This window comes from Plesiomonas sp. (genome assembly GCF_051652165.1).
Lineage (GTDB): Bacteria > Pseudomonadota > Gammaproteobacteria > Enterobacterales > CAMTGL01 > Plesiomonas.
This window is the reverse complement of sequence record NZ_JBOFTR010000003.1, coordinates 230,687-275,460: the sequence shown is the minus strand read 5'-3', so window position 1 is coordinate 275,460 and position 44,774 is coordinate 230,687. Positions and strand designations below refer to the sequence as shown.

General features: G+C 44.2%; 45 protein-coding genes and 1 rRNA gene (1 of these 46 cut by a window edge). 25 read left to right on the top strand and 21 right to left on the bottom strand.

Annotation, left to right across the window (positions count from 1 at the left end; genetic code table 11):
• Together rrf and fdhD are read left to right on the top strand one after the other, a co-directional pair.
• Positions 1-90 (top strand): 5S ribosomal RNA (rrf, locus tag ACRC53_RS02570); the annotation flags it as partial.
• A gap of 214 nt (positions 91-304) precedes the next feature.
• Complete coding sequence (gene fdhD, locus ACRC53_RS02565; RefSeq protein WP_438642001.1) at positions 305-1,132, top strand: formate dehydrogenase accessory sulfurtransferase FdhD; 828 nt, start codon at positions 305-307, stop codon at positions 1,130-1,132.
• Positions 1,133-1,229: 97 nt separating this feature from the next.
• Here the strand turns inward: fdhD and fis are convergent, their stop codons facing one another.
• A complete protein-coding gene (gene fis / locus ACRC53_RS02560) occupies positions 1,230-1,526 on the bottom strand; it encodes a DNA-binding transcriptional regulator Fis (protein ID WP_010862690.1) in 297 nt (98 codons plus the stop codon).
• Positions 1,527-1,550: 24 nt separating this feature from the next.
• Positions 1,551-2,516 (bottom strand): tRNA dihydrouridine synthase DusB, encoded by a 966-nt coding sequence (dusB, locus tag ACRC53_RS02555; RefSeq protein WP_438642014.1) that lies wholly within the window; start codon positions 2,514-2,516, stop codon positions 1,551-1,553.
• Positions 2,517-2,762: 246 nt separating this feature from the next.
• Between dusB and ACRC53_RS02550 the strand changes: the two genes are divergently transcribed.
• From ACRC53_RS02550 to ACRC53_RS02535, 4 genes are read left to right on the top strand one after another with little or no spacing between them, the layout of a single operon-like run.
• Complete coding sequence (locus ACRC53_RS02550; RefSeq protein ID WP_438642000.1) at positions 2,763-4,193, top strand: TolC family protein; 1,431 nt, start codon at positions 2,763-2,765, stop codon at positions 4,191-4,193.
• A 35-nt stretch (positions 4,194-4,228) separates the two neighbouring features.
• The gene (locus ACRC53_RS02545) at positions 4,229-5,212 is read left to right on the top strand and encodes an HlyD family secretion protein (RefSeq protein WP_438641999.1); all 984 of its coding nucleotides are present in this window, start codon (positions 4,229-4,231) and stop codon (positions 5,210-5,212) included.
• Positions 5,209-6,372: an ABC transporter permease gene (locus tag ACRC53_RS02540; RefSeq protein WP_438641998.1), complete on the top strand. Its 1,164-nt coding sequence runs from the start codon at positions 5,209-5,211 to the stop codon at positions 6,370-6,372. The genes ACRC53_RS02545 and ACRC53_RS02540 overlap by 4 nt, the downstream gene beginning before the upstream one ends.
• Entirely contained in the window at positions 6,369-7,556 is a 1,188-nt protein-coding gene (locus ACRC53_RS02535) for an ABC transporter permease (RefSeq protein ID WP_438641997.1), read from the top strand. Before ACRC53_RS02540 ends, ACRC53_RS02535 begins: the two co-directional genes overlap by 4 nt.
• Before the next feature lie 124 nt (positions 7,557-7,680).
• Here ACRC53_RS02535 and prmA read toward each other — a convergent pair whose 3' ends face one another.
• The 7 genes from prmA to acuI all read right to left on the bottom strand — a co-directional run bounded on the left by prmA (position 7,681) and on the right by acuI (position 14,644).
• Entirely contained in the window at positions 7,681-8,568 is an 888-nt protein-coding gene (gene prmA / locus ACRC53_RS02530; protein WP_438641996.1) for a 50S ribosomal protein L11 methyltransferase, read from the bottom strand.
• Between the two features lie 200 nt (positions 8,569-8,768).
• Positions 8,769-10,223 carry a sodium/pantothenate symporter gene (gene panF, locus ACRC53_RS02525; RefSeq protein ID WP_438641995.1) on the bottom strand — a complete coding sequence of 485 codons (1,455 nt, stop codon included), beginning with the start codon at positions 10,221-10,223 and terminating at the stop codon, positions 8,769-8,771.
• A complete protein-coding gene (locus tag ACRC53_RS02520; protein WP_438641994.1) occupies positions 10,213-10,458 on the bottom strand; it encodes a YhdT family protein in 246 nt (81 codons plus the stop codon). The genes panF and ACRC53_RS02520 overlap by 11 nt, the downstream gene beginning before the upstream one ends.
• Before the next feature lie 119 nt (positions 10,459-10,577).
• A complete protein-coding gene (gene accC, locus ACRC53_RS02515; RefSeq protein ID WP_438641993.1) occupies positions 10,578-11,921 on the bottom strand; it encodes an acetyl-CoA carboxylase biotin carboxylase subunit in 1,344 nt (447 codons plus the stop codon).
• A 12-nt stretch (positions 11,922-11,933) separates the two neighbouring features.
• On the bottom strand, positions 11,934-12,383 hold the full coding sequence (gene accB, locus ACRC53_RS02510) for an acetyl-CoA carboxylase biotin carboxyl carrier protein (protein ID WP_438641992.1): 450 nt from the start codon (positions 12,381-12,383) through the stop codon (positions 11,934-11,936).
• Positions 12,384-12,410: 27 nt separating this feature from the next.
• Positions 12,411-12,854, bottom strand: coding sequence for a type II 3-dehydroquinate dehydratase (gene aroQ / locus ACRC53_RS02505; protein WP_438641991.1), 444 nt, complete (start codon positions 12,852-12,854; stop codon positions 12,411-12,413).
• 809 nt (positions 12,855-13,663) lie between these two features.
• Positions 13,664-14,644, bottom strand: coding sequence for an acrylyl-CoA reductase (NADPH) (acuI, locus tag ACRC53_RS02500; protein ID WP_438641990.1), 981 nt, complete (start codon positions 14,642-14,644; stop codon positions 13,664-13,666).
• Between the two features lie 300 nt (positions 14,645-14,944).
• Between acuI and csrD the strand changes: the two genes are divergently transcribed.
• The 9 genes from csrD to tldD all read left to right on the top strand — a co-directional run bounded on the left by csrD (position 14,945) and on the right by tldD (position 28,274).
• Positions 14,945-16,882 (top strand): RNase E specificity factor CsrD, encoded by a 1,938-nt coding sequence (csrD, locus tag ACRC53_RS02495; RefSeq protein ID WP_438641989.1) that lies wholly within the window; start codon positions 14,945-14,947, stop codon positions 16,880-16,882.
• A 234-nt stretch (positions 16,883-17,116) separates the two neighbouring features.
• Positions 17,117-18,160 carry a rod shape-determining protein MreB gene (gene mreB, locus ACRC53_RS02490; protein ID WP_438622246.1) on the top strand — a complete coding sequence of 348 codons (1,044 nt, stop codon included), beginning with the start codon at positions 17,117-17,119 and terminating at the stop codon, positions 18,158-18,160.
• Between the two features lie 62 nt (positions 18,161-18,222).
• The gene (mreC, locus tag ACRC53_RS02485) at positions 18,223-19,356 is read left to right on the top strand and encodes a rod shape-determining protein MreC (RefSeq protein WP_438641988.1); all 1,134 of its coding nucleotides are present in this window, start codon (positions 18,223-18,225) and stop codon (positions 19,354-19,356) included.
• Positions 19,353-19,841, top strand: a complete 489-nt coding sequence (gene mreD / locus ACRC53_RS02480) for a rod shape-determining protein MreD (RefSeq protein ID WP_438641987.1) — start codon at positions 19,353-19,355, stop codon at positions 19,839-19,841. The genes mreC and mreD overlap by 4 nt, the downstream gene beginning before the upstream one ends.
• 8 nt (positions 19,842-19,849) lie before the next feature.
• Positions 19,850-20,413: a Maf family protein gene (locus tag ACRC53_RS02475; protein ID WP_438641986.1), complete on the top strand. Its 564-nt coding sequence runs from the start codon at positions 19,850-19,852 to the stop codon at positions 20,411-20,413.
• A gap of 59 nt (positions 20,414-20,472) precedes the next feature.
• Positions 20,473-21,942: a ribonuclease G gene (rng, locus tag ACRC53_RS02470; RefSeq protein ID WP_438641985.1), complete on the top strand. Its 1,470-nt coding sequence runs from the start codon at positions 20,473-20,475 to the stop codon at positions 21,940-21,942.
• Positions 21,943-21,953: 11 nt separating this feature from the next.
• The gene (locus ACRC53_RS02465) at positions 21,954-25,814 is read left to right on the top strand and encodes a YhdP family protein (RefSeq protein WP_438641984.1); all 3,861 of its coding nucleotides are present in this window, start codon (positions 21,954-21,956) and stop codon (positions 25,812-25,814) included.
• Positions 25,814-26,668, top strand: a complete 855-nt coding sequence (locus tag ACRC53_RS02460; protein WP_438641983.1) for a carbon-nitrogen hydrolase family protein — start codon at positions 25,814-25,816, stop codon at positions 26,666-26,668. The genes ACRC53_RS02465 and ACRC53_RS02460 overlap by 1 nt, the downstream gene beginning before the upstream one ends.
• A gap of 160 nt (positions 26,669-26,828) precedes the next feature.
• Positions 26,829-28,274 (top strand): metalloprotease TldD, encoded by a 1,446-nt coding sequence (tldD, locus tag ACRC53_RS02455; RefSeq protein ID WP_438641982.1) that lies wholly within the window; start codon positions 26,829-26,831, stop codon positions 28,272-28,274.
• 142 nt (positions 28,275-28,416) lie between these two features.
• On the opposite strand, the gene yjgA is transcribed toward tldD, so the two are convergent.
• Complete coding sequence (gene yjgA, locus ACRC53_RS02450) at positions 28,417-29,001, bottom strand: ribosome biogenesis factor YjgA (RefSeq protein WP_438641981.1); 585 nt, start codon at positions 28,999-29,001, stop codon at positions 28,417-28,419.
• Positions 29,002-29,119: 118 nt separating this feature from the next.
• Here yjgA and pmbA point away from each other — a divergent pair, with 118 nt between their 5' ends.
• The 3 genes from pmbA (at position 29,120) to ACRC53_RS02435 (ending at position 31,743) form a co-directional block, all read left to right on the top strand.
• A complete protein-coding gene (gene pmbA / locus ACRC53_RS02445) occupies positions 29,120-30,460 on the top strand; it encodes a metalloprotease PmbA (RefSeq protein WP_438641980.1) in 1,341 nt (446 codons plus the stop codon).
• A 326-nt stretch (positions 30,461-30,786) separates the two neighbouring features.
• Positions 30,787-31,209 (top strand): cytochrome b562, encoded by a 423-nt coding sequence (locus ACRC53_RS02440; RefSeq protein WP_438641979.1) that lies wholly within the window; start codon positions 30,787-30,789, stop codon positions 31,207-31,209.
• A gap of 3 nt (positions 31,210-31,212) precedes the next feature.
• Positions 31,213-31,743, top strand: a complete 531-nt coding sequence (locus ACRC53_RS02435; RefSeq protein WP_438641978.1) for a cytochrome b/b6 domain-containing protein — start codon at positions 31,213-31,215, stop codon at positions 31,741-31,743.
• Between the two features lie 200 nt (positions 31,744-31,943).
• On the opposite strand, the gene npr is transcribed toward ACRC53_RS02435, so the two are convergent.
• From npr to ACRC53_RS02380, 11 genes are all read right to left on the bottom strand, one after another.
• The gene (npr, locus tag ACRC53_RS02430) at positions 31,944-32,213 is read right to left on the bottom strand and encodes a PTS phosphocarrier protein NPr (protein ID WP_438641977.1); all 270 of its coding nucleotides are present in this window, start codon (positions 32,211-32,213) and stop codon (positions 31,944-31,946) included.
• On the bottom strand, positions 32,194-33,066 hold the full coding sequence (gene rapZ / locus ACRC53_RS02425; protein ID WP_438641976.1) for an RNase adapter RapZ: 873 nt from the start codon (positions 33,064-33,066) through the stop codon (positions 32,194-32,196). Before rapZ ends, npr begins: the two co-directional genes overlap by 20 nt.
• Before the next feature lie 13 nt (positions 33,067-33,079).
• The gene (gene ptsN, locus ACRC53_RS02420; RefSeq protein ID WP_438641975.1) at positions 33,080-33,532 is read right to left on the bottom strand and encodes a PTS IIA-like nitrogen regulatory protein PtsN; all 453 of its coding nucleotides are present in this window, start codon (positions 33,530-33,532) and stop codon (positions 33,080-33,082) included.
• A 2-nt stretch (positions 33,533-33,534) separates the two neighbouring features.
• The gene (hpf, locus tag ACRC53_RS02415; RefSeq protein WP_438641974.1) at positions 33,535-33,822 is read right to left on the bottom strand and encodes a ribosome hibernation promoting factor; all 288 of its coding nucleotides are present in this window, start codon (positions 33,820-33,822) and stop codon (positions 33,535-33,537) included.
• 25 nt (positions 33,823-33,847) lie between these two features.
• The gene (locus ACRC53_RS02410) at positions 33,848-35,374 is read right to left on the bottom strand and encodes an RNA polymerase factor sigma-54 (protein WP_438641973.1); all 1,527 of its coding nucleotides are present in this window, start codon (positions 35,372-35,374) and stop codon (positions 33,848-33,850) included.
• A 131-nt stretch (positions 35,375-35,505) separates the two neighbouring features.
• Positions 35,506-36,231 carry an LPS export ABC transporter ATP-binding protein gene (lptB, locus tag ACRC53_RS02405; RefSeq protein WP_438641972.1) on the bottom strand — a complete coding sequence of 242 codons (726 nt, stop codon included), beginning with the start codon at positions 36,229-36,231 and terminating at the stop codon, positions 35,506-35,508.
• Entirely contained in the window at positions 36,232-36,756 is a 525-nt protein-coding gene (lptA, locus tag ACRC53_RS02400; protein ID WP_438641971.1) for a lipopolysaccharide ABC transporter substrate-binding protein LptA, read from the bottom strand.
• Positions 36,737-37,297: an LPS export ABC transporter periplasmic protein LptC gene (gene lptC, locus ACRC53_RS02395; RefSeq protein WP_438641970.1), complete on the bottom strand. Its 561-nt coding sequence runs from the start codon at positions 37,295-37,297 to the stop codon at positions 36,737-36,739. Before lptC ends, lptA begins: the two co-directional genes overlap by 20 nt.
• Positions 37,294-37,845, bottom strand: coding sequence for a 3-deoxy-manno-octulosonate-8-phosphatase KdsC (kdsC, locus tag ACRC53_RS02390; RefSeq protein ID WP_438641969.1), 552 nt, complete (start codon positions 37,843-37,845; stop codon positions 37,294-37,296). The genes lptC and kdsC overlap by 4 nt, the downstream gene beginning before the upstream one ends.
• A complete protein-coding gene (gene kdsD / locus ACRC53_RS02385; protein WP_438641968.1) occupies positions 37,845-38,819 on the bottom strand; it encodes an arabinose-5-phosphate isomerase KdsD in 975 nt (324 codons plus the stop codon). Before kdsD ends, kdsC begins: the two co-directional genes overlap by 1 nt.
• Positions 38,820-38,890: 71 nt before the next feature.
• Positions 38,891-39,847: a calcium/sodium antiporter gene (locus ACRC53_RS02380; RefSeq protein ID WP_438641967.1), complete on the bottom strand. Its 957-nt coding sequence runs from the start codon at positions 39,845-39,847 to the stop codon at positions 38,891-38,893.
• Between the two features lie 302 nt (positions 39,848-40,149).
• Here ACRC53_RS02380 and mlaF point away from each other — a divergent pair, with 302 nt between their 5' ends.
• The 7 genes in view from mlaF to murA are tightly spaced (at most 30 nt apart) and all read left to right on the top strand, a layout consistent with a single transcriptional unit that may run on beyond the window.
• Complete coding sequence (mlaF, locus tag ACRC53_RS02375; protein WP_438641966.1) at positions 40,150-40,947, top strand: phospholipid ABC transporter ATP-binding protein MlaF; 798 nt, start codon at positions 40,150-40,152, stop codon at positions 40,945-40,947.
• Positions 40,947-41,729: a lipid asymmetry maintenance ABC transporter permease subunit MlaE gene (mlaE, locus tag ACRC53_RS02370; RefSeq protein WP_438641965.1), complete on the top strand. Its 783-nt coding sequence runs from the start codon at positions 40,947-40,949 to the stop codon at positions 41,727-41,729. The genes mlaF and mlaE overlap by 1 nt, the downstream gene beginning before the upstream one ends.
• Before the next feature lie 5 nt (positions 41,730-41,734).
• Positions 41,735-42,247: an outer membrane lipid asymmetry maintenance protein MlaD gene (gene mlaD, locus ACRC53_RS02365; RefSeq protein WP_438641964.1), complete on the top strand. Its 513-nt coding sequence runs from the start codon at positions 41,735-41,737 to the stop codon at positions 42,245-42,247.
• Between the two features lie 26 nt (positions 42,248-42,273).
• Entirely contained in the window at positions 42,274-42,900 is a 627-nt protein-coding gene (mlaC, locus tag ACRC53_RS02360; protein WP_438641963.1) for a phospholipid-binding protein MlaC, read from the top strand.
• Positions 42,900-43,241, top strand: a complete 342-nt coding sequence (locus ACRC53_RS02355) for an STAS domain-containing protein (protein WP_438641962.1) — start codon at positions 42,900-42,902, stop codon at positions 43,239-43,241. The genes mlaC and ACRC53_RS02355 overlap by 1 nt, the downstream gene beginning before the upstream one ends.
• Positions 43,242-43,271: 30 nt before the next feature.
• Positions 43,272-43,529, top strand: coding sequence for a BolA family iron metabolism protein IbaG (ibaG, locus tag ACRC53_RS02350; protein ID WP_438641961.1), 258 nt, complete (start codon positions 43,272-43,274; stop codon positions 43,527-43,529).
• Between the two features lie 19 nt (positions 43,530-43,548).
• Positions 43,549-44,774 carry the 5' portion of a UDP-N-acetylglucosamine 1-carboxyvinyltransferase gene (gene murA / locus ACRC53_RS02345; protein WP_438641960.1) on the top strand. The gene runs 37 nt beyond the window's last position, so the window shows 1,226 of its 1,263 coding nt (coding positions 1-1,226); the start codon lies at positions 43,549-43,551; its stop codon lies beyond the right edge, outside the window.

Below are 44,774 nucleotides of genomic sequence, written 5' to 3'. Positions count from 1 at the left end.
ACCTGACCCCATGCCGAACTCAGCAGTGAAACGCCGTAGCGCCGATGGTAGTGTGGGGTCTCCCCATGCGAGAGTAGGGAACTGCCAGGCATCAAATAAGTAGAAAGCCCATCCGAAAGGATGGGCTTTTTGCGTTTGGAGTTTTGGCAATATTGAGCTGAGTTTGATAGGGAACATGAGTTTGGCTGGGTTTTTTGTCTATCCCTAAAAATAACGTTCTTAAATATTCTGTTTTTTGATAAAAATATTGGCTGCTTGGCGTTACTGTAATGACAACTGCTGATGCATTAATGAGAAGGATTTTATGATACCTGAATTGGTTTCAGAGGCTCTTTGCCGTACGTATGATATTTCCCGTTTTACATTAAAAACCGGTTCTGATGAGCGTATAGCGAGCCATGAAACAGGGGTGATATTACCAACAGAAAAGCCAGTTGCCTTGGTTTATAACGGTATTTCACATACCGTAATGATGTGTTCGCCGAGCAATCTTGAAGATTTTGCGTTAGGTTTTTCACTCACTGAAGGCATTATTGAGCATGCTTATGATGTGCATGACTATCGGCAGGAAGAGACGAGTAAAGGTATTGAGCTGCATATTGAGCTTGCTAACCGTTGTTTGAGCCGGCTTAAGACAACAAGACGTATGTTGGCAGGAAGAACCGGTTGTGGTGTATGTGGGGCTGAGCAGCTGGATCATGTGGTACGTTCAGTAAAACCACTCTCTTTTTCACAATATTTTAGTTTAGGAGCATTAGATCGTGTGTTGGATCAATTGAGTGATCGCCAGGTTTTAGGGGCTCTGACGGGGGCAACACATGCCGCAATCCATTTGTCGTGTGAGGGTGAAATTTTGGCTATCCGTGAGGATGTTGGTCGGCATATTGCGTTAGATAAGTTGATTGGTCATTTGTGTCGGGATAACTGTACTGAAGGTGCTATTTTAGTGACGAGCCGAGCCAGTTACGAGATGGTGCAAAAAACGGTTTCAGCAGGTATAGAGACTCTACTGGCGATGTCTGCAGTGACTGAGATGGCCGTTGAACAGGCACAAAAAGGGAATTTAACGTTATTAGGGTTTTGTCGGCGTGGACGCGCGGAGTGCTATACGTATAAGGAACGAATCAGATAATGCTGGTGCGAGTATTTTGTCATACATATAAATAAACCCACAAAGCAGGCTTTGTGGGTTTATGCTGTTATTGCATGTAAAGGTTAGAGGAAACCTCTTAGTTCATGCCGTATTTTTTCAATTTCTTGCGCAGAGTACCACGGTTGATACCCATCATCAGTGCGGCACGAGTTTGATTACCACGTGTGTACTGCATGACCATGTCGAGCAGAGGTTGCTCAACCTCAGCCAGAACTAACTCATACAGCTCATTGACGTCTTGGCCGTTTAACTGAGCGAAGTAGTTCTTCAGGGACTGTTTAACGGAGTCACGCAGTGGCTTATGGGTGACCTGATCCTGAGCATTAATAGTAGCAACAGTCAGTACGTCAGAATTAACGCGTTGTTCGAACATGGTTCTTTCAGCTCTTTTTTATTTTTACGCAAGATTCTCAAAATACACATTTAACGCTTCCAGCTGTTCGCTAGCATCCTCTATCACGTTAAATGCACGCCGAAACTGGTCGTCAGGAGCATGTTCTTGTAGATACCAAGAAACATGTTTTCGAGCAATTCGATATCCTTTGCTGTGACCGTAAAAGTCATGCAGTGCACGAATATGCCCAAGTAGTAACTGCTTTACCTCAACAAGTGAGGGAGAGGGCAGTACTTCTCCTGTCTCCAGATAATGCTGGATTTCCCGAAAGATCCAGGGTCTTCCCTGAGCGGCACGCCCTATCATCAGCGCGTCTGCGCCGGTATAGTCTAGTACCTCTCTGGCTTTATGCGGGGTAGTGATATCGCCATTGGCAATCACTGGTATGGAAACCGCGCGTTTAACAGCCCGAATGCTGTCGTATTCAGCATGACCTGTAAAAAGGCATGCGCGAGTACGACCATGAATAGCCAGTGCTTGAATACCACAGCGTTCTGCAATTTGGGCTATTTCGACACAGTTGCGATTATCCTGATCCCATCCAGTCCGAATTTTTAGGGTTACTGGAACATCAACGGCAGTAACAACGGCCGTTAAAATTTGTTCAACCAACTTAGGATATTGTAAGAGAGCAGAGCCTGCTAACTTACGATTAATCTTTTTAGCTGGGCAACCCATATTAATATCAATGATCTGAGCACCGTATTGTACGTTTACACGTGCTGCTCCTGCCATATCGTCAGGATCAGCGCCGGCAATTTGTACACTGCGAATACCCGGTTCATCGGTATGTACCATACGCAAGCGGGATTTATCAGTATGCCAGACCTCAGGGTTTGAGGACATCATCTCTGATACCGCCATGCCAGCCCCCATCTCGTGACAGAGCTGCCGAAATGGTCGGTCAGTGATACCGGCCATAGGCGCTACGATCAATTGATTGTTAAGTTTATAAGGGCCGATACGCATTGACTGAAAGGTAATCACTTTGTGCCTATAAGGGCGCGTATATTACGCACTTTTTCAGTCGGAGGAAAGGCCAAACTTTGAACACTGGTAGTAACTTTTATAGTCAAGCGATTTTTTCAATTATCAGGGCTATGCATTGTATAAAAAACAGGCATACTTTAAAAAAGTGTTTCATTTACGTATTTGCTCTATTCCCTGTTAACTTATTACAATAGCAGACATTACACGATAAGGATCACAATTAGCATGCGGTTAATGCATTGGAAATTAATGTTGCCAGCTTTCTCACTGGCTTTTTTTTTACTGCCTACTTCTCAATTAGCGTGGGCTGAACCGGTTAAATTTGATCAGGCTTGGCAGACTCTTCAACAGGTTAATGATGGGTTAAAAGCAGAAATGTCAGCCGCTGATCGCTCACAAAAAATGGCTGAGGCAACAGATGGGCTTAATTTGCCGAAGATTGACATTGTGGGGGGGGTTACACGATTAAGTTCCCCTTTATCGCTTGATTTAAAAGAGATGCAACCTTTCCCGACGTTAGCTTCAAATCCACAAATTCAGACAATGTTAGCAGGATTAGTAGGAAAACACCCTGAATTAGGCTCTTTACTGCAAAGGTTAAAAAACCTGCCAACAGAGACTAATCTTTCTAACCAAACCATTAAAATGGCAGGGGTGAATGCGTTATGGGTTATCTATTCAGGTGGCCGCATTAGTGCAGCACAAACGGCTGCATATGCGCAAGCTGATGAGGCACGACAACAGTTTGCATTAAAGCGTTTACAAGCTTTTTCTGATTTAACGCGTTTTTATTATGGTGTAACACTGGCTAAAAATGTGTATCAGACACGTCAACAAGTTGCTGTTGCGTTAAATGAGCATTTACAGCATGCGATTAAATTTGAACAACAAGGGCAAATTGCCAAAGTTGAACGTACATCTGCGCAAGTTGCTTATGATCGTGCGCGGGTAGATGCAGAAAATGCACGACGTGAGCTAGAGATTGCACAATTAGTGCTAGATGAGCTATTGCACAAAAATGATGTGCAACCAACATCGCCATTAGTGACGCGATTAAATTTACCAAGTGTGCAATCTTTAGTGAAAACAGCGTTGAAAGCGAACCCAGCAATGTCGCTATTAGATGCAAAAGATAAGCAAGCGGAAAGTTTAGAGAAAGCAGAGCGTGGTCGTTATTTGCCTAATGTAGCGGCAATTGGTAACTATAACATGTATCACGATGACAGTATTTTAGGTCAACGTACACCTGATTGGATGGTTGGGTTAGGAGTGAGTATTCCATTAGTAGATAACAGTGGACGAAATGACCGTTTGGCTGCAGCACATATTACACGTAAAGAGGTTGGATACCGTCGTGCAGAGCTAGAACGCCAATTAAAAGTGGGTATTGAACAGGCTTATCGGGAACTAGAGCAAGCAAAAACAGAGTATGACTCTTTAAAATCAAGTCAGGTATTGGCACAAGAAAATTTTCAATTGCGTAACAAAGCGTTTGAACAAGGGTTAGCTACATCGCTTGATGTTGTAGATGCCAGAATGACTGAGTCTGCGATTGATACACAACGATTGGCAGCCAGTTACCGAATGACGACGGCATTGTCGAAATTATTGGCTCTATCAGGACAACCTGAAGCATTTAATCGCTATCAGCAATAACCACGTGCTAGACAAATAGTTAGGTGAAAAAAGAGATGAATAATAAGCGTAAATCCATTGCGGCCGTGGTCGTTGCAGGTGTTGTAGTCGCATTAGTTGTTAGCTATTTTTCGGCATATGATAATCAAGATGCGCTGATGCAAGGGCAAATTGAAGCACAGCAATATTTTGTGTCAGCGAAAGTACCGGGTCGTATTGAGACGGTATTGGTTAAAAAAGGGCAGCAAGTCAAACAAGGTGATCCAATGTTTGTGCTTTCTACCCCTGAGCTTGATGCGAAATTGAATCAAGCACAAGCTGGCGAAGCTGCGGCAGGAGCGATGCGTCAAGAGGTTGATAATGGCGCGCGCAGCCAACAGATTGCGGCGGCAAAAGATCAGTGGTTAAAAGCGAAAGCAGCTGCAATTTTGTCAGAAAAAACCTATCAGCGAATTAATGCACTGTTTCGTGATGGTGTGATGGCAGAGCAAAAACGTGATGAAGCAAAAACCGCATGGCAAGCTGCAAAATACACTGAACAAGCTGCGTTTCAGCAGTATCAACTGGCTGTAGAGGGATCACGCAAAGGCGAGAAGTTGGCTGCAGCAGAAAAAGAGAAAATGGCTGCTGCCGCGGTTGCCGAAGTGCAAGCTTATCTAAAAGATGCCGAGTTAATGGCGTATCATGATGGTATGGTTGATCAAGTTTTACTGCACCCAGGCGAGCTTGCACCAGCCGGTTTTCCAGTTGTGACATTAGTTGATCTGAATAATGCATGGGCTTTGTTTCAAGTTAGAGAGGATAACTTATCTCAATTCAAGCAAGGGGATGTATTTAATGTCCGTATTCCTGCGTTGAGTAAAGAGAAGACCTATGCGTTTAAAGTTAGCTATATCAGTGTGATGGGTGATTATGCAACGTGGCGTACCACACAGCCAGGTCGTGGCTATGATATGCGTACATTCCAAGTTGAGCTACGTCCAGTTGAGCCTATTGAGGGGCTGCGTGTCGGTATGACAGTGCTGCTGGAGGCAAAGTGAAACCAGGACTACGTGCTACCGCATGGCGTGAGTGGCAGCGAATTTTGCGTGATCGCTGGATCTTTGCGTTAACGATCTGGTTGCCACCGCTGTTTTTTGTCTTAATCTGGGCCATTTTTCATTCGGGTATTCCAAAAGATCTGCCTGTGGCTATTCTCGATCATGATCATAGTCAGTTATCACGTGAGCTCACTCGACGTTTTGAGGCATCACCAGCACTCCATGTTGCGTACGATGTGAACAGCCTCAGCGAAGGTATGTCATTGGTGCGCAGTGGTAAAGCGTATGCATTGATTATGCTGCCTTATCGGTTAGATACCGATGTTAAATTGCACCTTAGCCCTGCGGTCACTGCTTATTATAACAGCCAGTATGTATTGATAGGGAAAGCGGTTAATACTGCGTTGCAGAGCACGTTGTTGACAATGGCTGCCCAACAAGGAGTACAAGTACATTTAGCCACTGGCGAAAATGTGTATCAAGCATTAGGACAGGCTGTACCAACACAAAGCCAATATACGCCGCTATATAATATTGGCATGAATTATGTTCCGTTTTTGGTCACAGCGGTTATTCCTGGAATCTGGCAAATATTTCTTATCAGTGTTGTGATCGCGGCATGGGGTTTAGAGTTTCGCAATAGCAATGGTTCAACATGGTTACAATCAGCAGATGGGCGTTTAGGGAAAGCGTTTGCCGGAAAAATGTTGCCGTATGCATTAATAAGTATGGTGCAAGGGGCGCTGTTTTTATGGGGAGTTTTTGGTTGGTTACGCTGGCCAATTGAAGGCAGTGTTTGGGTTATTTTGTTAGCGCAGTGGTTAATGATTGGGGCTTATATTGCCATGGGAACGCTGTTGTATTGCACCAGTTTTCATTATGGCCGCGCCGCCAGTACTGCTGCAGCTTATTCTGCACCTGCGTTTGCTTTTATGGGAGTGACCTTTCCTGCCGCAAATATGCCTAGTTTTGCCAAGTTTTGGTCAGATCTGTTGCCAGTCTCGCACTATATTCAAGTGCAAATTCAGCAGGTGAATTATGCCGCATCGTGGGCGGTATCATGGCATAGCATGTCAGATTTACTGTGGTTTTGGTTGGTTATCCCACTGGCATTGTTATTGTTGCGAACTCGCTTACGTAAATTGGGGAGCTTGTCATGACATTGGGCCAAATTTGGCGGGAAGAAATACGCGCATTGAGCAAAAATGCCGCTATTTTAATGACGGTGTTTGTCGGGCTGATTTTTTATTCGGTACTCTATCCACAACCCTATTCACATCAAGTTGTAACCAGTATGCCAGTTGCCGTGTGGGATAATGATCACTCTGCGTTGAGCCGGCAGTTTATTCGTATGGTTGAGGCAACCCCACAAGTTGAGATTACCCATAATGCTACCTCGCAGCAAGAGGCTGATCAATGGCTGCAACGGGGGGAGGTGTATGGTTTATTGGTGATCCCACAGCACTTTTCTCGTGATATATTGATGGGAAAAAGCCCCGTGATTGCTGCTGCGGGTGATGCAAGCTACTTTCTGGTTTACTCATCCATTATTGAGGGTATTGCACGTGCAGCGGGGACGTTAGGGGCTCAGGTCAAAGTTGCCAAAGAGTTAATGCAGGGCACGCCTTATTTAGGGGCATTAGGAACAGCATTGCCATTACGGGCACAAACTGAAGCACTATTTAACCCTTCAATCGGTTATATTGCTTACATAGTGCCTGCTGTATTTGTATTGATTTTACATCAGACGTTACTGATTGCAGCGGGTATTCAAACGGCTGAATACAAAGAGCGTACACTTGGTGGCGAACGTGGTTATTGGCAAACTGTATCGCCATGGAAATTGCTGTTGGCACGCGGTCTGGTTTTTGTTCCCTTATATTTGATTGCTGCTATGTACTATTTGGGAACATGCTTTGATTACTACAATGTAGTTCGCCAAGCCAATCCGTGGGTATTACTACTCCTTTGTAGCTTGCTGTTTTGGACAACCTATTGCTTTGCAGTGATGATTACTTTTTTCATGACTCGGCGAGAAACACCAACTCAAGCCGTGTTGATCTCCTCACTGCCGATAGTGTTTACAGCAGGGTTTGTTTGGCCGATTATTGCTATTCCAGAACCCATTATTTGGCTGGCCCGTTTGATCCCTGGTGTGAATGGTATTGAGCTTATGGTGCAATATAATCAGATGGGAGCATCATTGAGTGAAGCAGCAGACCCATTATTGCGTTTAGGCATACAAGCTGTGGTGTATACCGTTTTGGCAGGTTGGGTGTTGTTGCATAGCCAGCGTTTAGCGGTGAATAAGGTTGTTAGCGTGTCAGCTGAAAAAGCGGTTTAACACTCAAATCGTAAGTGATCATCAAAATAAAACCCCACAGTAGAGTCATTATGCTGTGGGGTTTTTTATGTTTAATCGCGTGTTATCGGTGCGGCGTGGTGTATTTTACTGCTATTTCGTACCGTTATTTTGTACGGGCAACCCCTGTAATACGACACCACTCTTCACGCTCGGCAATCGGATCGAGTGTAAATTGGGTGCGGTAAGCGTCGGCAACTGATTCAGCTTGTGACTCTAAAATACCTGATAGACCCAAATGGCCACTGGCTTTTGGTAGCACACTGATCAGCGGAGCCAGCTCACGTAGCGGGCCTGCCAGAATATTGGCAACCACAACATCTCCTTGTAGATCGGCAGGCTGTTCGTGTGGCAAATACAATTCAAGGCGTTCAGAAACCCCGTTACGCTGTGCGTTATCACGGCTGGCAGTGATAGCTTGTGGATCAATATCAATACCAATGGCACGGGCTGCACCGAGTTTCAGTGCGGCAATGGCCAAAATGCCCGAACCACAACCGAAATCAATAATCGTTTTTCCTTCCAGATCTAACCCATCAAGCCACTCAAGGCACAGTGCGGTGGTTGGGTGTGTGCCAGTACCAAATGCTAAACCTGGATCGAGCATCACGTTGACGGCATCAGGCTCTGGGATTTCGCGCCAGCTTGGGCAGATCCATAAACGGCGGCCAAACTGCATAGGGTGAAAATTATCCATCCATTCACGTTCCCAATCTTTATCTTCAAGCTGCTCGATTTTATGGACAAAATCAGCAGAAAGTAGGGGGCTGGTGGTGAGCTGTTGCATAACTTCAGCCATGTTCATTTCAGCATCGAATAGCCCCATGACATCAGTATCGCCCCACAGACGGGTTTCACCGGGTAGCGGTTCAAACACCGGCGTATCGTGGGAATCCATGAAGGTGACGGAGACAGAGCCGCAATCCATCAGCAGATCGCCAATGGCTTCGGCTTGTGCGCCGGTAGTGTTCAGTTTCAGTTGAATCCAAGGCATGGTGAGTACTCTCGGTTGATCCACAGCGTGATAGTGTGGATGAAAATGGTGTGAATAAAAAAGAGTTCTGTGGAGAAAAAACCGTTTGGATAGCCAGTACAAAAACTGGCTGGTATATCCCTAAGAATAACATGGCTGAGGTATGACACTCATCTTATCGCCAGTCCGTCAGCCATGTTATTCGGTTTAACGCTTTAACTCTAACTCTCAGCCTGTATGCGCATCTGTTTACGCTGGTGGCATTCGGTCAACATATTTCCGACTAAAAAGGCCAACAGACCGAAAATCAAGGTTGGTACAATCGCGTGCAGACCCAAAGGTTTTGCCCCGATCAGATTCATGACTACATAGCAGCTACCGCCAGCGATCATCGAGGTTAGTGCACCACCGGCGTTTGCGCGATCCCAATACAACCCCAAAACCAGTGGCCATAAGAACACGGCTTGTAAGCCACCAAAAGCAAGTAAGTTTAGCCAGATGATCATTTCTGGTGGCTGCCATGCGGCCAGAATCAGTAGAACGCCTAAAATCAGGGTGCTTAGGCTGGAAAGACGCGAGATTTTTCGTTCGTTGTGTTCATCTTGTGGGCGTAAACGCAGGTAGAGATCTTTGATCAATGTGGCAGAGGATTGGATCAATTGCGCATCAATGGTCGACATAATCGCTGCCATTGGTGCAGCTAAAAAGATCCCCGCTGCAACCGGAGGTAACACTTGAATCATCAGGGTTGGAATGACTTGATCTGGAATCGCCAAATTGGGTAACACGGCTCGTCCAAGTGCACCGGTCAAGTGCATACCGAGCATCAAGATACCAACAATAATGGTGCTGACAATCATGCCAAAATGCAGAGCTTTGCTGTCTTTGTAAGCCATACAGCGCACAGCTGTGTGTGGCAGGCCGATAACACCAAAGCAGACTAATACCCAAAATGAGGCCATAAAGGGCAGATCAAGCATTCCGTTAGGACCGTGTGCACTGATTAAATCAGGATCAATTGCGCGTAGCGTCGTGACAGCATGGCTTATTCCGCCGGCCGCATGGATCACCGCAAACAACAAAATAACGGTGCCAATCATCATCACAATGCCTTGCAGGGCATCTGTCATTGCGACAGCGCGAAATCCACCAAACATGGTATACAATCCAACGGTGACACCAAAAATCAGTAAGCCATCGAGGTAAGGTATGCCTACTGCGGTTTGGAGCAAGCGAGCACCACCAATAAATTGTACGGTCATTGCGGCAAAAAAAGCGATCAGCATGCTGGCACAAGAGACCCAGACAATGGTTTTATTTTTGTAGCGTGCGTACAGTAAATCATTAAGTGTCAATGCGTTATATTTACGCGATAAAATAGCAAATTTCTTTCCTAGTACACCTAGCGATAACCATGCAGCAGGCAGTTGGATCATCGCCAATAATACCCAACCTAACCCGTATTTATAGGCTGCCCCAGGGCCACCGATAAAAGAGCTGGCACTGGTGTAAGTCGCTGTGAGGGTCATGGCAAGTAAAAAGCCCCCCATAGAGCGATTCCCGACATAATATTCGGTGAGGAAGTGGCCTTTACTGCGTTGAAAATAAGCATAAATGGCAACGGCAAAGACTAAAACAAGATAACCGACGAGAGGCAGAATAATTTCACTCTTCATCTGTACTCTCCAGTGAAATATCACGATAAATATGCTTTACCATTAATCCGCACAATAGAATAAAAACCAGCGGCAGTAGCAAACAAGCCATTTCAAACCAGTGCGGTAAGCCAGTAATGCCAAGTTGATTGTTGGGTAAATAGGCCAACAGTGACCAGCAAACAAGGTAGGCTATTGTGAGCCATAATGCCCAGCGCGCTTCACGGTGAGCTTGCTTGAAGCGATGATCATGCATGATCCGCAATGCCTCCATCACAGCTAACATTAAAAAAAGGCGGCAATTGTAGCGCAGATTATGAAAGGGATAAAAAAAAAGCCGGAATAATCTCCGGCTTTGATAGCGATAAAGGCGTTTTATTGTAAACCGAGTTTCTTTTCCAAGTAGTGGATGTTCGTTCCACCTTGCTGAAAATGCTCATCGGCCATAATACGCTCTTGCAAGCTAATATTGGTTTTGATCCCATCAATAATGGTTTCAGACAGTGCGTTACGCATACGTGCAATAGCGATTTCACGCGTTTCGCCGTAGGTAATCAGTTTGCCAATCATGGAATCATAATATGGAGGTACAGTATAACCGGTGTAGATATGAGACTCCCAACGTACACCAAAACCGCCCGGAGAGTGGAAGTGGGTAATTTTACCGGGGGACGGTAAAAAGGTCTCTGGATCTTCGGCGTTAATACGGCACTCCATCGCGTGGCCATGTACATGCACATCAGATTGTTGAATAGAGAGTGGCATACCTGCAGCAATACGTAATTGCTCTTTAATCAGATCAACACCAGTAATCATCTCTGTGATGGTATGTTCAACCTGAATACGGGTATTCATTTCGATGAAATAAAACTCGCCGTTTTCATACAAAAACTCAAATGTGCCTGCCCCACGATACCCAATTTCGATACACGCTTTCGTGCAGCGTTCACCGATATTGCGGCGAACCTCAGGGGTGATACCGGGTGCTGGTGCTTCTTCAACCACTTTTTGATGGCGGCGTTGCATAGAACAGTCGCGCTCTGCCATATAAACGGCATGCCCTTGACCATCAGCAAGAATTTGGATTTCGATATGGCGTGGATTTTCTAAATATTTTTCCATGTAAACCATGTCGTTATTGAAGGCCGCTTTGGCTTCTAAACGGGTCATGGTAATTGATTGTGCCAACTCTTTTTCACTGCGTACAACGCGCATGCCACGACCACCGCCACCGCCAGAAGCTTTGACAATGATAGGATAACCAATGCGCTTGGCAATGGTTTTGTTTTTATCCATATCATCACCAAGTGGCCCATCAGAGCCCGGAACACAAGGTACACCGGCAGATTTCATGGCATTGATAGCAGAGACTTTATCCCCCATTAAGCGAATAGTTTCTGCGCGTGGCCCGATGAAGATAAAGCCAGAGTTTTCTACTTGTTCAGCAAAATCAGCATTTTCTGCTAAAAAGCCGTAACCAGGATGAATGGCTACTGCACCTGTAATTTCAGCGGCAGCAATAATAGCAGGTGCATTCAAGTAGCTTTTTGTTGAGGGGGGGGGGCCGATACAAACTGTTTCATCAGCCAACAAGACATGTTTTAGCTCGCGATCTGCCGTTGAGTGTACGGCTACGGTTTTAATACCAAGCTCTTTACATGCACGCAAAATCCGCAGCGCAATTTCGCCACGGTTTGCAATAACAATTTTATCTAACATGGCCACTCCTCGTTATTCGATGATAACCAGAGGTGCATCAAATTCCACTGGTTGACCGCTTTCGACCAGAATTGCTTTTACTACACCCGCTTTGTCAGATTCAATTTGGTTCATCATTTTCATCGCTTCAACGATGCACAGAGGATCGCCAACCGCGACGGTTTGACCCACTTCGATGAAGGCTTTTGCATCAGGGCTTGGTGTGCGATAGAACGTTCCTACCATCGGTGAACGTACTGTATGGCCAGAGACCGCAGTAACAACAGGAGCAATCGGCTCGATAGACGGAGTGACAGGTGCAACCGGTGCTTGAAAGGTTGGTGCAGGTGCGTAATGTGTCATTGGCACTGTCGTGATATTACGGCTAATGCGAACAGACTCTTCACCTTCTGAAATTTCCAGCTCAGAAATACCTGACTCTTCAACCAATTCAATCAATTTTTTAATTTTACGAATATCCATTAGCGTGGTTCCGTAGTGTTGTTAATTTTATGACAGACGGCGGATAGCCGCATGTAGCGCAAACTCGTACCCATCAGCCCCTAAACCGCAAATCACACCGACGGCGATATCAGACAAATAAGAGTGATGTCGGAACGGTTCACGAGCATGTACGTTGGACAAGTGGATCTCAATAAAGGGAATTGCAACGCCAAGCAGAGCATCACGTAGAGCTACGCTCGTATGCGTGAATGCTGCTGGATTAATCAGGATAAAGTCTTGTTCACCGTGCGCTTGGTGGATCTGCTCTATCAGTGCCACTTCAGAATTTGATTGGAAGTGAGTGAGCTGAACATCAGCTTGGGCTGCTATTACACTGATATGCGTAACAATTTGCGCAAGCGTGCGCGAACCATAGTGTGTCGGCTCCCGTAATCCAAGTAAATTAAGGTTTGGGCCATTTAAGAGCAATATACGACGATGTTGCGCCATTATGCTGACTTCTCCAGCAAACATGCAGTGATAGAACAAAATACGCTGATTTACGTGGATATACCAGATTAGACGTGTAAGTACACGTTTAAGTCGTGAGTAATGTGAACATTATAATGATATCGGCTCAATTGGCAGCAAAATACTGGTCTTATCAGCGAAGATGCTCCGATAATGATTAGAGTTAAAACTCTAATTCGCAGTTTTACGCTGACATGCTCTTCGTGTCTGTTAGCCACGTTGATCACAAAATAACAACAAGGAGTAAAGGACGTGTCATTCCAAAATAGAGAGCAATAGCGGATCGTAGGTCGGGTAATACTGCTGAAAAATACGCATAAAAATGTATTATCGTGCAGATTGGCATGCATTGGTGTTTTTGTATTTAAAATACATACAGTACGTTGGGTAATAAGTATTATCCTATTGAAAGTGCACTGTTTATTTTTATTGTGCAAATAAACTCAACCCAACAATTTTGTTAAATTGTATTGGCTATCTATATTTATCCACTGTTTATATTGGTCAATGGCATTGAGCAATACGTAGTTTATATGCTGTGTAGATAACGTTTATCAGAGGGTATTGAAAACAACCGCTTGGTCATGTGAGAAGAGAGTAATCAGAGTTACGCAGGGAAAAAAACGGAGGCAAATAACCTCCGATAAAATCAAACTGACTTAATGGTGACAATTGTAAATGATTGCACAGCATATTCGTTGATATAGCGCAATATATGTTGATTATATTACACTGATGTTGAGCTTATATAAAACACAGTGTTTTTTGTTACGTGTATCATTTACCCACTATTTAAGAATATTCACTAATACCCGACCAGTAATTTGGTTTGCTAAGAGCAACGCGGCATATTCAGGCACTTGTTCTAGCGTAATTTCATGCGCCACTTTTGCGTAAAAAGCAGGGGGGAGCAGTTGAGCTAAACGATTCCAAGCCTCTGTGCGCAAGGTGTAAGGCGCATTGACAGAATCAACACCTTGTAAGCGGACATTACGTAAAATAAAAGGCATCACCGAGGTAGATAAATCAGCACCACCTGCGAGCCCACAGGCGGCAACTGTTGCGCCATATTGCATTTGTGCCAGTACGCTAGCTAATGTAGATGAACCAACGGTATCAATTGCACCTGCCCAGCACTGTTTCTCTAATGGACGAGAAGCCATAGTGAGTGTTTCACGTGTGATTATTCGGTGTGCACCAAGGGCATGTAAATAGGCATAATTATCTAAGCGCCCCGTAGCGGCTACAACGCGATAGCCAAGTAAACTGAGCAGTTGCACAGCAACACTGCCGACTCCACCACTCGATCCTGTGACCAGAATTTCACCGTGTTCAGGGGTTACCCCCCCTTGCTCAAGTGCCATAACCGATAACATCGCAGTGAGCCCTGCGGTACCAATAATCATGGCATTTCGTTCACTGAGGTTTGTGTGTAACGGTACGAGCCAGTGAGCATCGACAGATGCTTGTTCGGCCAATCCACCACAGTGCTGCTCACCAACACCCCATCCTGTTAGCACAACGTTATCGCCAATTTGATAACGAGTATCGGCTGATTTGACGACTGTGCCTGCAAAATCAATCCCTGGGATCATTGGAAATTGACGAATAATTTTTCCTTTGCCAGTGATGGCGAGAGCATCTTTATAGTTTAAAGAAGACCAGTGAATGTGCACTGTGACACTTTGCTCAGGTAAAAAAGCACTATCAACATGGGTAACCGTTGCGTATGTGCTCTGTTGGCTTTGCTCAAGGATAAGGGCTTTCATACAAGAAACTCTCTGGATAAAGGAAAAGGTCATTACTGTATAATTCAATACCAGCAACCGGCAATTTTATGCATAAAAATCCAAATTTCATAACATAAGAAGAATATCTACTCTCTATTGTGAGTAATCCTAGAGAAAGGCGCGTGTTTGCTGCACAATAATGACAGTACAGATCGTGCTATCGTGGGAATAGACTCTTGCAGTTATTTGCTCTCTGATGCAGTGTTGCCTATGGTTTGCTAAATATTGTTTATTTTAGCAATAACACACGCCTATACACCCAGATAGGGAAGAACAAGGATGCGTTTTACCACTCGGTTTGTGGCATTTGTAACCTCATTTGTCGGTTTAGCCGTCGTTGTGATGCTAATTGGCGGTACAATTGGTTTTCAGCGGCTTGCTGAAGATCAGATCAGCCATCGTTGGCAAACAGTCGTGACGGTAGTTGATCAAAAAATCCACGAGCAAGGTGCTGAGGATCTTAAAAATTGGTTGCCTCCGATATTGTTGGCCGCACAAGTTCACTCCTTAATTATTGCAAATGGCGATCATGTTGTTTATCAATATCAGGGTGAGAGTCAACCCCACCTCCCTGATGATCTATTAGTACACTATCGTTATCCACTGCTACTTGAACCAGGTTTTATCGTGAATATTACGGCAGCCGATCCGCTGGTGGATTACACTTACTCTATTGTCTCAATGTCCTCAATTTCACTGGCAATAGGTTTGGTACTTATCGGGCTGATTGTGGGTTTACATTGGCTGCGTGAACAACTTATTGGTGCAGAGATCCTTGAAGATAGGGCAAGATTAATTTTAAGCAAAGGGATTGAAGATATACCCCAACGGGATCTCCGTGAATGGCCACAGTCGGCCAGTATAGTGCTCGACAGATTAATCGCAGAACTACAAGATGCACGTCAAGAGCGTAGCCGTTTCGATACCTTTATTCGTTCGCATACGTTTTTAGATCAACTGACCGGTGTCTCTAATCGCATGTTTTTTGATAATCAGCTCTCTGCCTTATTGGATGAGCCTGACAGTCAAGGCAGTGTGATGGTCGTGCGTTTGGCCGATATTGATGTATTACGCCATGATTTGAGTGATAAAGTCGCCGATACATTGATTCAAGACTTGGTTGCTCAACTCTCAACGTTTGTACTGCGTATTCCAAATGGTTTATTAGCCCGTTATTTTGATGGTGATTTTGCTGCTATTTTACCGCAGCAAAATATCAAAGAGGCAGGACAGTTAGCCGAGCAGATATTAAAAATGGTACAACAACTGCCTTTGCCGCAAGGGGTCTATGCTGAGGCGTTTTTATTTATTGGTATTGTCGGTTTTCATCAGGGTGACATTTTAGAAAATGTGATGGATGAGGCTGAGATGGCTGTACGATCAGCCTCTTTACAGGGTACCAATAGTTGGTTTGCGAGCAGTAAATCTGCGCAAGACGATCAACCGAGCCGTGGTTCTGTTCGCTGGCGAACATTATTAGAGAATGTATTAGCACAACGAGCACTACACCCATTTACGCAGACTGTTTTTACACGTGATGGAACATCAGAGCAAGTTGAGTTATTCGTACGGATCCACGATGAACAAGGCAATTGGCTACGTTTAGTTGAATTTATGCCGATGGTCAAACAGTTAGGGTTAGCCGAGCGGTTTGATCGTGAAATTATGTTGATGGCAATTCAATTGCTCGCCAAAATGCCAGTGCACGAAGGCATTGCCATTAGCCTTACTGTTGATGCACTTTTGCGCAAATCGTTCCAATATTGGCTGCGTGATTTGCTAATGCAGCAACCTAGAGAGATCAGGCAGCGATTATTTTTGGAACTTGCAGAGGCTGATCTGTGTCAACATATCGATAGATTACGTACTCCAGCACGTTTTCTAAAAGGCATGGACTGTAAACTGGTGATTAATCAGGCCGGTTTAACGGTGGTCAATACGTTCTATATTAAGCTGTTGCAGATAGATATTATTAAATTACATCCAAGTCTTGTGCATAATATTCACCAAAGACCTGAAAATCAGTTATTTGTTCGTAGCTTAATTGGTGCATGTGCAGGAACATCGGCACGATTATACGCTGTAGGTGTACAATCTACGCAAGAGTGGGCAAACTTACGTAAATTAGGTGTTTATGCAGGGCAAGGGCTGTTATTCTCACCGGTAAAACCGGTAGTAGAGCGCAGTTTGCTGCCGTTTCGACGACATCAATCCTGACCGTGTTTTGTTGCTTTATTGTTATTAAATGGTGTTGGTGATGATGCGTATAAATAGTCAGACAGCATTGCTGCATCAGTCTGTTGTCTGTGAAATAAATATGATTGGTGAGGATGACCGCATTATTCTCATCGGAATTGCGTGATCAGCCCCCTGTAGTCTTGAGCAGCTCAGTGGTGGTTGGTAGAGTAGCCCGAATTTTCCGGGTAGAGTTTTCAGGATTGGCCGTTAGTTATGTTTAAAAAGTTTCGTGGCATGTTTTCCAATGACTTGTCCATTGATTTGGGAACCGCAAACACCCTGATCTATGTAAAAGGGCAAGGCATTGTATTGAATGAACCATCGGTGGTTGCGATCCGCCAAGATCGTTCAGGTTCAGCTAAAAGCGTAGCAGCGGTCGGGCATGAGGCCAAACAAATGCTAGGCCGTACGCCTGGCAATATTGCGGCTATTCGTCCGATGAAAGATGGGGTAATTGCAGATTTCTTTGTTACAGAGAAAATGCTGCAACACTTCATTAAACAAGTACACAGTAATAGCATGATGCGTCCTAGCCCACGCGTACTAGTCTGTGTGCCGGTTGGTGCAACACAAGTTGAACGTCGTGCGATACGTGAATCGGCATTAGGTGCAGGTGCTCGCGAAGTCTTTCTTATCGAAGAGCCGATGGCTGCTGCAATTGGTGCCGGTTTACCAGTATCAGAAGCAACAGGATCTATGGTCATTGATATCGGTGGTGGTACTACTGAAGTTGCCGTGATTTCGCTCAATGGTGTGGTGTACTCCTCTTCTGTGCGTATTGGTGGTGATCGTTTTGATGAAGCGATTATTAATTACGTGCGTCGTAACTATGGCTCTTTGATCGGTGAAGCAACGGCAGAGCGCATTAAGCATGAGATTGGCTCGGCTTATCCGGGTGATGAAGTGCTAGAAATTGAAGTACGTGGTCGTAATCTGGCAGAAGGTGTACCTCGCAGTTTTACACTGAACTCCAATGAGATCCTCGAAGCATTGCAAGAACCACTAAGTGGCATTGTTTCTGCAGTGATGGTTGCTTTAGAGCAGTGTCCACCGGAGCTTGCCTCTGATATTTCAGAGCGTGGCATGGTGTTGACCGGTGGCGGTGCGTTATTGCGTAATTTAGAGCGTTTGCTGACTGAAGAAACTGGTATTCCGGTTGTAGTAGCAGAAGATCCGCTCACGTGTGTTGCACGTGGTGGTGGTAAAGCGTTAGAAATGATCGATATGCATGGCGGCGATCTGTTTAGCGAAGACTAAGCCGAGTTATCGGGTGGCAAGTGCGTTGCCACCCTCTGCATACCGAGGGTTAATACAACATCATGAAACCGATTTTTGGTCGGGGCTCATCCCTACAACTTCGTCTTTTCCTTGCTATTCTCGCCTCAATCAGTTTATTGATTATGGATAGCCGAGTGATCACCTTTAGCAGTGTTCGCTCCTCATTAGACACGTTAGTCAGCCCATTACACTATCTTGCTAACTCCCCACGTCAACTGCTTGATACCTTATCTGCACGTTTAGAAACCAAAGATCGTTTGATCCTTGAAAATCGTGCATTGCACCAAGAATTGTTGCGTAAAAACAGCGATTTGCTCATGCTCAGTCAATTTAAACACGAAAATAAACGGCTGCGTGAGCTACTTGGATCACCATTACGCAGTGATGAGCGCAAAATGGTCACTCAAGTATTAACAGCAGATACTGATCCTTATAGCCATCAAGTGGTTATTGATAAAGGCTCTGACCAAGGTGTGTATATTGGGCAACCGGTAATCAGTGATAAAGGCGTTGTTGGGCAAGTTATCTCTGTCGGTAAAATTTCTAGCCGTGTGCTACTGATCTCTGATGCAACACATGCAATCCCTGTGCAAGTGTTGCGTAATGATATTCGCGTAATTGCAAGCGGTACGGGTCAACGTGATGAGTTACAACTTGAGCATATTCCAAGCTCTACGGATATTCGTGCGGGTGATATGTTAGTCACATCAGGATTAGGTGGCCGTTTTCCGGAAGGATACCCAGTTGGGATTGTGAAAGCGTTTGAAGTTGATGGCCAAAGTGCGTTTGCATCTGTCAGTGTGACCCCAACGGCACAACTAGAGCGCCTACGTTATTTATTATTGCTCTGGCCAAATAAAAGTGAAACAACACCGCCGCCTACGGCCGATGATGTTCGTGCTGCCGCTCGTGAGCGTTTACCCGATATTTTGCCGCCGTTACCCACACCGGCAAGTGCAGCAACAGAAGCACAGCCGATGCCTGCTGGACACTCGGCAATGGTAGGGGCTGTGAACTCAGCCACTATACCCATGGTAACATCGCCAATAACACCGGCAGTGAGTTCAACAAATTTGCCAGTGAAAAAAATACCTGCACAAGGGCAGATGAGTACGAATACTCCACCGGCAGTAGCAGCAACACCAACATCTTTAGCGCCGAGGAAAGTACAGTGAGTTTTTACCGTGCACGTGGGCGAGTGATTATCGCCTTATCATTTTTAGTTGCACTTGTTTTACAGATGATGCCATGGCCACTGGAACTCGATGCACTACGGCCTTCGTGGTTAGCATTGGTGCTTATTTATTGGGTCGTTGCACTCCCTCATCGGGTTAATGTAGGGAGTGCATTTTTAGTGGGCGTTTTGTGGGATTTGTCTCAAGGCTCAACATTAGGTGTACATGCGCTGGCCTTATCACTGCTCTCTTATGTGGTAGCGTTTAATTTCCAACTACTGCGTAACTTAGCGTTATGGCAACAAGCATTCGTTGTCTTAATGCTCACGTTAGCCTGTAAACTTCTGATTTTTTGGGCTGAGTTTTTGGTCTCCGCAGTACAATTTCGGCCAGAAATGTTATGGGGTTGCGTTGTCAGTGGGGTTTTGTGGCCGTGGTTGTTTTTACTGCTGCGAAAAGTACGTCGTCAATGTAGCGTACGCTAAGAGGTATTATGATTTACTTAGCATCAGGTTCACCCCGTCGCCACGAATTACTGGCATTGTTAGCCACAGAATTTACTGTTTTACGCCCTGATGTTCCTGAGATTTATGACTTTTCTGAATCGCCGCAAGAATATGTGGTACGGTTAGCAAAAGAGAAAGCACTTGCAGGAGTTGCTATCGCACCGAATGACTATCCAGTTATTGGTGCAGATACTATTGTGGTATTAGAACAACAGGTGCTTGAAAAACCATGTAATGCTGAACATGCAGCCGCTATGCTACGCGCATTATCTGATAAAACACATCAGGTAATGACGGCGGTTGCTGTTGCTAATCGCCAGAAAATAGTGGATTGCTGTGTGATAACCGATGTGACATTTCGGGCATTAACCGAGACAGAAATCGCGCACTATATTGCATCAGGCGAACCTGCAGATAAAGCGGGTGCTTATGGCATTCAGGGATTAGGTGGGCGCTTTGTTGCCCATCTATCAGGCAGTTACCATGCTGTGATGGGCTTACCCTTAATGGAAACCGATCAGTTGCTAGCTTGTTTTGACGTGAAGCGTTAATACTCAACGTCGCCATCATGCGAAGCGGAAGCAAACAAGATAAGAGTTGAGGAATTACCATGACGGCTGAACTATTAATTAATGTTACGCCAAGTGAAACCCGTGTCGCAATGATAGAGGGTGGCGTATTACAAGAAGTTCATATTGAACGCGAAGCCAAACGTGGCATTGTTGGCAATATTTATAAAGGGAAAATTAGCCGTGTACTACCCGGTATGCAGGCAGCATTTGTTGATATCGGTTTAGATAAAGCCGCTTTTTTGCATGCCTCGGATATTGTGCCACACACAGAGTGTGTAGCAGATAATGAGCAAAAACAGTTTCGAGTGCGTGATATTTCTGAACTCGTGCGTCAGGGGCAAGACCTGATGGTGCAAGTGGTGAAAGACCCACTAGGCACTAAGGGTGCTCGCCTGACTACCGATATTACACTGCCTTCGCGCTATCTGGTTTTTATGCCGGGTGCCAGTCATGTGGGTGTTTCGCAGCGAATTGAAAGTGAAAATGAGCGTGATCGCTTAAAATCAATTGTAAGCGCATATTGTGACGATCTCGGTGGCTTTATCATTCGCACCGCTGCTGAAGGAATAGGGGCTAGTGAGCTAGAACAAGATGCCGCTTTTTTACGCCGCTTGTGGAGTAAAGTGCTTGAGCGAAAAACTCGCTTGGGCAGCCGCAGCACGTTATACGGTGAATTAGCCATTGGCCAGCGTATTTTGCGTGATTTTGTGGGAACTGAGCTTGATCGTATTCGTGTTGATTCTCGCCAAACCTTTGATGTTTTAACCGAGTTTACTCGCGAATATGTGCCACAATTGACAAGTAAATTCGAGCTATACAGTGGTCGTCAGCCAATTTTTGATCTGTTTGATATCGAAAATGAGATCCAGCGGGTACTTGATCGCAAAGTACAACTGAAATCGGGGGGCTACCTGATTATTGATCAAACCGAAGCAATGACAACCATTGATATCAATACCGGTGCTTTTGTCGGCCACCGTAATCTTGAAGAGACTATCTTTAATACCAATGTTGAGGCAACACAAGCCATTGCTCGCCAGCTACGGTTACGTAATTTAGGCGGTATTATCATTATTGATTTTATCGATATGACCAGTGATGAACATCGCCGACGTGTATTGAGTTCGTTAGAGCAAGCTTTGAGTAAAGATCGAGTAAAAACCAATATTAATGGCTTTACTCAGCTAGGTCTGGTTGAGATGACGCGTAAGCGCACCCGTGAAAGTTTAGAGCATGTGTTGTGTGGTGAATGCCCAACTTGCCAGGGGCGTGGTACAGTAAAAACAGTGGAAAGTGTCTGTTATGAGATCTTGCGTGAAATTGTACGGGTTCACCATGCTTATGATGCAGATAAATTTTTAGTATATACCTCTGCAACAGTAGGTGAAGTACTGCGTGGCGATGAGTTTCATGCGCTGGCAGAGTTAGAGTTATTCATTGGTAAACAGGTCAAAATTCAGACTGAGCCTTTGTATAATCAAGAACAATTTGATGTCGTCATGATGTGACGGAGCTTGCTGTGAAGCAACGAACACGATCCGCGCTTGGATTATACACTGTAGCGGGTGTAGTTATTGTATTCGCCTTATTACTGAGCGCGTTACGTTTTTCCCTGCCTTACATTAACCATTGGCGTTCACCCATTGTTGCACACTTACAAAAAGTCAGTCATTTGCCACTGCAAATCGGGCAACTCTCTGCGCGTTGGAAGCATGGTGGGCCACAATTAATTCTTGATGATATCAGTTTAGTTACACCCACTTTACATGCCGATGTTGGCCAGATGAGGCTACAAGTTAATGTGTGGCAATCACTTTGGCAACGGCGTTGGCAATTTAATGAGCTGACCTTTTCCAATGCAGATATTAATCTCAATGCGACGCTTGATGGGCGCACCTTTGAGCAAAGTCAGCCAACAGATACTGCGCAATTACAACGTATTGGTGATTTGGTATTTGAGCAGTTGACTCGCTTTGATCTGCGTAATAGCCAGTTAGCCTTTTTAAGCCCAAACGGAGAACATATTCGCTTGGATGTAGAGCAATTGCGCTGGTTAAACCGTAAAACACGGCACCAGGCAGAAGGCGTGATTGTACTGCAGGGCAATAACCACACTTATGGCCAACTTGATTTACGGCTTGATTTACAAGATGGCGAGCGCCGATTAGCAAATGGACAAATTTATCTGCAAGGAAAACAGCTTAATATTCAGCCATGGCTAACTGAGAATATTGAAAATGTCACGGGGTTGCGTTCAGCACAAGTGAGCGCCTCGATCTGGTTAGATATTGCAAATAATGATATTCAGCAAGGCGTTGTTCAGTTGAATGATGGCCAAAGCCACTGGAGTGATGCTGCCGAACAGCATACATTGGGCTTTTCGCTTTTACAGATGAATATCCGCCGTGAGGGGGGGATATTACAAGCGCAGATCCCTGATTTAGCGTTAACTTCTGATGGTATACGCTGGCCATTAAGCTCACTTTCGTTTTCACTGAGCCCAACACAGTTTACTTTGCAATCTGGTGCGCTTGATCTGGCGCGGATCACCCCATTTTTGTCATTTATGTCAATGTTGAGTAAACCTACTGCTCAACTGCTACAACACCTCTCACCACGTGGGCAGATAAATCAGGTGCAATTGAGTTTACCAAGGGCAAACCCTGCACTGGTTAGTGGCAACATACAGTTTAGCCATTTAGCTTGGCAACAATGGGAAGCGTGGCCAGGGATCAGTGCTGTATCGGGTCACTGGCAAGGCTCATTGGCAAGATCGCAACTGCAACTTCATACAGCAAATGCTCAATTTAGCTATCCTAAGCAATTTCCTGAACCTATTACTTTGCGCAACAGTAGACTCACGCTTGATCTGCAATCTGATGAACAAGGCTGGTCTGTATGGAGCTCACAAACTGATTTACGCACCCCTTATTTGCAGTTTAACGGGCAATTTCGCCTCAATTGGCCAAATAAACAACCGCCATGGCTCAGTATTCTTGCAGGAATTAACTTAAATCAAGCAGCACAAGCGTGGCGCTATTACCCACATGCTCTAATGGGAAAAGGGCTAACCTCTTATTTAACCCCCACACTTAAAGCGGGGCAGGTAACAGGCGCATCACTGTTGTGGGCAGGTAATCCCTTACAATTTCCTTATAAACAAAACAACGGTGTATTTCAGGTTAAAGTGCCTGTACGCCATGCTACGTTTGCGTTTGATCCGCATTGGTTACCACTGACTGACTTAAATATTGATCTGCTATTTGAAAATGATCGCTTGTTGATGAACAGCCCACATGCGCGTTTAGGGGCAGCAACAGCAACAAAAATTGCGGCAAGCATTATACCATTGCGGGCAGATGCGATATTAAACATTGCTGCCAATGTACAAGGCAATGCACCCGATGTTCAGCACTACCTGACGCAATCACCACTGCGTCATTCTGTAGGATCGGCATTATCAGAAATTGAGATCCATGGCTTAGTTAAAGGTGCACTAGCGTTAGCTATTCCACTCAATGGTGCAGCTGCTGATGCTAAAGGTCAAATTGAGTTGCCTGATAATCAATTACGCCTAAAAGCATTGAATTTACCATTAGACTCCGTGAAAGGTTATTTTCGGTTTGATAATGGCACTCTAACAAGTGGCCCACTGACCGCTACGTTGTGGCAGCAGCCAATGACGCTCAGTTTTATGACTCAGCAGCAAAATAACCGTTATCATATTGGTGTTGATCTGGCAGGAAACTGGGCAGCGTCAGCATTGATGCGCCCGTACCCCTCTCCTATCTGGTCAAAATTAGGGGGGCATTTACCCTGGAAAGGGCATGTTAATATTACATTACCAGCACAAGGTGGGGCAGATTATCACGTTAAACTGCAAGGCAGTACTGCTCAGGTACGCAGTGCGTTACCCGCTCCGTTTGGTCCAGCAGCATGGCGTGCAGCAAACTGGCAAGCCGAAGCGAAGGGGAATTTGCAACAACTGGTAGTGAAAGCACAACTTGGTGCATTAGCTGCGTTTCAAGGGGAGTGGCAGCTTGATAAACGTGTTGAGCTACGTAAAGCCAGCCTTATCCTTGGTAAGAGCACTTCAAAGGTCAATCCATCCGCGCGTACAACATTGGTTGTGAATGTGCCTGAAATTGATGCTGATGGTTGGTTGCGTTTATTGAATGTTAACCCTTTAAGCTCTGTAAATAACCACAGAAGTCTGAGTCCGCAGATACAGCCTTTCTTGCCAGAGTATTTGAAAGTTAATGTGGCAACACTCAAATTGGCAGAGCAAAAATGGACAGATCTCTTGGTGAATGGGCAATCAAGCGGTAAAACATACCAATTAAACGCTTATGGTCAACAAATTCGTGGGCATGCAATTATCAGTGCAAAATCCCCATGGTTATTGAATCTATCATATTTTTATTTTGATCCTGAGCCGATTGATCCTGAATTGAGATCTTCTTCGCAGATGTCATCTCAGTATCCTGCAAATCAGCCTAATCAACAAAATGTTAACAATGCAATCAATAACGCTGCTTCAGATATCAATTTCAATCAGTGGCCAGCAATGCAGTTACGCTGCAGTAACTGTTGGTTAAATCAACACTATTTTAAGCAAATTCAAGCAGATATCACACCATCAGCAGAGCAGGTTTTATTGTCAAACGGTCTTATTGATAGTGGTTTTGGCAAGATAACACTCAAGGGACGTTGGGCGCGTAGTGCGATAGGCAATGAGTCAACAGAGCTGCAAGCACACTTACGAACCGATAATTTTTCTACTATGTTAGCCGCATTGGGGATTGCGATTCCTTTACGGGATACTGCAACAGATATTAAAGCTGATTTACGTGCAGCGGGTGCACCATGGCAATTGCTATCGCCTTCACTTTCTGGAACGGTAGCACTAAATATGCGTAAAGGTATGATTGCAGATATTGGTGGAAGAACAGGACAAGTGTTGCGCTTGATCAGTACAGACTCCCTTCTGCGTAAATTAAAACTCGATTTTAGTGATGCCTTTCAAGAAGGGTTTTTCTACGACAAGATAACCGGTAACGCAGTGATTAATCAGGGTATACTAAAAACAGATAACCTATTAATTGATGGTCTGCTTGCAGATATTGCGTTAAAAGGATCAGTAAATTTGATGCAACGAACGCTAAATATGGAAGCCCTTATCGCACCTGAGTTAGGTGCAGGGCTTTCGGTTGCTACTGCGTTTGTGGTAAACCCTGTTGCAGGTCTTGCGTTATTTACAGCATCACAGGTGTTATCTCCATTATGGAGCAAAATCTCGTTATTACGTTACCATCTTGGCGGTAGTGTAGATAACCCGGTGATTAAAGAGACACAGCGTATAGAAAAAGGAAGTTTCTGATGGACGCGCGCAAACCTAATATCGCCCTTTTACAATTATGCAGTGGCAATGATATTCAACTAAACCTATTGCAAATAGAAGGGCAACTTAAACAACTCGATGAGTCTGTAAAGCTAGTCGTATTGCCAGAAAATGCGTTGCTGTTTTCTGATGCCATTGCCTATCGTGGCCATGCCGAAAAACAAGGTGAAGGGCGTTTACAGCAAACATTGGCTACCCTGGCGCAACGTTATAACAAATGGTTACTCGTAGGATCAATGCCACTGTATCAGGCCGAGCATACCCATCATCTTACAAGCAGTACGTTATTATTTGATAATATTGGCCATATTCAAGCACGGTATGACAAAATTCATCTGTTTGATGTGGAAATTGCTGATCAGCAGGGGCATTATCGTGAATCTGATATTTATCAACATGGCCAACACTTGCAAGTCGTTGACTCACCTGTTGGTAAATTGGGCCTATCTATCTGCTATGATTTACGTTTTCCAGGATTATACCAACGTTTACGCGAGCTAGGTGCTGAAGTTTTAGTAATTCCATCAGCCTTTACCACCATGACAGGCGAAGCGCATTGGGAAGTACTTTTACGTGCTAGAGCTATTGAGAATCAGTGTTGGGTGTTGGCGGCTGCTCAAGTTGGTGGGCACTCACCTTCAAGGCACACTTGGGGTCATAGTATGGTTGTTGATCCGTGGGGAATGATTGTGGCAGAACAGCCAGAGCGCGTTGCGCCACTACAAGCATGTGTTGATATCTCTTTACTGCCCGTATTACGCCGCCGTATGCCTGTGCATCAACATAACCGTTTTCAAACTCAATTTCGAAATAGCGCAGACCCAATTAAGTAGCGCAAAATAAAAAGTATACTCATAGTCTTGAGATAATATTTTGCACTAACTCTCCTATTAAGTATGTTGTATGGTTGCTTAGATTTCCTAATGCGATGTGCAGCCAATAACAATGTGTTTTTCAATGTGCTATTTGGTAAAAAATTAAAGAGTATATTCAATGAGCCTGAATACCGTCAGTGAGCATTTACTATTACCTACTGGTTTAGAGATTAAAGATCTTGAATCAACATTAAACCTGCTGGCGGAACGTCACATTGACTATGCCGACCTCTATTTTCAGTCAAGTTACCATGAAGCCTGGGTGTTAGAAGACAGCATCATTAAGGATGCATCCTATAACATTGATAAAGGTGTTGGTGTTCGAGCGGTGAGTGGTGAAAAAACGGGTTTTGCTTACGCAGATCAAATCACACAAGCAAGCTTACAGCAGAGTGCGCTTGCCGCGCGTGGAATCGCCCAACAAACCGTGCGTGGCACAGTACAGCGTTTTGTACCGCAAAGCCACAGTGGTATTTATCTGCCGGTTAATCCGCTTGGCAGTTTAAGCCGTGAAGATAAAATCGCACTGTTGCATAAGGTGGATAAAGCTGCTAGAGCTGAAGACTCGCGGGTATGTGAAGTTAGTGCTAGCTTAACAGCCGTATATGAAGAAGTCTTGGTTGCTGCAACCGATGGTACATTGGCCGCTGATATTCGCCCGCTTGTGCGCTTATCCGTGAGTGTACTGGTGGAACATGATGGCTTACGTGAACGAGGCTCTGCAGGCGGTGGTGCACGTACAGGCTATAGCTACTTTATGCAGCAAGAAAATGGCGATATGCGCGCAGTCGCCTACGCAAAAGAGGCTGTGCGTCAAGCATTAGTAAATTTACGAGCAACGCCTGCTCCTGCCGGTACAATGCCTGTTGTATTAGGTGCCGGTTGGCCAGGCGTGCTGTTGCACGAAGCTGTCGGACATGGCCTAGAGGGCGATTTTAACCGCAAAGAAGCGTCCGTATTTTCTGGTCGGATAGGTGAGCTGGTGGCATCTCCTCTGTGTACCATTGTTGATGATGGCACACTGGCACACCGTCGAGGATCGGTCAATATTGATGATGAAGGGGTTGCTGGCCAGTACAATGTGCTAATTAAAGAGGGTATTTTGCAAGGATATATGCAAGATAAGCTTAATGCTCGTTTAATGGGGGTTGCACCAACCGGAAATGGTCGTCGGGAATCATACGCGCATCTGCCAATGCCACGGATGACCAACACTTACATGCTGGCCGGAGAGCAAACTCCAGAGCAAATTATTAGCAGTGTTGAGTATGGGCTATATGCACCAAACTTTGGTGGTGGTCAGGTTGACATTACCTCTGGTAAATTTGTTTTTTCAGCTTCTGAAGCTTACCTCATTGAAAATGGGCAGATTACTCGTCCAGTTAAAGGGGCAACACTGGTTGGCTCAGGTATTGAAGCTATGCAACAAGTCTCTATGGTAGGGAATGATTTAAAACTCGATCAGGGTGTTGGTGTTTGTGGTAAAGAGGGGCAAAGTATGCCTGTGGGTGTGGGACAACCGACCTTGAAACTTGATTCGATGACCGTAGGTGGTACTGCCTAAATACGCATGATGTATTGCAAGACAGTGTACTAAATAATAAGAGCCTATAGCGTGTAATCTATAGGCTCTTTTTTTATGGGTGTTTGTGCTTGTCGATTGGCTAAACAGGAAAAGCCGTAATCATTTTACGTATCAGTAGGTATTACTGAGCGGAATCTGTTTGATCAAAATCGGTATTTTCTAATTGCTCACGTTGTTCAGCCAGCTCTTTTAAATACTGGAAAATTTCGCGATAGGCTTTCGGGGGTTTATTATCAGCTCGCTCTTTTACCGCACTGCGAACTAAATTGCGCAAATGCTGGCGATCTGCCTGTGGAAAATCATTGAGTACTAGTTGTAAGTCAGCATCACCATTTTCAACTAAACGATCACGAATATGCTCAAATTTATGAAATAATGCAATCTGCTGATTATGGCGATTTTTCATTTTATCAAGTGCAATAATGATTGGTTCTACATCACGTGAACGTAGCATTTTACCAATAAATTGCACCTGACGACGTAGCCCCTCTTTCTTGATTTTTTGTGCTAATTCAATTTCAACACGCAGTTCATCATCCAGAGGAATGCGGCTTAATGCCTGACGACCTAGCGAGATAAGCTCTTGTCCTAGCACTTTAAGTGCTTCGGCATCACGCTTTATCTCGCTTTTACTGACCCAAATAATCTCATCATCGTCATCATTTTTTTGCCAATCTTGCTCATTATTGTGCGGCTTTTTCATCATTGCACTCACTTTATAAAAGATAATACCCTGATTCTATCAGGTTAGTGCGACGGCTGCGAAATTGCAGAGTATTCCTGATATGCTTACACACAAATTTTTTTGCAAACAGGCTGGATTTATGGACGCAGTGACTCAAGTAACGAAGCAGCGGCAAGAATTAGAACATGCAGTTTCTCGCGCACTCGCATTAGCAGCAAAAGAGAGTGATGCTGCAGAAGTGGCAATCACTAAAACAACAGGGCTAAGTGTCAGCACCCGTTTAGGCGAAGTCGAGAATGTGGAGTTTAACAGTGATGGTGCTTTAGGCATCACTGTGTTTCGTAATCAATGTAAAGGCAGTGCCTCAACCACCGATCTCAGTGAGCACGCTATTTACCAAACGGTTGCTGCGGCACTAGACATTGCTAAACATACCTCCCCCGATCCTTATGCTGGCCCTGCAGATAAAGCATTAATGGCATTTGAAGCCCCTGATTTGGATCTGTTTCACCCTATGCACATTGATCCTGATCTAGCTGCCCATTATGCGATTGAAGCAGAAAAAAATGCCTTGGCAGTAGATCCTCGTATTACTAATAGTGATGGTGCAGCATTTAATAGCCATTATGGCGTAAATGTGTATGGTAATAGCCACGGTTTATTGCACAGTTATCCTTCGAGCCGCCACTCATTATCATGCAGCATGATTGCAGAACAACATGGAGAAATGGAGCGTGATTATAGCTATACCGTAGCACGTGATATTGCCGATTTGATGAGTGCTGAGTGGGTTGGGAAAGAGTGTGCGCGTCGTACAATTAGCCGTTTAGGTGCACGTAAAATCGCGACAACCAACGCACCCGTCCTGTTTTCATCTGAAGTCGCAACTGGATTGATTGGGCATATGGTTTCTGCAATTAGCGGAGGAAACTTGTACCGTAAATCCTCATTCTTGCTCGATCATTTAGGGCGGCAGATTTTACCAAGTTGGTTTAATATTGTTGAAAGGCCACACTTGTTGAAAGGATTAGCCTCAACACCGTTTGATAGTGAAGGTGTACGCACTCAAGATTTACACATTATTCAAAACGGTGTGTTACAAACCTACCTACTGACAAGCTATGCGGCGCGTAAAATGGGCATGCAAGCAACAGGGCATGCTGGCGGTATTCATAACTGGCAAGTTCAACATAGTGGGCAAAACTTTAGTCAATTGTTGCAACAGATGGGCACTGGGTTACTTGTCACCGAGTTAATGGGGCAAGGTGTTAACAGTGTCACGGGTGATTATTCACGGGGTGCTGCTGGCTTTTGGGTTGAGAACGGTGAAATTGCCTATCCAGTCTCAGAAATTACGGTTGCTGGAAATCTCAAAGAGATGCTGGCAAATATTGTTGCAGTGGGCAGTGATTATGAATTGCGCTCAACAATTCAAACGGGCTCTATTTTACTCGACACACTGAAAATTGCAGGGCGTTAATAATATTGCATCAGTAATGAGTATTGCTCGATAGAGTTTATCTATTTAAGCACTATCGAGCATACAGTTTAAAGAGCGTTGAATATAATAAAGTAGTTATATTCTATGTAGGGAAATAAAACAGAAAAATAAAATGTTTATCCTTATGTTTTTATATTAATAAGCAACGTAACAAATAGAAATAATATGATTATAACCACACTGAATATTAGTCGGTAATGGCTTATTTTTATATCATAAAATAATTGTGACTTGTCAGCAAATCGTTATACTCTAAGCATGTTTTATATTTGTTTTTTTATGTGAAGCATAGGAGTGTGTAGCAAATGAGTACAATTAAAACCCAGAAAGTCAGTAAGCTCTTGGCATTAACCCTTGGTGCTGCATTGTCACTTTCAGCAGTAAGCCTACCAGCACATGCTGATGTTGAAGCCTCAATGAAAACCATTGCACGTAACTACCGTGCAGCAGGAAAAGCTGATACACCAGAAATGCTGAAAAAAGATTTACAAGCAATTAAAGCCGCAGCGTTGCAAGCAAAAGAGCAAATGCCCACCAAACCAAAAGGTATAACAGCAGATAGCCATGCTCATCACACTTATATTGAGGGGTTAGATAAGCTGCTTGGTCAAACCGATCATGCCATCACGTTGGTTGATGCAGGTAAAATAAAAGACGCTAAAGCGATATTAAATGAGATGAAATTAACACGTGATCATTATCATAAAGAATTGAAAGTAAAAGACTAAACTATGCGAAAGCACTGGGATAGTGTTGTAAGAACAACCCATTGGCTGATTGCGGTAGGCTTTGTGGCCAACCGCTTTATTAATGAGCCAGGAGGTGCTGTTCATGAGTGTTTTGGCTGGTTAATTCTGGTGTTGGTGATCGTCCGGCTACTGTGGGGGATCAGTTTTGCACCTTTACCTGCACGGTTACGTCAATTTTTACCTAGTTGGCGTAGATTGCAACATCATTGGGTTGAAATAAAAGCACGTCAATTTCCTTCAGAATTAGGGCATAATGCGTTGGGTGCACTTGCTGTTTGGGCATTTTGGTTGGGGTTGATATTACTGGTATTAACTGGTTGGGCCCAAGATACGGAATTAGGTGATAACTGGCCAATTAGCACATTACACAGTGGTTTAGCCAATGCATTAACTATACTTGTCATAGTGCATATTATTGGTATTGTGGTGATGTCATATTGGAGTAAACGGAATCTCATTGCTGCTATGCTACCTGATGTTTTTGGTCAAGATAACGATAGAGCAAAAAAATAAGTTATAATAAGTTTATATAGGAATAAAAAATGATGTTTAATCATTTTTGTCTTTATTGACGATGATATTTATTATCACACAGTGAAGGCTGCTAAATTAACTATTATGGGGTACTGTTTATACTTCCGCTGCATAAAGCATATAAAATTATTTAAATTAATTTTGAGTGACAGTCTTATAATAAAAGTGATGTATACACATCACTCTTCATTAAATCCATCATTAATCAATGTAATTACGGCATAGAGAGCTTCTTGTGCTTGTGGGCCATCAGCTTGCACTTCAATTGTTTGCCCTTGCGCAGAAGCGAGCATAATCATTGCCATAATGCTGCTACCCTCTGCCTCTTTACCATCATCACTGCGTAGCCTAATTTCAGCATCAAAGCTCTGCATGAGCTCAAACAGTTTCATTGCTGGGCGTGCGTGCAGACCTAGCCGATTTTTAATTTCAACTGTTGTTTTGAGCATCTTTAGGTCGCTTTTCTAATGTTCGATGGCGTGATTGCACATTTTTACCCCGTGTACGAAAGTAATCAGCCAGTTGCTCAGCAATATAGACAGACCGATGTTTACCCCCTGTACACCCAATTGCAACCGTAAGATAACTGCGGTTATTGGTTTCGAGCATGGGTAACCACTGCTCAAGGTAACTGCGTGTTTGATAAATAAAGTTATGTACTTCAGTATGTCGAGCTAAAAATGCTGCAACAGGTTTATCTAGACCGGTCATTGGGCGTAATTTAGGATCCCAATGCGGGTTAGGTAAAAAACGCACATCAAAAACATAGTCAGCATCAATGGGAATGCCATGTTTGAAGCCAAATGACTCAAATACCATGGTTAATTCCCGCTCACGCTTACCGAGTAGCCGTGAACGCAGCATTTCGGCTAACTCATGCACCGACATCTCTGTGGTATCAATCACCAAATCGGCACGTGAGCGTAGTGGCTCTAGTAGCTCATTTTCAGTATCAATGGCACTTTCAAGGGATAAACTCTGGCTAGAGAGCGGGTGCAAACGGCGGGTATCACTGTAGCGTCGAATCAGTGCGTTACGGTCAGCATCTAAAAATAGCAATTGAGGGATAAAACCTTCAGGCAGATCGCCTAATGCTTTATCTAGCTCGGCTGGAGAGTCAGGCAAGTTACGTACATCAATACTGACTGCCGCAGAGGTTTGTCTATCAAGCAGCGTTTTTGCTAACTCAGGTAACAGAGCTACCGGTAAATTATCGACACAGTAAAACCCCATATCTTCAATTGCACGTAAGGCAACTGATTTTCCTGAGCCTGAACGTCCACTGACGATCATTAACATCATGATCGTGACTCCCTTATTCTGCTTCTGCAATCAAAATCTGATACAGCTCTTCATCAGTTTGAGCTGTTCTTAAACGTCGGCAGATAGTTTTATCTGACAACTGCTTTGCCACTGCTGACAAGGTTTCTAAATGCTCTTTACATTGATCTTCGGGCACTAACAGTGCAAATAATAGGTCAACGGGTTGATTATCAATAGCATCAAATGGAATCGGTTGCTCACTGCGCAAAAATACAGCGACCGTTGTGCTACCAACGTCAGTTTTTCCGTGTGGAATGGCAATCCCATTTCCAATACCGGTACTGCCCATTTTTTCCCGCGCTAACATTGCCTCAAACAGCGTTTGAGCCGGAATATTTACGCGTTGTGCTGCCAGCTCACTGATAATTTCTAGTGCGCGTTTTTTGCTGGAGCAATGGACTGCACTTCGCGTACAGTCCAGTGAAAGCACAGTGCTTAGTTGCATAATTACTGCTTGTGTAGTTTATCTTTATGTTTAGTGAGCTGACGAGAGAGCTTATCAATCAGCAGATCAATGGACGCATAGAGGGTTTCGTGTTCAGCAGAAGCATGAAGTTCACCCGCATTAACGTGCAGCGTAGCTTCAGCGATTTGAACATTTTTCTCAACCGTTAAAACCACATAGACATTATTAATATGCTCAAAAAAGCGTTCTAGCTTACTGAATTTTGTCCCGACATAGTCGCGTAACGCTTCTGTGATTTCTACATTATGACCTGACAGATTAATTTGCATAAGCGTCTTTCCTCATCTTGTTGTATCAAACCAAGCGTTTACGCTGATTAGATGGGGGTATCGCAAGTGATTCACGGTATTTAGCAATTGTCCGCCGTGCAACCATGATCCCCTGATCCGCAAGCATTGAGACTATTTTGCTGTCGCTCAACGGTTTTGCGGTGTTTTCTTCTGCAACCATCCGCTTTACAAGAGCACGAATCGCTGTAGAGGAGCACTCACCACCGTCATCGGTATTGACGTGGCTAGAAAAAAAATACTTAAGCTCGAAAATACCCCGTGGGCAGTGTAAAAATTTTTGTGTCGTAACACGAGAGATCGTTGACTCGTGCATATCTACACGTAATGCCACATCAGCCAATACCATTGGCTTCATGTACTCATCACCGTACTCAAAAAAATCCTGTTGATGTTCGACAATACAACATGCCACTTTGAGTAGCGTGTCATTGCGGCTCTCTAAACTTTTAATCAACCACTTTGCATCTTGCAAGTGGGATCGAATAAATTGTGAGTCAGCACTGTTATTTGTTTGGCGTGACATAGCCGCATACTGCGGATTAATCGATAAACGCGGTGTTGCATCACCGTTGAGTTTAACATGCCATACACCGGCTATTTTTTTAACTGCCACATCAGGAATAATGTATTCAGTTTCACGTTGACCAATGCGCAACCCAGGTTGAGGGTCGAACGTTTGAATTAATGCCATCGCTGCTTTTAAATCATCATCTTTTAATCGTGTTTCACGGGTTAACCCTCGAAAGTCACGGTTTGCCAGCAACTCAAGATGATTATCAATAATCATGTGCGCTTGCTTATGCGCAGGTGTATTTTTTGGCAATTGTTTTAACTGTATGAGTAAGCACTCACGTAGATCACGGGCTGCAATGCCAAGTGGATCAAAATGTTGTACACGTGTAAGAACGGCTTGTATCTCATCAATATCAATACTGTTATCACCAAGGCTTGCGTGGATCTCTTCGAGTGATTGAGTGAGGTAGCCGGCATCATCAATAGCATCAATAAGTGCAATGGCAATAGCATAATCAATATCACTCATACGTGATAACTGCGCCTGCCAAAGAAGATAATCATGCAAGGATTCACACGTTTCACCCTGATAGAGCGGTGTTTCACTATCAGTATCTACAGTATGGTTGCTAAGAGCCGTTGATGCACCATAAGTGCTATAAATATCCTCCCAAGAGGCATCTACGGGGAGCTCTTGTGGCATATGTTGCTGATCAAGTGCATCACGAGAATCAAAGTCATGCTCTGCATACTCATCATGCTCTGCATATTCATCATGCAATGCGTGTTCTTGATTATCGGTTAAGCTGGTCTCTGATCCCAGATTCGTTGACTCTGGTATTTCAAGAGGCATCTCTTCAATATCGTCAACAAGTTCGAGCAGTGGATTACTGTCGAGTGCTTGCTGGATCTCTTGCTGTAGCTCAAGTGTTGACAACTGCAACAAGCGAATAGCCTGTTGTAACTGAGGTGTCATCGCTAATTGCTGACTAAGTTTGAGTTGTAAACTTGGCTTCATGTAACCTCAAATACCTGTTACACCTTCACACTGAAGGAAAAATAAATAATGCAACATTGATATAAAATCGAGATGTAATGTGTAACCAACACATAATCAAATAGAGATACTGTGATACAGACGATAATACGCTATAAACGGAATTGATCACCTAGATATACACGCTTGACGTGTTCGTCTTCCAAAACCTCTGCGGGTGTTCCATGTGCAATCATATGGCCTTGGCTAACAATATAAGCATGTTCACAAACATCAAGAGTTTCGCGTACGTTATGGTCAGTAATCAGTACACCTAAACCACTGTCACGCAAGTGTTCAATAATTTTTTTGATATCAATGACGGAGATCGGGTCAACGCCTGCAAAAGGTTCATCAAGTAGAATAAACTTAGGATTTGCAGCTAATGCTCGTGCAATTTCAACGCGTCGACGCTCACCGCCTGATAGTGCTTGCCCTAAGCTATTGCGAATATGCTGGATATGAAACTCATCAAGTAACTCTTCAGCACGATCATTACGGCCTTTATCATCTAAATCTTGTCGAGTTTCGAGTACTGCCATCAGATTGTTATAGACACTTAATCGCCGAAAAATAGAGGCTTCTTGCGGTAAATAACCAATGCCTTTGCGTGCACGTGCGTGCATCGGCAATAAACTGATATCTTCATCATCAATACGAATACTGCCGTTATCACGTGCAACTAAACCAACCACCATATAAAACGTGGTTGTTTTACCTGCACCGTTTGGCCCAAGCAAACCGACAATCTCACCCGATTTCACTGTTAGGCTAACATCAACCACCACTTTGCGGCCTTTATAGCTTTTGGCTAAATTTTCTGCGATTAACGTTGCCATTTAGTTGCTACTTTTCTTGTCAGAGTTATTAAGTTGAGCTGGCTGTAACACAGTAACAACCTGCTGACCTTTATTACTGAACGCTTCCATCTGCTGTTTTTGCATTAAATAGGTAATACGATCAGCTTTTACACTACTGTCTAACTGTTTGAGCTCTGCATTGTCGATCAGTTCAACGAAATCAGTAGCTAAATCGTAACGCATTTTATCTGCATAGCCGTCGACCGGTTTTCCGTTATCTTGCATCTGGTAGAAGGTCGCTGGTTTACCAAAGGCCTCAATAATCTCTTTGCCTTTTTTGTCTTTTGGTCGGATAACGACAACTTTATTGGCAGTGACTTTTATTGTGCCTTGTGTGAGTACGACATTACCGGTGAAAACAACGGTATTGGTCGCCAGATCAAGAGATTGCTGTGCTGAGTTGATGTTAATTGGTTGATCAGTATCGCCTTTTAAGGCAAATGCAGGTCGGCTTAATATCACTAAAGTCAACGCGGCCAGTAAACTACGGTTTTTTAATTTCATAATACGATTTTACCTGCTCTTGAAGTGCGGCGGTTCGATTGCGTAAGTTACCGATCATTTTTAGACCGGTCGAGGTGAAGTTAGTACCGTACAGTTTTACTTCAACATCTGAGGTTATATCTTGTGTTTTTAGATCAATAGTTGCTTGTTGAGTTTCTAACCGTTCAAGCTGTGAGTCAGGTGTTAAGCTGTTTACTTCAACATTTTTTTTCAAATAAAGGGTACGGTCTTTCGTTAAGATGGCACTGTCTGCACGCACCATCCAGATTGGAACGCCTTTTTCTGAATAGAGCGTCATCAGGGGTTGAGTAAAATCGGTATCTCCGGTCTCTGCGTAATATTTTACCTTGGTTGATACTAATTTATAGTGCAATTTACCTTCGGGATCATACACCACGGTGAGCATGTTATTGCCCCAAAACGAGGGATCACCTTTGGTCATCCCTGGAAGTGTTGGGGTACCTTGCTTAGAGGTGGTTGCTAACCACCCCATCAGTATTAGTACAATCGCGCCGAGAAACAGACTCAGGCGAACATTCATATTGAGTGTCCCTGTGCACTATCAAGTTTACCTTGTGCCAGTAAAATCAGATCGCACAATTCACGCACTGCACCATGCCCCCCTTTAAATTGGGTAGTGTAGTCTGCGCGTGGCAGTAATAGTGGATGAGCATCTGCAACACAAACAGACAAACCTACCTCTTTCATTACTGGCCAATCAATCAAGTCATCGCCAATATAAGCAACGTGTTCAGGGCGCAGATTCAGAGTGCTTAATAGCTCACGAAAGGCGATGATTTTATCAAGCTGCCCTTGGTATAAATGTGTAATACCCAGTGTTTTTGCACGGTTAGCAACGAGCTGTGATGAGCGACCCGTAATAATACCCACTTCAATATCTGAGGTCAGTAGGCAGCGAATACCATAACCATCGCGCACATGAAATGCTTTTAGCTCTTCGCCCTGATTGCCCATATAAATTAACCCATCAGACAGCACGCCATCAACATCGCAAATAAGTAACTTAATTTGCGCAGCACGCTCCAGTACCGAGCGTTCTACGGCACCGTAACAGGTATCAATTAACATTATACTACTCCAGCTTTTAACAGATCATGCATATGGATAACGCCCACAAGCACGTCATTTTGTGTCACTAATAGACACGAAACACACTGTTTTTGCATCATGTTAAGTGCTTCAACAGCTAATGATTCAGGATCAATACGCAGACCGCCGCGTGTCATGACACTCTCGATAACAATATTATTCAGATCATGGTGTAAGTCGAATACTCGGCGTAGATCGCCATCAGTAAAAATGCCCTGAATATGCAACATGTCATCACAAATTACTACCATTCCCAGTTTCTTGCGGGAAATTTCCAATACGGTATCGCGTAAACTGGCTGTTGGCGAGATAAAAGGCAGATCATCACCGGTATGCATAATGTCTTTTACTTTTAGTAGCAACTTACGACCAAGTGCACCACCAGGGTGTGATAGTGCAAAGTCATCAGCCGTAAAGCCACGGGCTTTAAGCAGCGCGATAGCCAAGGCATCGCCCATAACTAAAGTGGCTGTGGTGCTTGATGTTGGAGCAAGCCCAAGTGGGCAGGCTTCTTGCGGTACATGAATACACAAGTGAGCATCTGATAGCCGCCCCATGGTGCTATCAGGTTTACTGGTCATACAGATCAATGGGTTACCAAGACGCTTAATCACTGGGATCAAGGTTAAGATCTCGTGCGCTTCACCAGAGTTTGAGATAGCCAATACCACATCATCGCGACTTAGCATGCCTAAGTCACCGTGGCTTGCTTCCCCTGGGTGAACAAAAAATGCTGGAGTGCCTGTACTGGCAAAAGTTGCCGCAATTTTACGCCCAATATGGCCTGATTTTCCCATCCCCATGACAATCACTTTACCGCTACATTCGTAAATTAATTTACAGGCGTGCGCAAAATGTGCATCAATATACTGATCGAGTTGATCAATACTGTCGCGCTCAATTGTCAGAACATGGCGTCCCCAATACTGGAAATCAAAAGCATTTGGCATCATGGCTCTCGCAAATTAAAAGAGTTTTCGTAAAAAAGGTATGCAGCAACATCATGTTAAAGTGTGTGGTTTTCTTACGCTTGCATCTGTTGCAGTAACATTGCTAGGTACGCAATAAACCCGCCTAATAGTATGAGCCCAGCAACACGGCCAATGCGTTGGCTGCGGCGAAGGCATAACACAGCCAAAAACAAGCTCGCCCCCATCATAACCATAAAATCGCGACTAAATGCTGCGGGGTCAGTTGCAAAAGGGGAAATTAATGCGGGAATACCTAATACAGTCAAAATATTAAAAATATTTGAACCAATAATATTACCAAGGGCCATATCATCTTCACCCTTGAGTGCGCCGGTAACTGAGGTTGCTAACTCCGGTAAGCTGGTGCCAATTGCGATAACGGTTAGGCCAATAATAAGCTCACTCATACCAAGGGCTTGTGCAATTATCGTGGCGTTATCCACCATCAATTTTGAAGAGAGTGGCAAAACAATCAGGCCAATAATCAGCCAAAAACTGGCTCTGCTTCGGCTCACTCCTTCAGGAATATCATCATCGGGCTCAGTACTGCCGGTGCGTGCCGCAGAGCGGGCAAGGTGTGTCATATACATCATAAACAAGACAAAGACGGCTAACAGGATAAAAGACTCAACTCTTCCTAAATAGTTGTTATACAACAAAATACCGGCTAGTACAGAAACACCCAGCATAATGGGTAATTCACGTTTAACAATGGTAGAGTTTACTTTAAGTGGGCAAATGAGTGCCACAACACCTAAGATTAATAGGATATTAGCAATATTCGAACCTATCGCATTTCCGACTGCTGTATTGCTGTGCCCACTGAATGCTGCAGTAGCAGAAACGACCATTTCAGGAGCAGATGTCCCCATACCGACAATAGTCATACCAATAATCAGCGGTGGAACATGAAAACTTTTTGCTAATGCCGCTGCACCATAAACAAGACGATCAGCACTCCATACTAATAAAACTAAACCTAACATTAATAAAGAAACGGCAAGCCACATTAAGTCAATCCTGTTGTGATAATTTGTGGTTTAATATATCTACAATGTTGCAGTACAATTTATGGCTACGACATTGATAGTGTCATTTTATTTAATTACAACATGTAATAACTGTCTGTAATAGACATGACGAGGATATGCAGTAAATCAATATCGTATTTGCATACGATATTAGGGGTAATTTTGACTGCCGAATGCAGAAAAGTAAAACAGTAACCTGCATCATTGGTATGTTGAGATATTGGTGCGGAATGCCTATCATGCCCGCGGCCTAATTATCTTAGTTATTTGAAGAGAACGTCATGACTCAGACTCACTTGGTAGAAGTCCGCAATATGCGTTTCTCCCGTGGCGATCGGCCGATTTTTGAGGATATTAACCTCAGTGTTCCCCGTGGTAAAATTACGGCCATAATGGGGCCATCAGGGATCGGCAAAACAACATTATTGCGTTTAATTGGTGGGCAATTACAACCGACTTCCGGCGAAATCTGGTTTGATGGCGATAATATCCCTACATTATCACGCCGTCAGTTGTATCACGTGCGCAAAAAAATGAGTATGTTATTCCAGTCTGGGGCGCTGTTTACTGACCTCAATGTTTTTGAAAATGTAGCCTTTGCGCTACGTGAGCACAGTCAACTGCCTGAGCCATTATTACGGAAAATCGTATTAATGAAACTGGAATCTGTAGGGCTGCGTGGTGCCGCACATCTGATGCCAGCAGAGCTTTCCGGAGGAATGGCCCGCCGTGCAGCACTTGCCCGCGCGATTGCCCTCGATCCTGAACTCATTATGTTTGATGAGCCTTTTGCAGGGCAAGATCCTATTAATATGGGGATCTTAGTCACGCTGATTCGTCAGCTCAATCAATCCTTGGGGTTGAGCTGCATTGTGGTATCGCATGATGTTCCTGAAGTTTTGAGCATTGCAGATTACGCCTATATTATTGCAGAACAACATGTCATTGCGCATGGTTCACCACAGGCATTGCGTGCGCATACCGATCCTCAGGTTCGCCAATTTCTCGATGGAAAAGCAGATGGTCCAGTTCCCTTTAGTTTTCCCGCTCAAGACTATCGTACGGAGTTATTTGGCTGATGTTACTTGATATGTTAGCGTCATTTGGTCGTAATGGGCTACAAACCTGCGCAACGTTTGGGCGAGCAGGGATTATGTTGGCAGGTGCACTGATTGGTCGGCCACAACCGCGTAAACAGTTCCCATTATTATTGCGCCAGCTATATAGCATTGGCGTACAGTCATTACTGATTATCTTAGTATCTGGGCTTTTTATTGGTATGGTGTTGGCCTTACAAGGCTACATTATTCTGGTTGATTTTGGTGCAGAAACAAGTCTTGGTCAGATGGTTGCCCTGTCACTGTTTCGTGAGCTTGGCCCTGTTGTGACCGCTTTACTGTTTGCTGGGCGCGCGGGCTCTGCCATGACTGCAGAGATAGGCTTAATGAAAGCGACCGAACAGCTCTCTAGTCTTGAAATGATGGCAGTAGACCCGTTACGTCGTGTGATTGCTCCGCGTTTTTGGGCTGGCGTTATCAGCATGCCTATCCTCTCAACTATTTTTGTGGCTGTAGGAGTATGGGGCGGTTCTGTGGTAGGCGTTGATTGGAAAGGCATTGACCACGGTAGTTTTTGGTCAGTAATGCAATCCTCAGTCAGTTGGTCATATGATTTGCTTAACGGATTTTTAAAAAGTGTGGTATTTGCCATTACTGTCATGTGGATAGCTCTATTTAACGGATACGATGCCGTCCCTACGTCGGCAGGAATTAGTCAGGCTACGACTCGCACAGTCGTGCACTCATCGTTAGCCGTATTAGCATTAGATTTTGTGCTTACCGCACTGATGTTTGGGAATTGATCAGCATGCAGCAAAATAGACGATTAGAGATAAGTGTTGGCATTTTCATGGTAGTTGGTTTAGCGGCACTGCTTTTTTTAGGGCTTAAAGTTGCTGATATTAAAGCCTTAGGCAGTGAACCTACATATCGCTTAACGGCCACGTTTGACAATATTGGTAGTTTAAAGCCACGCTCACCGGTCAAAATTGGAGGGGTAGTTATTGGGCGAGTTACGGCAATTTCGCTCAATACCAAAACATATTTACCCCAAGTTGAATTGAGTATTTTAGCCAAATATAACGACATTCCAGAAACCAGCTCACTGTCGATTCGCACTTCTGGGCTATTAGGTGAGCAGTATTTATCACTGACACCAGGTTTTATCGATACGGATACCGCTATTTTAAAAGACGGCGATAAAATAGAAGATACTAAGTCAGCTATGGTGCTTGAAGATCTGATAGGTCAGTTCTTGTACAACACCGGTGGCAGTAACAACACAACCCATACGTCAGAAACTACAACTGGCGCACAGTAAAGAATAACGTTTAGGAGAAACCGAAGATGTGGAAACGTTTTGTGATGTTGGCTCTGTTGGTTATCGCCCCTTTGGCACATGCGGCTGATACCAGTAACCCGTATGTATTGATGAATCAAGTGGCTGATCAACTGTTTACTGATTTGAAAAACAAACAACCACAGATCAAACAAAACCCTAATATGCTTAAGGATATTGTACGTAAAGAGCTAATGCCGTATGTACATGTTCGTTATGCCGGTTCACTGGTACTTGGCCGCTATTTCAAAGAAGCGACAGAAGCTCAACGTACAGAATATTTTGCTGCTTTTGATCAATACCTTGTACAAGCTTATGCACAAGCGTTAACCCTGTATTCAGGCCAAAATCTAAAAATTGAAAAAGAAAAACCGCTTGGTGATAGTAATATTGTCTCTATTCGTGTTGATGTACTTGAACCGGGTAAAACACCAACGCGTTTGGATTTTAAATGGCGTAAAAACAGTAAAACAGGTGAATGGCAAGCTTATGACATGGTTGCTGAGGGGATCAGTATGATCTCTACTAAGCAAAATGAGTGGGCAGGTGTGTTACGCTCTGGCGGTGTTGATGCATTAACCAACGTACTCAAAGAGTCTGCGGCTGTTCCTATTACATTAAAGCAGAAAAGCTAATGGCAGCACGTGTACAATGGTTACAGGTGCAGTCAGGTCAAGTTCACCTGATAGGAGAACTTGACCGTGATTCCCTTCTCGATTTTTGGGCCAAACGTGATAGCCTCATTCCCGCAGAACAAGCATGTGAGATTGATTTACGTCAGTTAACACGGATTGACTCAGCGGGGTTGGCATTTTTGATGACATTGCTAGTAGAAGCCAGTGAAAAGGGCAGTATTTGCACACTGGTTAATATACCTAGTGCGCTAGTTACGCTGATCGATTTATCGAATCTGACTAAGATTATGTCACCATATATCAACACGCCTGAGCCTAAACAGACAACACACCTTGTATAGCGCCAACCATAAAGTAATCGAGAGTAAAATATGGATAACAATGAAATTAAAAGCATCTTGGTCAATGCGTTATCTCTCGATGATGCCTACGTGACCGGTGATGGAAGCCATTTTCAGGTTATTGCTGTCAGCGAACAGTTCACAGCAATGAGCCGAGTGAAAAAACAACAAACTGTTTATGCACCTTTGATGGAATATATTGCAGATAACCGCATTCATGCGTTGTCTATAAAAGCATTGACCCCAGATGAATGGCAACGTGAACGTAAGTTTCTGCTGCCAAGCTAGTTAATCGAGAGCAGGATCCATGGATAAATTTCAAGTAACAGGGCCTAGCCGCCTACACGGAGAGGTGAACATCTCCGGAGCAAAAAACGCTGCACTGCCTATTTTATTTGCTGCACTATTGGCTGAAGAGCCGGTAGAAATTCAAAATGTCCCACATTTGCGGGATATTGACACGACCATGAAACTGTTGCGCCAGTTAGGTGCTAAAGTAGAGCGTGATGGTTCAGTATACGTTGATGCACGTAACGTTAATGAATTTTGTGCACCCTATGATCTTGTTAAAACCATGCGAGCCTCTATTTGGGCTTTAGGCCCACTGGTGGCACGTTTCGGTCGCGGGCAAGTTTCACTACCGGGTGGTTGTGCTATTGGGGCACGTCCTGTTGATCTGCACATTAGCGGGTTACGCCAGCTCGGTGCTGATATCCAACTCGAAGAGGGGTATGTTAAAGCCTCGGTAAACGGTCGTTTGACCGGTGCACATATTGTAATGGATAAAGTCAGTGTAGGTGCAACCGTCACTATCATGAGTGCTGCAACGCTTGCTACTGGTACAACAGTGATTGAAAACGCTGCGCGTGAGCCAGAAATTGTTGATACCGCAGACTTCCTTAATACCCTTGGCGCTAAAATTTCCGGTGCAGGTAGTGATCGTATTACCATCGAAGGCGTTGAGCGTTTAGGTGGCGGTGTACATCGGGTTGTCCCTGATCGTATTGAAACGGGAACGTTCCTTATCGCCGCAGCAATCTCAGGTGGCCGTGTTGTATGTCGCAATGCTAAACCAGAAACGCTCGATGCTGTATTGGCAAAACTGCGTGAAGCAGGCGCAAAAATTGAAACTGGAGATGATTGGATCAGTATTGATACCGAAGGTAATCGCTTAAAAGCGGTGAATATCCGTACTGCACCACACCCAGGTTTTCCAACAGATATGCAAGCACAATTTACCTTGTTAAATATGGTTGCAGAAGGCACTGGCGTGATTACCGAAACCATCTTCGAAAACCGCTTTATGCATGTCCCTGAACTGATGCGTATGGGAGCAAATGCGGAAATTGAAGGTAATACAGTGATCAGTAAAGGTGTTGCAACACTTAGCCATGCTCAAGTGATGGCCACTGATTTGCGTGCATCAGCGAGTTTAGTCCTTGCTGGCTGTATTGCCAACGGTGTCACTGAAGTTGACCGTATTTATCATATCGATCGGGGTTATGAGCGTATCGAAGATAAATTGCGAGGTTT

Excerpts from the sequence above, each read along its gene's own strand:
- fdhD (WP_438642001.1), top strand. The coding sequence starts at position 305 with ATGATACCTGAATTGGTTTCAGAGGCTCTTTGCCGTACGTATGATATT.
- fis (WP_010862690.1), bottom strand. The coding sequence starts at position 1,526 with ATGTTCGAACAACGCGTTAATTCTGACGTACTGACTGTTGCTACTATT.
- dusB (WP_438642014.1), bottom strand. The coding sequence starts at position 2,516 with ATGCGTATCGGCCCTTATAAACTTAACAATCAATTGATCGTAGCGCCT.
- ACRC53_RS02550 (WP_438642000.1), top strand. The coding sequence starts at position 2,763 with ATGCGGTTAATGCATTGGAAATTAATGTTGCCAGCTTTCTCACTGGCT.
- ACRC53_RS02545 (WP_438641999.1), top strand. The coding sequence starts at position 4,229 with ATGAATAATAAGCGTAAATCCATTGCGGCCGTGGTCGTTGCAGGTGTT.
- ACRC53_RS02535 (WP_438641997.1), top strand. The coding sequence starts at position 6,369 with ATGACATTGGGCCAAATTTGGCGGGAAGAAATACGCGCATTGAGCAAA.
- prmA (WP_438641996.1), bottom strand. The coding sequence starts at position 8,568 with ATGCCTTGGATTCAACTGAAACTGAACACTACCGGCGCACAAGCCGAA.
- panF (WP_438641995.1), bottom strand. The coding sequence starts at position 10,223 with ATGAAGAGTGAAATTATTCTGCCTCTCGTCGGTTATCTTGTTTTAGTC.
- ACRC53_RS02520 (WP_438641994.1), bottom strand. The coding sequence starts at position 10,458 with ATGCATGATCATCGCTTCAAGCAAGCTCACCGTGAAGCGCGCTGGGCA.
- accC (WP_438641993.1), bottom strand. The coding sequence starts at position 11,921 with ATGTTAGATAAAATTGTTATTGCAAACCGTGGCGAAATTGCGCTGCGG.
- accB (WP_438641992.1), bottom strand. The coding sequence starts at position 12,383 with ATGGATATTCGTAAAATTAAAAAATTGATTGAATTGGTTGAAGAGTCA.
- aroQ (WP_438641991.1), bottom strand. The coding sequence starts at position 12,854 with ATGGCGCAACATCGTCGTATATTGCTCTTAAATGGCCCAAACCTTAAT.
- acuI (WP_438641990.1), bottom strand. The coding sequence starts at position 14,644 with ATGAAAGCCCTTATCCTTGAGCAAAGCCAACAGAGCACATACGCAACG.
- csrD (WP_438641989.1), top strand. The coding sequence starts at position 14,945 with ATGCGTTTTACCACTCGGTTTGTGGCATTTGTAACCTCATTTGTCGGT.
- mreB (WP_438622246.1), top strand. The coding sequence starts at position 17,117 with ATGTTTAAAAAGTTTCGTGGCATGTTTTCCAATGACTTGTCCATTGAT.
- mreC (WP_438641988.1), top strand. The coding sequence starts at position 18,223 with ATGAAACCGATTTTTGGTCGGGGCTCATCCCTACAACTTCGTCTTTTC.
- ACRC53_RS02475 (WP_438641986.1), top strand. The coding sequence starts at position 19,850 with ATGATTTACTTAGCATCAGGTTCACCCCGTCGCCACGAATTACTGGCA.
- rng (WP_438641985.1), top strand. The coding sequence starts at position 20,473 with ATGACGGCTGAACTATTAATTAATGTTACGCCAAGTGAAACCCGTGTC.
- ACRC53_RS02460 (WP_438641983.1), top strand. The coding sequence starts at position 25,814 with ATGGACGCGCGCAAACCTAATATCGCCCTTTTACAATTATGCAGTGGC.
- tldD (WP_438641982.1), top strand. The coding sequence starts at position 26,829 with ATGAGCCTGAATACCGTCAGTGAGCATTTACTATTACCTACTGGTTTA.
- yjgA (WP_438641981.1), bottom strand. The coding sequence starts at position 29,001 with ATGATGAAAAAGCCGCACAATAATGAGCAAGATTGGCAAAAAAATGAT.
- pmbA (WP_438641980.1), top strand. The coding sequence starts at position 29,120 with ATGGACGCAGTGACTCAAGTAACGAAGCAGCGGCAAGAATTAGAACAT.
- ACRC53_RS02440 (WP_438641979.1), top strand. The coding sequence starts at position 30,787 with ATGAGTACAATTAAAACCCAGAAAGTCAGTAAGCTCTTGGCATTAACC.
- ACRC53_RS02435 (WP_438641978.1), top strand. The coding sequence starts at position 31,213 with ATGCGAAAGCACTGGGATAGTGTTGTAAGAACAACCCATTGGCTGATT.
- npr (WP_438641977.1), bottom strand. The coding sequence starts at position 32,213 with ATGCTCAAAACAACAGTTGAAATTAAAAATCGGCTAGGTCTGCACGCA.
- rapZ (WP_438641976.1), bottom strand. The coding sequence starts at position 33,066 with ATGATGTTAATGATCGTCAGTGGACGTTCAGGCTCAGGAAAATCAGTT.
- ptsN (WP_438641975.1), bottom strand. The coding sequence starts at position 33,532 with ATGCAACTAAGCACTGTGCTTTCACTGGACTGTACGCGAAGTGCAGTC.
- hpf (WP_438641974.1), bottom strand. The coding sequence starts at position 33,822 with ATGCAAATTAATCTGTCAGGTCATAATGTAGAAATCACAGAAGCGTTA.
- ACRC53_RS02410 (WP_438641973.1), bottom strand. The coding sequence starts at position 35,374 with ATGAAGCCAAGTTTACAACTCAAACTTAGTCAGCAATTAGCGATGACA.
- lptB (WP_438641972.1), bottom strand. The coding sequence starts at position 36,231 with ATGGCAACGTTAATCGCAGAAAATTTAGCCAAAAGCTATAAAGGCCGC.
- lptA (WP_438641971.1), bottom strand. The coding sequence starts at position 36,756 with ATGAAATTAAAAAACCGTAGTTTACTGGCCGCGTTGACTTTAGTGATA.
- lptC (WP_438641970.1), bottom strand. The coding sequence starts at position 37,297 with ATGAATGTTCGCCTGAGTCTGTTTCTCGGCGCGATTGTACTAATACTG.
- kdsC (WP_438641969.1), bottom strand. The coding sequence starts at position 37,845 with ATGTTAATTGATACCTGTTACGGTGCCGTAGAACGCTCGGTACTGGAG.
- kdsD (WP_438641968.1), bottom strand. The coding sequence starts at position 38,819 with ATGATGCCAAATGCTTTTGATTTCCAGTATTGGGGACGCCATGTTCTG.
- ACRC53_RS02380 (WP_438641967.1), bottom strand. The coding sequence starts at position 39,847 with ATGTGGCTTGCCGTTTCTTTATTAATGTTAGGTTTAGTTTTATTAGTA.
- mlaF (WP_438641966.1), top strand. The coding sequence starts at position 40,150 with ATGACTCAGACTCACTTGGTAGAAGTCCGCAATATGCGTTTCTCCCGT.
- mlaE (WP_438641965.1), top strand. The coding sequence starts at position 40,947 with ATGTTACTTGATATGTTAGCGTCATTTGGTCGTAATGGGCTACAAACC.
- mlaD (WP_438641964.1), top strand. The coding sequence starts at position 41,735 with ATGCAGCAAAATAGACGATTAGAGATAAGTGTTGGCATTTTCATGGTA.
- mlaC (WP_438641963.1), top strand. The coding sequence starts at position 42,274 with ATGTGGAAACGTTTTGTGATGTTGGCTCTGTTGGTTATCGCCCCTTTG.
- ACRC53_RS02355 (WP_438641962.1), top strand. The coding sequence starts at position 42,900 with ATGGCAGCACGTGTACAATGGTTACAGGTGCAGTCAGGTCAAGTTCAC.
- ibaG (WP_438641961.1), top strand. The coding sequence starts at position 43,272 with ATGGATAACAATGAAATTAAAAGCATCTTGGTCAATGCGTTATCTCTC.